Consider the following 55,013-nt stretch of genomic DNA (forward strand, 5'->3'; position numbering starts at 1 on the left):
CTCGGTGACACCGGGGCGGCAGCTGATTTTCGAACGGGTCAAGGATTACTGGGGCAAGGACTTGCCGGTCAATCGCGGCAAGTACAACTTCGATCGCATGGAAGTCGAGTTCTATCGCGACAGCGATGTGGCCTTCGAAGCGTTCAAGGCCGGCGAGTTCGACATCTATATCGAGCATCAGGCGAAGAACTGGGCCAACGGCTACAACTTCCCGGCCGTGCGCCGTGGCGAGGTGATCAAGGCGCAGATCCCGCACCAGATCCCGACCCAGAGCCAGGGCCTGTTCATGAACACCCGGCGAGCCACCTTCTCGGACGTCAAGACCCGCGAAGCCCTGGGCCTGATGTTCGACTTCGAGTGGACCAACCGCGCGCTGTTCAGCGATGCCTACCAGCGCACCACCAGCTATTACCCGAACAGTGAATTCAGTGCCAGCGGCCTGCCCGTCGGTCACGAATGGCTGATGCTCAAGCCCTACAAGGATCAACTGCCGGCCCGGCTGTTCACCGAGCCGTTCACGCTGCCAAAGACCGACGGGCGCGGCATTCCCCGGGAAACCATGCGCAAGGCCCTGGCGCTGCTGGCCGAGGCCGGCTGGAAGCTCAACGGCCAGCGCCTGCAGAACGCCGCCGGGCAACCGCTGAGTTTCGAACTGCTGCTGGTCAACCCGAACCTTGAGCGGATCCTCCAGCCGTACATCGAGAACCTCAACAGCATCGGCATCGACGCGCGCCTGCGCACGGTGGATCGCGCCCAGTACAAACAGCGTCTGGATCAGTTCGACTTCGACATGATCCTCATGACCCTCAACCAGACCCTCAGCCCGGGGCTGGAACAGTGGCAGTACTTCCACTCCAGCCAGGTCGGGGTCAAGGGCAGCAAGAATTACGCGGGCATCGCCAACCCGGTGGTCGACCATCTGCTCGAGCAATTGCTCGCCGCCCGCACCCGCGATGAACAGGTCGCCGCCGGCAAGGCGCTGGACCGCGTGCTGCTCTGGCAGCACTACAGCATTCCCAACTGGTACCTCAATTATCACCGTCTGGCGTACCGCAACCGGTTCGCCTTCGTCACCACGCCGCCCTACACCCTGGGCCTGAGCGCGTGGTGGCTGAAATCTTCGGAGAAAGGTCAATGAACGCCGTTCGCACCCTGCTCGTGCAGGCTTGCGGCCTGTTGTTCGCCGGGCTGGCCTGCGCCGCCCCGCAACACGCCGTAACCCTGTACAACGAGCCGCCGAAATACCCCGCCGATTTCAAGCATTTCGATTACGTCGACCCCAATGCGCCCAAGGGCGGGGTTTTCCGTCAGGCCGGTTTCGGCGGCTTCGACAGCCTCAACCCGTTCATCAGCAAAGGCGTGCCGGCGGACGATGTCGGGCAGATCTACGACACCCTGACCCGGCACAGCCTCGACGAGCCGTTCACTGAATACGGCCTGATCGCCGGCAAGATCGAAAAGGCCCCGGACAACAGCTGGGTGCGCTTCTACCTGCGTCCCGAAGCGCGTTTCCACGACGGTCACCCGGTGCGTGCCGAAGACGTGGTGTTCAGCTTCGAGACCCTGACCAAGGAAGGCTCGCCGATGTTTCGCGGTTACTACAGCGACGTCGAAGAGGCCGTCGCCGAAGACCCGCTCACGGTGCTGTTCAAGTTCAAGTACAAAAACAATCGCGAGCTGCCGCTGATCCTCGGCCAGTTGCCGGTGCTGCCGAAACACTGGTGGGCCAGTCGCGATTTCAACAAGGGCAATCTGGAAATCCCGCTGGGCAGCGGCCCGTACAGGGTCGCCGAAGTGAAGGCCGGGCGCTCGGTACGTTACGAGCGGGTCAAGGATTACTGGGGCAAGGACCTGCCGGTCAATCGCGGTTTCTACAATTTCGATGTGATGACCACCGATTATTTCCGCGACAACACCGTCGCCCTGGAAGCCCTGAAGGCCGGCCAGTTCGACTACTGGCTGGAAATGACCGCGAAGAACTGGGCCAACGCCTACAACATTCCAGCCGTCACCGAGGGCCGACTGGTCAAGGAACTGATCCCCAACGGCAACCCGACCGGCATGCAGGGTTTCGTCTTCAACTTGCGCCGCCCGGTGTTCCAGGACGTTCGTGTGCGCCAGGCACTGGGTCTGCTGCTCGACTTCGAATGGACCAACAAGCAACTGTTCAACAGCGCCTACGTGCGCACTCGCAGTTATTTCGAAAACTCGGAAATGGCCGCCACCGGCCTGCCGGACGCCGATCAACTGGCGATCCTCGATCCGTTCCGTCGCCAGCTCCCGGCGCAGGTGTTCAGCGAAGCCTTCGAAAACCCCAAGACCGATGCCAGCGGCATGATCCGCCTGCAGCAACGCGAAGCCTATCAACTGCTGCAAGAGGCCGGCTGGAAGATCGTCGACGACAAAATGGTCGACACCACCGGCAAACCGGTGGTCATCGAGTTCCTGCTGGCCCAGACCGAATTCGAACGGGTGCTGCTGCCGTTCAAGCGCAACCTCGCCGACCTGGGTATCGATCTGGTGATCCGCCGCGTCGACGTCTCGCAATACGTCAACCGCGTGCGTTCGCGGGACTTCGACATGATCGTCGGCAGCTTCCCGCAGTCCAACTCTCCGGGTAACGAACAACGGGAGTTCTGGATGAGCGCCGCCGCCGACAAGCCGAGCAGCCGCAACTCCATGGGCCTGAAAGACCCGATCGTCGATCATCTGGTCGAAAGCCTGATCAACGCCGACTCGCGCAAAAGCCTGGTGGCCCACGCCCGCGCCCTCGATCGCGTGCTGCAATGGGGTTACTACGTGATCCCCAACTGGCACATCAAGAGCTGGCGCGTGGCGTACTGGAACCACATAGGCCACCCGAAAGTCTCCCCCAAGTACGACATCGGCATTAATACCTGGTGGGTCAAGCCCGACACGAAACCTGCGGTAGAAGTGCAAACCCAATTGCAAGCCGACCCTGTGGGCACGGAGTAATCAGATGCTGGCGTATATTTTTCGGCGACTGTTGCTGATCATCCCGACCCTGTTCGGCATTCTGCTGATCAACTTCGTGATCATCCAGGCCGCGCCCGGCGGGCCGGTGGAGCAGATGATCGCCAAGCTCGAAGGCTTCGAAGGCGCCACCAGCCGCATCGCCGGCGGCGGTGCCGAGGTGTCGGTGGCCGGCTCCGCCTATCGCGGCGCGCAAGGCCTGGACCCGGCGCTGATCAAGGAAATCGAGCACATGTACGGTTTCGACAAGTCGGCACCGGAACGGTTATGGATCATGGTCAAGAACTACGCGCGGCTGGATTTCGGCGACAGCTTTTTCCGCGACGCCAAGGTCATCGACCTGATCAAGGAAAAGATGCCGGTGTCAATCTCGCTGGGGCTGTGGAGCACGCTGATCATGTACCTGGTGTCGATCCCGCTGGGGATCGCCAAGGCCACGCGGCACGGCAGTCACTTCGACGTCTGGACCAGTTCGGCAATCATCGTCGGTTATGCGATCCCCGCGTTCCTGTTCGCCATCCTGCTGATCGTGGTGTTTGCCGGTGGCAGCTATCTGGACTGGTTTCCTTTACGCGGGCTGACCTCGAACAACTTTGACGAGTTGAGCCTGGGCGGCAAGGTCCTCGATTACTTCTGGCACCTGGCGCTGCCGGTGACGGCACTGGTGATCGGCAACTTCGCGACCATGACCCTGCTGACCAAGAACAGCTTCCTCGACGAGATCAACAAACAATACGTGGTCACCGCCAAGGCCAAGGGCCTGACCCGCCACCGGGTGCTCTACGGCCATGTATTCCGCAACGCGATGCTGCTGGTGATCGCCGGGTTCCCGTCGGCGTTCATTGGCATCTTCTTCACCGGCTCGCTGCTGGTGGAAGTGATCTTCTCCCTCGACGGCCTCGGCCTGATGAGTTTCGAAGCGGCGATCAACCGCGATTACCCGGTAGTGTTCGGCACCCTGTTCATCTTCACCCTGCTGGGGCTGGTGGTGAAACTGATCGGCGACCTCACCTACACCCTGGTCGATCCGCGCATCGACTTCGCCAGCCGGGAGCATTGAGATGAATCTGTCCCCGCTCAACCGCCGGCGCTTCGAACTGTTCAAGGCCAACAAGCGTGGCTGGTGGTCGCTGTGGCTGTTCCTGATCCTGTTCGGCCTGAGCCTCGGCGCCGAACTGATCGCCAACGACAAGCCACTGGTGGTGCACTACGACAACAACTGGTACTTCCCGGCGATCAAGCGTTACCCGGAAACCACCTTCGGCGGCGAATTCCCGCTGGAAGCCAACTACAAGAGTCCGTACATCCAGGAGCTGCTCAAGGCCAAGGACGCGTGGGTGCTGTGGGCGCCGATTCCGTTCAGTTACCAGAGCATCAACTACGACCTGAAAGTTCCGGCCCCCGCCCCACCGTCGACGGTCAACCTGCTGGGCACCGACGATCAGGGCCGCGATGTGCTGGCGCGGGTGATCTACGGCTTCCGGATTTCCGTGCTGTTCGCTCTGACCCTGACCGTGCTCAGCTCGATCATCGGCGTGATCGCCGGCGCGTTGCAGGGATTCTATGGCGGCTGGGTCGACCTGGCCGGCCAGCGCTTTCTGGAGATCTGGTCGGGTTTGCCGGTGCTGTACCTGCTGATCATCCTCGCCAGCTTCGTCCAGCCGAATTTCTGGTGGTTGCTGGGGATCATGCTGCTGTTCTCGTGGATGAGCCTGGTGGACGTGGTGCGCGCCGAGTTCCTGCGCGGGCGCAACCTCGAATACGTGCGTGCGGCCCGGGCGCTGGGGATGCAGAACGGCGCGATCATGTTTCGCCACATTCTGCCCAACGCCATGGTCTCGACCATGACCTTCATGCCGTTCATCCTGACCGGCGCCATCGGCACCCTCACCGCACTGGACTTCCTCGGCTTCGGCTTGCCGGCCGGCAGTCCGTCGCTGGGTGAACTGGTGGCCCAGGGCAAATCCAACCTGCAGGCGCCGTGGCTGGGCATGAGCGCGTTTGCGGTGCTGGCGCTGATGTTGAGTTTGCTGGTGTTTATCGGCGAGTCCGCTCGCGATGCCTTCGACCCGAGGAAGTGAAATGAATCAGGACAATCTGATCGAAATCCGCGACCTCGCCGTCGAATTCGGCACGGGCGATCGCGCCCACCGGGTGGTCGAGGGCATCAGCTTCGACATCAAGCGTGGCGAGACTCTGGCGCTGGTGGGCGAATCCGGCTCGGGCAAGTCGGTGACGGCGCACTCGATCCTGCGCCTGCTGCCCTACCCGCTGGCCCGCCATCCGGCCGGCAGCATCACTTATTCCGGGCAGAACCTGCTGCAACTGAGCGAAAAGACCATCCGTCACATCCGTGGCAACCGGATCGCGATGATCTTTCAGGAGCCGATGACCTCGCTCAACCCGCTGCACTCCATCGAAAAACAGATCAACGAGATCCTAGGCATCCACAAAGGCCTGACCGGCAAGGTCGCGACCAAGCGCACACTGGAACTGCTGGAAATGGTCGGCATCCCCGAGCCGCACAAGCGGCTCAAGGCCCTGCCCCACGAGTTGTCCGGCGGCCAGCGCCAGCGGGTGATGATCGCCATGGCCCTGGCCAACGAGCCGGAACTGCTGATTGCCGACGAGCCGACCACCGCGCTGGACGTGACCGTTCAGCTGAAAATCCTCGACCTGCTCAAGCAATTGCAGGCTCGATTGGGCATGGCGCTGCTACTGATCAGTCACGATTTGAACCTGGTGCGAAGAATTGCGCATCGCGTATGTGTCATGCAGCGCGGTTGCATCGTCGAACAGGCATCGTGCGCAGAGCTGTTCCGTTCTCCGCAGCATCCGTACACTCGGGAGCTGCTGGCGGCGGAGCCCAGCGGAGGCCCGGCGAGCAATAAAATCGGCGCGCCGCTGTTGCAGGTCGAGGACCTGAAAGTCTGGTTCCCGATCAAGAAAGGCCTGCTCAAGCGCACGGTGGATCACGTCAAGGCAGTGGACGGCATCAATTTCAGCCTGCCTCAGGGTCAGACCCTGGGGATCGTGGGGGAAAGCGGTTCCGGCAAATCCACCCTCGGTCTGGCGATTTTGCGGCTGATCGGCAGCAAAGGCGCGATCCGTTTTGAGGGCAAGCAGCTAGACTGCCTGACGCAGAACGAGGTTCGCCCGTTGCGTCGGGAGATGCAGGTGGTGTTCCAGGACCCGTTTGGCAGCCTGAGCCCGCGGATGTGCGTGAGCGACATCGTTGGCGAAGGTTTGCGGATCCACAAGATGGGTACCGCCGCCGAGCAGGAAGCGGCGATTATTGCGGCATTGAAGGAGGTAGGTCTGGATCCGGAAACCCGGCACCGCTACCCCCACGAATTTTCCGGTGGGCAGCGGCAGCGTATCGCCATTGCCCGGGCTTTGGTGCTCAAACCGGCGCTGATCCTGCTGGACGAGCCGACTTCGGCGCTCGACCGGACGGTGCAGCGGCAAGTGGTGGAGCTGTTGCGTTCACTGCAAGCCAAGTACAACCTGACGTATTTGTTCATCAGCCATGATCTGGCTGTTGTGAAAGCGCTGAGCCACCAGTTGATGGTGGTCAAGCATGGCCAAGTGGTCGAACAGGGAGACGCGCAAAGTATTTTTGCCGCCCCCCAACATCCGTATACACAGCAGTTGCTGGAAGCCGCTTTTCTGGCACCAGCCACTGCGCAATAACCTGAAAGAGGAGCAACACATGGGTTTTCTCGCCGGTAAGCGCGTACTGATCGTCGGTGTCGCCAGCAAGCTGTCCATCGCATCCGGCATCGCTGCCGCCATGCATCGCGAGGGCGCTGAGCTTGCCTTCACTTATCAGAACGAAAAACTGAAAGGTCGCGTCGAAGAGTTCGCACAGGGCTGGGGTTCGAGCCCTGAGCTGTGCTTCCCGTGCGACGTGGCCAGCGATGCGGAAATCGCCAAGGTCTTCGAAGAACTGAGCAAGAAGTGGGACGGCCTGGACTGCATCGTGCACTCCGTCGGCTTCGCACCGGGCGACCAGCTGGACGGCGACTTCACCGAAGTCACCACCCGTGAAGGCTACCGCATCTCCCACGACATCAGCGCCTACAGCTTCGTCGCCCTGGCCAAGGCCGGTCGCGAAATGATGAAGGGCCGCAACGGCAGCCTGCTGACCCTGTCCTACCTGGGCGCCGAGCGCACCATGCCTAACTACAACGTCATGGGCATGGCCAAGGCTTCGCTGGAAGCCGGCGTACGCTACCTGGCCGGCTCCCTGGGCCCGGAAGGCACCCGCGTCAACTGCGTATCGGCCGGCCCGATCCGCACCCTGGCCGCTTCCGGCATCAAGAGCTTCCGCAAGATGCTGGCCGCCAACGAAGCGCAGACCCCGCTGCGCCGCAACGTCACCATCGAAGAAGTCGGCAACGTCGGCGCCTTCCTGTGCTCGGACCTGGCGTCCGGCATCAGCGGTGAAATCACCTACGTGGACGGCGGCTTCAACACCACCGCCATGGGCAACATCGAAGAGTAATCTTCGCGCTGCCGATAAAAAGCCCGCCAATTGGCGGGCTTTTTCATGCGTGCGATTCCAGGCAACGGGCGAACAACCGCTGAATCGGCTGGCTGCGCTGGCTGTAGCGCTGCAACAGCACCATCTCGCGATAGAACCTCAACTCACCCAATTCGATCACCCTCACCTTCAGCGGATGCTCCAGCCACAATCCGGCTTTTGGCAGCAACGAAACCCCGAGCCCGCACTCGACCATCTTCACAATCGCTTCCAGTTCATCCAGCTCCAGCGCTACGTGGACGTCTAGCCGCTGCTCACGCAGAAACCGCGTCACTAACCGTCCGCCAAACGAATTACGGTCATAACGCACGTGAGGATGCTCGGCCAGCAGTTGCAGCGGATCGTCGCCCTCGACGTCGGGCGGGACGATCAGCACGAATGGCTCGCGGCGAATCACCTGCGCCGACAGCTCCTTGGGCAATTCGAACGGTGGCTTGATCATGATCGCCAGATCGACCTCTCCGGCATCTACCTGGCTCAACAGGTTCAGCGACACACCCGGAACCAGTTTCGGCTCCACGCCGGGCGCCTGTTTGCGCAAACGCAGCAAGGCCTGAGGCAACAGCCCGGTCTGTGCGGTGGCCACGGCACCGATTCTCAGCTCGCCGCGAAACGCGCTGGCGTCTTCACTGATTGCCATGCGGCTGAAAGTAGCGAGCATTTCCTGCGCCATCGGCACCGCGCGCTGGCCTGCCGGATTAAGGATCGCCTGCCGCCCGGTGCGATCGAACAGGCGCACGCCGAGGGCCTGTTCCAGATTGCGGATCTGTGCACTGACCGCCGATTGCGTCAGGCCGACATGCAGGCCCGCCGCGACAAACGTGCCGTGCTGTGCCACCGCCAGAAAGGTCTTGAGTTCACGCAGCATGGGCGCCTCGACTGATCGAAAAAATTTGAGCTCGGCGCAAAAACTATCGTCTTTCAATCGAAATGCACAGCGCTAGACTCAGTTCATCCCAACCGTTGGTAGAGACCGCGCCTATGTCACTCAGCCCTTTCCACTTGGCCATTCCGGTGTACGACCTCGCCGCTGCCCGACATTTCTACCGTGAAGTGTTCGGACTCGAAGAAGGTCGTTCCAGCGAGCACTGGGTCGACTTCAATTTCTTTGGCCATCAACTGGTGATTCACCTGGCGCCGAAGAACGCCTCGCAGGAAGCGGCGCACACTAACGCGGTGGACGGGCATGACGTGCCGGTGCCGCATTTCGGTGTGGTGCTCGGAATGGAGGAATGGCACGCCCTGGCCGAGCGTCTGAAATCGCTGGGCACGCGGTTCGTGATCGAGCCGGGGATTCGGTTTCAGGGTCAGGTGGGCGAACAGGCGACGATGTTTCTGTTCGACCCGTGCGGCAATGCGCTGGAGTTCAAGGCGTTCAAGGATATCGGGCAGTTGTTTGCCAAGTGATCCTTGGTGCCAATGCCAATGCCAATGCCAATGCCATCGCTAGCAGGCTAGCTCCCACAGGTAATGCATTCAAATTGTGGGAGCCAGCCTGCTGGCGATAGGGCCAGCATTAGCAACGCTTCAAGGCCTGCTTGTGGGCATACATCGCCCCATCCGCATCGGCCAGCAGCTTGTCCACGGTTTCATGCCGTCGCGGGTCGTATTCGATCTGCCCGACACTGAAGCGAATCGCATAACCCCGGTGCAGCGTGGCATTGCGCTCCTCAAGGATCTCCTTGAGCCGCGCCATGATCGCCGTCGTTTCGATGTGACTGGAACCGGTCAGCAGCGCCACGAATTCATCGCCGCCCAAACGCCCGACCACGTCGCTCTCGCGAAAGGCAATGCGCAACACATCGGCGAAGGTCTTGAGCGCACTGTCGCCCTCGGCGTGCCCATAAAGATCGTTGATCTGCTTGAAATCGTTGAGGTCGAAAAACAGCAGCGTCGCCGGTTTGTCCATTCGTGCGCAGGCGTCCAGCGCATGCTGGGCCAGCATCTTGAAGCCCCGGCGGTTGGACAGCAGCGTCAGCTCGTCCATGCTCGCCATCTGCACGGCCATCAGCTCCTGCTCGGCCATGCCGGCGAGATCGCGCAGCAACTCGCGTTCTTCGTCGTCGAGTTCGCGGGGTTTGGTGTCGATCAGGCACAAGGTGCCCATCTTGTTGCCGTTGGGCACGGTCAGCGGGTAACCGGCGTAGAAGCGGATGTTCGGATCGCCGGTCACCAACGGATTGTCGTGAAAACGCTCGTCCTCGCGGGCATCGGGCACCAGCAGCAGTTCATCCTTGAGAATCGCGTGGCCGCAGAACGAAACAGAGCGTGGCGTTTCGGTAGCGTCCAGCCCCACGCAGGACTTGAACCATTGCCGCTCCTTGTCCACCAGCGTGACCAGGGCAATCGGTACATTGAACAGTCGCCTGGCCAGACGGGTCAGGCGGTCGAAGCGTTCTTCGGGGGCAGTATCGAGGAGGTTCAATCCATACAGCGCCTGAACCCGAGCCGCCTCATTGGCGGGTTTGCCTGGAACCAGCATCAGTACACTCCATTGTCATCAGTGGTCTTTAGCGTAGACCGATTCGGCGATGACTCAAATGCTCATCCGCCGGCCACCGGGCATGGCCCTCCGGCATCCGCCCACAGCTTGAACTGACTGACGAAGATGTCGTGGGGCACCGGCACCGGTTGCCGCCCTGCTCCGGGATTCCAGCCCCAGAGCACCAGTTTGTCCTCGCTGACGTGCTTGATCAGCGCGGCGAAGTCCCGGTCGCCGTTGCTGCTGCGGTCCTTGATCATCGCGCACAGGCGATCCGGCGGCAGGCCGATCCAGGCCATCTTGTGCGAGGCCGGCGGCAGGCTCCAGTGCGGCGCACCCGGTGGTGCGTGGGGGCCGTAACTGGCCGGCGGATTGGTTTCGGCGTGGCAGGTGGCGCAGGGCAAACCGGCGGCGCCCTTGCCGTCCATGCCACGCACCACGTTCATCGCGTGGGGCGTGCCGGCGTCGAACTGCAACGGTGAATCGCCGGGGATATGGCAGTTCTGGCAACGCGGACTCTGGAATACTTTCTGCACCGTGCCAAAGGCTTTCAAGGCTTCCTGATCGTCAGCGAACAGATCCGACGCGTAACCGCCAAGACCGACCAGAATCACCGCGCCCAACAACAGATGTCGTTTCATCTCACACCCCCGACAGTTGCAGCGGCAGTTCCCGCAGGCGCTGCCCGGTCAGAGCGAACACTGCGTTGGCCACGGCCGGAGCGGTCGGCGGCACACCGGCCTCGCCGATGCCACCGGGCTTGTCCGTGCTCGGCACGATATGCACCTCGACCACCGGCATCTCGTTCAGCCGCAGCACCTGATAGTCGTGATAGTTGGACTGCACGACCTGACCGTCCTTGAGCGTCAGCTTGCTATGCAGCGCCATGCCCAGGCCGAAAGTGATGCACGACTCCATCTGCGCCGCGATGCTCTGCGGGTTGACCGCAATCCCGCAATCCACTGCGCAGACCACCCGGTGCACGCGGATCTTCAGGTTGTCCTGCGATACCTCGGCCACCTGCGCCACGTAACTGCCGAATGACTCGTGCACCGCAACACCCAGCGCATGACCGTCCGGCAGCGGCGCTTTCCAGTTGGCCTTCTCCACCGCCAGATTCAGCACGCCGAGGTGCCGGGCATGATCCTTGAGCAAGGTTCGCCGGTATTCCACCGGGTCCTTGCCCGCCGCCGTGGCCATTTCATCGATCAGCGACTCCATGACAAACGCGGTGTGACTGTGGCCCACAGAGCGCAGCCACAGCACGTTGATCCCGGTGGCCGGCGAATGCAGATCGACCTGATGGTCCGCCAGCCCCTGGATGTACGGACTGTCCGCCACGCCCTCGACCGAGGTCTGATCGACGCCGTTCTTGACCATGGTTTTTTCCAGCATGGTGCCGGCCATGATCGACTGGCCGACCAGCACGTGCTGCCACGCCAGCGGCATGCCGTCGGCGCCGAGACCGATCCGCGCCTGATGCAGGAACATCGAGCGGTAGTAGCCGCCGCGAATATCGTCTTCGCGCGACCACACGGTTTTCACCGGCATCGCGGCAGCCTTCGCCACCTGCACCGCTTCGGCGACAAAGTCCGACGTCGGGTTGGCCCGTCGACCGAAGCCGCCGCCGAGGAATTCGGTGTGGATTTCCACCTGCTCCGGTTTCAGTCCGGTGATCTTGCCGGCGATCATTTGGTCCAGCGTCTGAAATTGTGTGCCGGTCCAGATCTCGCATTTGTCGGCGGTGATCTTCACCGTGCAGTTCAGCGGCTCCATCGGCGCATGAGCCAGATACGGCACGCTGTACTCGACATCGATTTTCTTCGCCGCTTTGCCAAAGCTGCCCTTGGCATCCCCGGCCTGACTGGCGGGAATGCCCGGTGTAGCGGCAAGTTTGCGAAAACTCTCCAGCAGCTTTTCGCTACTCAGATCCGCGTGCGGGCCAAGATCCCAATCGACTTTCAATGCATCACGACCGAGCTTCGCCGCCCAGTAATGATCGGCGATCACCGCCACGCCGGTCGGCACCTGCACCACTTTGCGCACGCCGGGAACGGCCAGCGCCTGCGCGCCTTCGAAGGATTTCACCGTGGCGCCGAACACCGGGGCGCGCGCGACCATCGCCGTCATCAGTCCGTCGAACTGCACGTCCATGCCGAACTTGGCGCGACCGGTGATTTTCTCCGGGGTATCGAGGCGCCTGGTGGGTTTGCCGATGACTTTCCATTCCTTGGCTTCCTTGAAGGTGATCGACTTCGGATCCGGCACCGGCAGCTGTCCGGCGGCGTCCGCCAGTTCGCCGTAGGTGGCGCGGTTGTCACCGGCAATCACCACACCGGATTCGGTGCGGATCGTCGACGGCGCCACGTTGAAACGCTTGGCCGCCGCCTCGATCAACATCTGCCGCGCGGTAGCGCCCGCGAGCCGATAACGGTCGAACTCCATCCAGGTCGAGGTCGAGCCGCCGGTGATCTGCATCCCGCCAAACGCCGGCATGCCGTAATCGGCAGCCGAGGCCGGCGAGTGCTCGACGCGGATTTTCGACCAGTCGGCGTCCAGCTCTTCGGCGATCAACATGGTCAGGCCGGTCCAGATGCCCTGACCCATTTCCGAATGGCCGAGCAGCACGGTGACGCTGTTGTCCGGCGCAATCCGCAGGAACGCGTTCGGCGCGAAGGCCTTGCCTTCATTTTCCGCCGCCGTGGCAAACCGGTTGCCGCCGGGCACCACAAACGCCACGACGAGACCACCGCCAAGCACGGCACTGCCCTTGAGAAATCCGCGACGGGATACAGGACTGTTCATCACTCACCTCCCCTCGCTCAACCGATGTCGGCAGCACGTTTGACCGCGGCGCGGATTCTTGGATAGGTGCCGCAGCGGCAGATGTTGCCGGAGAGCGCCTGATCGATGTCGCTGTCGGTGGGTTTGGGGATCTTCGCCAGCAACGCGGCGGCGGACATGATCTGCCCGGACTGGCAGTAGCCGCACTGCACCACGTCCAGCTCGGCCCAGGCCTGCTGCACCGGGTGCGAACCATCGGTCGAAAGCCCTTCGATGGTGAGGATTTTCTGGCCATGGGCAACGGCAGTGGCTGGCGTGATGCAGGATCGCAGCGGAGCGCCATCGACGTGCACGGTGCAGGCCCCGCACTGGGCCATGCCACAACCGAACTTGGTGCCGGTCAGGTGCGCGACATCGCGCAGAACCCAGAGCAACGGCATGTCCGCGGGGACATCGAGCTCCTGATCCTTGCCATTGATGTTCAAGGTCAGCATCGGGGATTTCCTCAGACTCACGGTGTTCTGAAGGGGCGTTGCGACAGCACTCGATGCCGTGCACGCCTCGGCTTATCCCTTTCAGCTAAGCGCATTTTGCCCCGACGACCAGCCGCCGCGACCACCGGTCATGGCTGTGCTGTCAGCGGCACCGGCAGATTGAGCACGATCTGGGCGTCCTTGATCACGTCCAGGCGCAGGATCCGCGTAGCCCCGAGGCCGTCGAGCAACTGGCTCAGCGGGCCGCCGTTGCGATCCAGTTGCACATCGCGGGGAAACAGGCGTTGGGCAAAGGATAGTGTGTTGCTCTGCACCACGCTCTGGTGCCACAGGCCATCGACCTGATGAATCATGTTGGCAGTGCTCATGCGCGATTGCGGCGTGACGTTTTTCAGGGTCGGCAGCGGCGCTTTCAGCACCAGGTCCGGCAGGCCCTTGGGCCCGTCGATGCGAGCGCTGACGCTGGCGCCGATGTTCACGTTGATGTCGGCGCGCCATTTGGGCAGTTGATAGCCGTGCACGCCGCGCACCCGGGCGATTTCGGTGTTCACCGGCAGCGCCAGCACATGGGCGGTGAAACTGCGCCGGCGCATGGCGTCCATCAGTTCCAGCACGTGGGGGCCACGGGCGCCGGGGCGCCGCACGACGATCGCCACGGAGACCTCATCGTACGGATCGTTGTCGCAGACCGAATAGGAGAAAAACGTCAGCGCCACCAGCCCGTAGCCGGGAAATGCCCGCAGCGGCTCAAGGGGCGCCGGTAACGTGGCGCGCAAGCGGTCCAGCGGTGCGAGGAACAGCAACTGCACACTGCCGGAGCGGTAATAGAAGTTCGGCGCCCAGGTCGGACCGACTCTCGACGCCACCTGCTGCTTGGGAATGCGCCGGAAGAAGTCGATGTTGCCGGCGGCCTTGTCCCGGGCCACTTCGTCGAGGCTGGGGTTCATGCGGAAACGGTCGTAGTAGCCGCCCTCCAGCACCTCGACCTTGTGCGATCCGAATTCGACCTCTGTAAAGCGCTTGTTCATGTTCGCTGACCTTTCTCGGTGAGTGGCCCGGCAGGTGGCCGGTCAGCGCCACTCTAAGGTTCAACCAAACTTTAAGGTCAAGCGCACAGCGGCTATGGCCCACCATTCACGCCAGCGATGACCGTTCGGAACTTGCTTGACCTTGAAGCGCACTTCAATCCTAGAGTTCATAACGCTTGTCTTCACCCCTTCACGTTTCCGTTCCGCATTTTCAGGAGTAGCGAACATGGGCAATGTCACAACGAAAGACGGCGTCGAGATCTTCTACAAGGACTGGGGCCCGAAAGACGCCCCGGTGATCCATTTCCATCACGGCTGGCCACTGAGCTCGGACGACTGGGATGCGCAGATGCTCTTCTTCCTCGCTCAGGGCTTCCGGGTGGTGGCCCACGACCGACGCGGTCACGGTCGCTCGAGCCAGGTCTGGGACGGCCACGACATGGATCACTACGCCGATGACGTGGCGGCGGTGGTCAATCATCTGGGGACACAGAAAGCCGTGCATGTCGGCCACTCCACCGGTGGCGGCGAAGTCATCCATTACATCGCCCGGCATGGTGAGGATCGGGTTTCCAAAGCCGCAATCATCAGTGCCGTGCCGCCGCTGATGGTGAAAACCGAAAGCAATCCGGGCGGCCTGCCGAAGTCGGTGTTCGACGATCTTCAGGCGCAACTCGCGGCCAATCGTGCGCAGTTCTATCACGATGTGCCGGCCGGTCCGTTCTATGGTTACAACCGGCCGGGGGCCAAGCCTTCGGAGCCTGTCGTGCTCAACTGGTGGCGTCAGGGCATGATGGGCGGCGCCAAGGCACACTATGACGGGATCGTCGCGTTCTCGCAGACCGATTTCACCGAAGACCTCAAAGGCATTTCGATTCCGGTGCTGGTGATGCACGGCGATGACGACCAGATCGTGCCGTATGAAGACTCCGGTGTGCTCTCCGCCAAACTGCTGAAGAACAGCACGCTGAAGATTTATCCGGGCTTCCCTCACGGCATGCCGACAACCGAAGCGCCGACGATCAACGCCGATCTACTGGCGTTTATTCGCGGCTGACTTTATTGGCCGGGGTCAGGCGCCATACCTGCCCCCGGCTACTCTTCGGCTCTCCCCGCCCCTTCGCGATTACCTACGTAGTGTCTGGCCAATGGAAACGCCGGCAGCCACGACTCGCGACGCACCGTCCAGAGTTCATAAGTCGGCTGCAACTGATCGGGCGCATCCAGCGCGCCCAGACTGACCTCGATTTCATCGCCACTGCGACCGAACACCGACGATCCACAGCGCGGGCAGAAAAACCGCCCGGCGTAGTCACGGGTTTCGCCCGTGATGGTCACCGCCTCCGCCGGAAAGATCGCCGCTGACGCAAACAGCGCGCCATGGTGTTTGCGGCAATCCAGACAATGGCAAACGCCAACCCGCCAGGGTCGGCCCGTCATTTCGATCCGCACCACGCCGCACAGGCAACCGCCCGTCAGTCGATCCATGGCACACCTCCCGCAAATGGAATATCCGGTGAGTGAAAATAGCAGCGCAATGGGGGAACGCTTACAATCGTGGCCCATTACCACCATTCAGACAGACCACTCCCTTCATGGCGCTCGACCCCCTTACGATGTTGACCATTTCCACCGCCCTGGCAGCGGCGGCCGCCCTTTACCTGGCGGTTGAATGGCGCAGCATCCGCGAATCCTCGTTGCTGTTCTGGAGTGCCGGTTTCGCCACCATCACCGTCGGCTCGAGCCTTGCCCTCTTGCGCGCCAACGGTTATCCGCTGATCGGCATCTGGTTCGCCAACGGCTTGCTGGTCGTTGCGCACTGGCTGTTCCTGCTGGGCGTCGCGCGGTTTACCCAGCGGTCGTTGTCGCGAGCCTGGTACTTGATGTTCCTCGTGTGGCTGGCATTGCTGCTGTTACCGGAAGATCCCTCGTGGTCGAAAATCATGCTGGTGGCCAACTCGCTGCTGGTTGCCGTGCTGATGCTGCGGGCCAGCCTGCTGCTGCGCCCTCACGGCAAATCATTGAGCATTGGCGCCGTACAACTGCGTTATGTGCTGTTGATTCACGGGCTGTTTTATTTCGCCAAGGCGATTACGGCGGTGCTCCCGGGTACGCTGATCGACCTGGCGGCGTTTCGCGGCACGATCATCCAGATTTCCCTGGTCGAAGGCGCCATGGCAATCATGCTGATCGCGCTGTCGATGACCGGCACCGAGCGCTACCGCCGGGAAAAACAGATCGCCGAACTGGCCGCCCGGGATCCGCTGACCGCGCTGTACAACCGCCGCGCCCTCGAAGTCCGCGCGCCGCGCCTGCTCGGGGAAGTCTCCAACGCCCGCCCCGGCGCCCTGCTGCTGATCGACATCGACAATTTCAAACTGATCAACGATCTGTATGGCCACACCGCCGGCGACCGCCTGCTGATCTCGCTCAGCGAAATGATCCGCTCGCAGTTGCCTCAGGGCGCGCTGGCGGCAAGGCTGGGCGGAGATGAATTCGTCATGTTGCTGGGCGATGCTTCCCACGAACAGATCATGGTGCTGGGCAGCGAGCTGCGTGAGCAGTTTCAGGCGATGACTGCGCAGGCCTACATCACGCCTGAAGCCGTCACCTTGAGCATTGGCGCCAAGGTCTTCGACCAGCCACCAGCCAGCCTCGCGGCATTGATCGAACAGGGTGACAGCGCGCTCTACGAATCCAAGCGCGGCGGACGCAACCGGATTCGTCTGGCGGACTGCACCTGACCTATCCTTGCCTGCACCCGCTTTCTTGGAGTTCGCCATGTCCTCGCCTGAATCCATCCTTTTGCAGAGCTGGAGCCACAATGCTCAAGCCTGGACCGAAGCCATTCGCAGCGGCGCCATCGAAAGCCGCCAGCAGGTCACCGATCAAGCCATGCTGTTGGCGCTGATGGGGCGCCAACCTGAACGCGTACTCGATCTGGGATGCGGCGAAGGCTGGCTGTTGCGGGCGCTGGCCGAACGAGGAATCGAAGCGGTTGGCGTGGATGGTGATGCAACACTGGTCGAGGCAGCACAAGCGGCGGGATCGTCTCCCGTGCACGTCGCCAGTTATGAAGAGCTGGTGGAAGCGAAAGTCGATATCGGCTGCGATTACGACCTGATCTGCGCCAACTTCTCCCTGCTGCATCAGGACATCATCCCGCTGCTCGCCGCCATGAACGCCCTGCTCGTGCCCGGCGGCGCGCTGGTGATCCAGACGCTGCATCCATGGTCGGTGGCCGCAGGTGATTATCAGGATGGCTGGCGCGAGGAAACCTTCGACGGGTTCAAAGGCCAGTGGCAGCCAATGCCGTGGTATTTCCGCACCCTGTCCAGCTGGCTCAATGCGCTGGACATGGCGGGTTTTCAATTGACCAGCCTGCGCGAGCCGCAACATCCGCAAAGCCCCGTGCCGCAGTCGTTGTTGATGATTGCCGAGCGTCGTGGCTAAAGAATCTACAGCCTCGGTTTGAGCAGGATCCCGGTGTAATGCCGTAAAAACAGCGCGAACCCCGCGCACCAGAGCACCACAGACAAACCGAGGCCGAAGCTGGAAAACGGCACCAGCAACACCCGACAACCCGCCGCGATCAACACCAGTGCAAACCCCAGCACCACGGCTTTCGGTGGCTGCAACAGCCGCCCGGTGTGACCGAGGCTGACCCGCGCAATCATCGCCAGAATCAACCCGCCCACGCCGCCAACCGCCAGCGCATGGGTCGCCAGGCTTTGCTGACCAAGCAGCCCCAGATGCCACGCCGCCATGGCCCAGATCGCCAGCGCCATCCAGCCGTAAGCCAGGTACAACGACCAGAGCAGTGGCACCCGCCACATCCCGCGATCATGCCAGCGGATCAGCCGCAGTATTTGCAAACTGCCGGTGAGCGCAAACAGCGCTGCCAGCCACGGCCGGGGCACATCGTTAAGACCCGCCGCAAACGTGATCGCCGTCAGCAGACTGCCGATCAACAGCAATCGCGTCGGCAATGGATGGACGGCCGGTACGGGTGGACGGTTCAAGCCACGCTGGATGAAGAACGGAATCACCCGCCCGCCGATCACGGTCATCAGTGCTGCAATCAGCCACAGCGCACCCAGTACGCCCTGTCGTTGCAGGCCGCTGTCGTCCCTGAAGATGCCGATCAGAGTCAGCGCCTGACAACCCGCCATCAGCGCGAGCATCAGCACAATCGGGTAGTTGTCGCGTTTGCGCGCGGCAATCAGGTCCCGCGCCAGCGTCACCGCCAACAGCAGCAGAAAAACCCATTGCAGCGCGAGGATCAATCCAACAGGCAACGGTAACCACCAGACCACACGCCCGAGCAGCCAGACCGACACCAACGCAATCAACGCCCCGCCGCGCACGCCGGGAATCCCGGTCCAGTTGGGCACCGCCGTCAGCAAAAAACCGGCAACGATCGCCGCTGCGAAACCGAACGGCATTTCATGCCGATGCCAGGCGAGCATGCCGCCCGCCGGTTGCAGGTCGAACCAGTGGCCGTAAAGCCACAAACCCCAGATCAGGATCGCCAGAGCGGCGAATCCGGCGCCGGCCAGAAACAGCGGCCGGAAACCCAGGCTGAACACAGGTGCGGCGGCGAGTCTGCGCATGTTCAAGCCACCACGGCGGCGTGATGCTGGCCCAGCCGATACTGAGACAGGAGCCGCATGACATAGCCGATCTTGATCAGCGTCGGGCCGACGATGGTCATGGCGTGCATCGCCACCAGCAGCGCAATCGGCATGTGGCCCTGATACAGATAAGCGCCGTAGATCCCGGCCAGCAACATGACCAGACCGGCGACGAGCACTTTGTTCGACAGGTGCAGAACGTTCAGCGGACTCTCGAAGAAAGTGAACATGTTTCGTACTCCTGAGCGGATCAGTTTGTACGCAAGACACTTCAACTTGCGTGCCAGATTATTCGCCCAGCAATATCAGCCAGTTGCGAAAATACGAGTCAATTTGACACAAACACAAAAGAGTCATTTTGACAAACAACCAAGTCAATACGACTACATCCCATCTTCATTGCATCCAACCATCGATCCGCGGCACCGCCAGCCGGGCACAGACTGGCTACGCTATTAATCCAGCGTGTCCAACCTGCCGAGGATGACTGCCATGCAACGCTTTCAAAAACTGACGCCCTGCCTGTGGTTCGACGATCAGGCCGAGGCGGCGGCGAAGTTTTACTGCTCGATCTTCGACCACTCGAAAATCACCGCCGTCACCCACTACGGCAAGGCCGGCCAAGAGTTTCATGGTCGTCCCGAAGGCTCGGTGATGACCGTCAGTTTCGAACTCGACGGCCAGACTTTCACCGGGCTCAATGGCGGGCCGGTGTTCAAGTTCAATGAGGCGATTTCGTTTCAGGTCAATTGCCAGAACCAGGAAGAGGTCGATCATTTCTGGGGCAACCTCAGCGCCGGCGGACCGGTTGAGGCGCAGCAATGCGGCTGGCTGAAGGACAAGTTCGGCGTGTCGTGGCAGATCGTGCCGGTGGCGTTCATGCACATGATGACCGACGCCGACCAGACCAAGGCCCAGCGCGCGATGCAGGCCATGCTCGGGATGAAAAAACTCGACATCGCCGAACTCGAGCGAGCCTTCGCCGGCCAGAGCTAATACACTCGGGCACTGGCCTGCCGAGAACCCCAATGATGAAAGCTGCTGCCAAGAACCCCGAACAAGCCCCGCGCTTCTGGCGCGACGACGCCCTGCCCTTCATCGAGGCCCGGGCCATCGCCGATGGGCGCGAGGTCTGTTATTCCCGACATTCTCACGCGCACTTTTCCATCGGCGCCATCACCGCCGGGAGCAGCACCTATGTGCATGAGCAATCCTCGTTCGAAGTGGCGGCCGGCACGGTGGTGCTGATGAATCCGGGGGATGTACACGCGTGCAACCCGATCGACGATCAGCCGTGGTCGTATCTGATGCTGTATGTGGAAACGCCGTGGCTGACGGATTTGCAGCATCAGTTGGGCTTCAGTGCGGAGCTTGAGTTTCGGCGGTTTTCCGATACCCATTTGAATGACGCCCGCCTGTTTTGCGACTTGAATGCGTTGTACGCGGTATTAATCGACGATCAGCAAGACGTGCTGCGCAAACAGAGCGCAGCGGTGGAATTCTTCAGCGACCTGCAACTGCGCCTGAACCCCATCGAACAACCGCTGCGCGAACCGAACTTCAAACTCGAACGCGCCGCCGACTTCATCCGCCGGCACTGCACCGACCTGCTCAGCCTCGACGACATCTGCGCCGCTGCCGAGCTGTCACCGTCCTACCTGATCCGCGCCTTCAAACAGCACTTCGGCATGACGCCCCATGCGTTTTTGGTCAATCAGCGTATTCAGTTTGCCCGCGAGTGTTTGCGGCGCGGGCAGTTGATTGCGGATGTGGCGCTTGAGGCGGGGTTTGCTGACCAGGCGCATTTTCAGCGGGCGTTCAAGCAGCATCTGGCGGCTACGCCGGGGCAGTATCGGGGATAGCAACAAAAACGGCCCGCAATGGGCCGTTTCAGTTTCGGCACTCAGGGCCGAGGCTCTGCCGCCACATCCTGGTTATCCAGCACCCGATTCACCGCCAGTTCCGCCAGCATGATCAACTGCCCGATGCCCAGCAGCACATGCCGCTGCGGCGCATCGATCATCCCGGCGAAATCGCTGGCCATGGTTTTGGCCGAGGTCAGGGTTTCGCAGGCGTCGGCCAGCAGTTCTTCATTCGGGATGCCGGGAGCGATGAGGTAGCGGGTGTTGGGTTTGAGCAGCGGTTTTCTGGGGTGGAACGGATTGAGGTAGTGATCGAGGGCGCGGTCGGCGGCTTCGTGGAATTTCTTGGAATCGAGGGTTTCGTAGGGCGAGGTCGGATCGGTTTCGGGTGGGTTTGGCGTTGGTTTGATCATGGTAAAACTCCCTGATTGATGGAGCTGCCACGGTTCGCTGCGAAACGAAAGGAGGTGACAGCTGTACGCGGGTTCGCAGACCGGGAATCAAGGAACCCGGCATACCCGAAGGTATCCCGCGCACAACCGCCATTACGCGATCAGCCAAAAAAAGCTGAACGGAAACGACGCTCTGGGCGCCTTGATTGATCCGGGCTGCGAAACCCGATCGCTGATTCGTCAGCGACCGACACACGATAGAACCCGGCCCCAAGGCCCACAAGCCGGCGGATTCTGGCGGATGCGTAGGCAATGGCGCAAGGTGTCGTAGCTTGCCGGAAGCATCCTTAAACACCTTTAAACCCAAGGCTCGACCCGCTCACGGCAGCAACAGATACCCCGCGCTCACCGCCAGCAACAGCGCCATCACCCGGTTGAACAACCGCATCCCCGCCGGGTTGCCGAGATAGCCGCGCAAGAATGTCCCGGCATACACCCAACAACCCACCGACAGATAACAGATCACCAGATACACCGCCGCAAACTGCCACACCAATCGCGCCTCGCCATCGGCGACAAACGCCCCCATCCCCGCCACACAGGCCAGCCAGGCCTTGGGGTTGAGCCACTGCATCACCGCGCCGTAGAGCATCGACGGCGCCCTGCCCGATTCTCCCGCATTCAACTGGCCGTTATCGGTAGCCAGTTTCCAGGCCATGAACAGCAGAAACGCCACCCCGGCCAGTTGCACCACACGGGTCAGCGACGGCCACAGTTTCAACACTTCGTGAAGACCGAGCCCCATCAACACCAGCAACAACACAAACCCCAGCGTCGCCCCGGCCACGTGTCGCTGACTGGCGCGAAAGCCGAACTGCGCCCCCGAACTCAACGCCACGATATTCACCGGCCCCGGGGTAATGGACGCGGCCAGGGCAAACGCCGCCATCGACACAATCAGACTCATCGCACACCTGCTTCAGATCGAGGAACAAGGCGCTCACGGTAACCAGCGCCCTGCCCTTCGGTATTGAATGAAATTACCCCCGAGCCCGCAGACCCACTACGCTCTACCTCAGTGACCACGCTCGACCAGGAAGTCGCCCTCGATGATTCTGATTCTGTTGCCAGCCGCCGATTACGACCCAACCGAAAGCAGCGTGCCCTGGCAGGCCATGCGCGATGCGGGTATCGAAGTGCGCTTTGCCACGCCGCAAGGTTTGCCCGCCCACGCCGATCCACGATTGGTGGATATCGGCTTCGGCCTGCTGAGTTCGATGCTGATGACGCGCAAAGCTGACCTTCACAGTTACACGCAGATGATCGAGTCCGATGCGTTCATGCAGCCACTGGCGTATGCCGATGTCGATACGAGCCAGTTCGATGGTCTATTGATTCCCGGCGGTCACGCCAAGGGGATGCGCACACTGCTGGAGTCCAAGCAGGCCCAGCAGATCGCCCTGCAATTTTTCAAGGCCGACAAACCCGTGGCGGCGGTGTGTCATGGCGTGTTGTTGCTGGCCCGTACGCTCGATCCCGATACCGGGCGTTCGGTGTTGTTCGGGCGCAAGGTCACGGCGTTGCTGGCGGCAACCATGGAGTTGCCGGCGTGGCTGATGACCGCTGCGTGGCTGGGGCGCTATTACCGCACCTACAAACAGACGGTCGAGGCAGAAGTGAAAACCGCACTGGCCAGCAAGGCCGATTTCATACGCGGCCCGCTCATTGCCAAACGCGACCAGGCAGACAACCCGCAAATCGGTTTTGTGGTGCGCGACGGCAACCTGCTCACGGCACGCTGGCCCGGCGACTGCCATCGATTCGCCGCCGAATGGGTGGCCCTGTTGCAGGCCACCCGCCGCGAGCCGGTATTCAGTCCAGACGCGGCACGGTGAAGCGGAATTCGCTGCCCTGCCCCGGCTCGCTCTCGGCCACGATCCGCCCGCCGTGGGCCTCGACAATCCCCTGCGTGATGTACAGGCCCAGCCCCGTGCCGTTCGGATTGCCTTCCTTCACCGTCCAGTAGCGGTCGAACACATGCGGCAAGTGATCCTTGGGAATGCCTTCGCCGCTGTCGCGCACCGTGAAGACGATGTCGTCGCCGACCGATTTGGCAAACACATCGACCGTGCCCAGACGCGGCGTGAACTTGATCGCGTTGCCGACCAGATTCGACAGCACCTGGAACAGCCGCTCGGGGTCGGCGTGAATGCTCAGATCCGGATCAGCCTCGAACGAGATGCTGATGTCCTTGTCCAGCGCCAGCGGCGCGAGCAGTGACTGCGCCTCTTCGAACATCTGCGCGACATCGAGCTTCTGCGGGGCGATGGTGTAGCGCCCGGCGTCGATTTTCGAGGTATCGAGCAAGTCTTCCAGCAGCGTGTTCATGCGCCCGGCGGCTTGCTGCATGGTGTCGATGGCGGTGGAGATGCGTCGCGAAGTGTGCGGCCCGTCGGAGCTGAAAGCCTTTTGCATCATGCCGCACAGCATCGAAATGACCGTCATCGGATTGCGCAGATCGTGGGACACCACCGCCACCAGCTCATCACGGGCGCGCACCGCTTCCTGCTCGCGGCGCACCTGGCGGGCCAGGTCGTTTTCCAGTGCCGAGCGGCGCAGGTCATTGGCGGCAAACAGATCGCCGTGGCTCCACTTGGTGGAGATCCCGGCCATCTCGACCTTCCAGATTTCGAACGAGGTACGCGGCCGCAGGCGCAGGCCGGCGTCGGAGTTTTCCAGATCCAGCGGCTTGCGCGGGTCGCCACTCCAGTTGATGTTCTCTTTGACTTCCGGGCGGAACCACAGCACGCCGTTGTCCACCGGTTTGGGCAGGCTCATGGCGAGCACGCCGCTGGCGACTTGCTGATACTGCGCGGCCGGTGGATAGACGCTGGCCAGGTGATGACTGGCAAACACCGGCTCGCCGCGCTCCTGCAGCCACTTGTGCAGGGCGCGAATGTCTTCCGGCTCCGGGCAGTTGCCGTAACGGTGCAATTGCTTGTCTTCGATGATCGCGATGCCGCCGGCATTGGCCAGCGCCATCAGGACCTGCGGCTGGTTGGCCAGTCCATCGAAGACGTTCTGTGGCGAGTCGATCATCGCCTGATTGAGCAGCGCCAGCGCCTCGACCTTTTCTTCACGCTGACGGCTGACTTCCAGCGCTTCCATCGCGCTGATCTGCAACGACAGCACCTGGCCGATGGTCTGGCATGCGGTGCGCAATTCGTGCGGCACGTGCAGCGGCTGTCGGTTGCCGCAACTGATCAGGCCCCAGAGCTTGTCGCCCTTGAGCAGGGAAATGCTCATCGAGGACAGCACGCCCATGTTCTTCATGTACTGGCAGTGAATCGGCGACACGCTGCGCAGCGTGGCGAAGCTCAGGTCCAGCGGGGTCTGGGTGTCCGGGCGCAGCTTGGGTACCAGTGGCACCGGTTGATAGTCGGCATTCGGGATGATCCGCAGCCAGTTGGTGCGGTACAGCTCCCGGGCCTGCTCGGGGATGTCGGAGGCCGGGAAAAACAAGCCGTTGAAGACTTCCATCGAAGGATCGGACGCTTCAGCGATGACCTGACCGTGGCCCTCCTCTTCGAAGCGATAGATCAGCACCCGGTCGTAACCGGTCATGGCCTGGATTTCCTTGACGCTGATGTCGTACAGCGCCTGCAGGCTCTGGGCCTTTTGCAGGCGCGCGAGCATCCGCCCGAGGTGGGTTTCAGTGCCGGCGACGTTGCGCGGCTGGAAGTTTTCGACGTGGATTTCCAGCTCCAGGATCAGCACATCCTGATGCCGGTGCAGCAAGCCTTCGAACGCCGTGCCGTTGAGGCGAAAGTGCAGCGGCGGCGCGTCGGACAGGGTCGGTTGCTGCAAGGCCTCACGAACCTGCGCGGCATGGGCATCGCCGATCAGGCTGTGCAGCGGCTGGCCGATCAGTTCCTGTGCCGGGCGGGCGAGCAAGGTCTCGACGTTGGCGCTGATCTGGATGATCGAAAGGTCCGGCTCGCTCAGGGTCAACAGCAGACCGTGGGGCTGGATCGCTCCGGGGAAGCGGATCGGCTCGTCGGCGCAGTTGGCCAGCAACTCTTCAAAGGCTTCTTTGTCTTGCGGGGTCATACCAGAACCTCCTGGCTTTCGAGCCAGCGCTCGAAACAGCTGAATGTGGTGTGGGCGGCCGCCACGACGGCTTCACGCTCGTCGGCGTCCATCGGGCGGCTGCCCAGGTATTCGATGAAGTCGCGCCAGCGCCGGCCGGTGGCGGCGCCGTAGACGTCCAGAAACGCTGCGCCGTTGTCCGCGCCCAGGTTCAGCCGTGTGGCGATTTCCCGGCGCAGGATCTGCCCGCCGAGGGTCGCGCCTTCCAGCACGTACAGCACGCCCAGACCTGCAGCGGCGGAGTCGATGGCGGGCAACTGGCGGCAAAGTGAAAAGTCCCCGCCATTTGCGCCCAATGCGTGCAGGTCCCGTTGCAGGGTCGGCGCCTTGAGGCGTGAAACCAGATCGAAATCGGCGGGGATCGCGCCGCTGTCCTGTAACGCGGCTTCCAGCGGCTGATAGAAGCCGTAATAGGCGCGCATCAATCGCTCGAAAGCGTGCAGATCAAGGGTGTCGGAGAAAAAAGGAAGGCGTTTTTCCAGTGCGATGTGCAGTTCGGCAGTGCCGGCGCGCAGGTCCTGCAACACCGGTGGCACATGAACCTCGCGGGCCTTTGCTTGCATGTAGTCGCTCGTACAGTGGGCCGCCTGGGGCCATTGGGGAATGGAAACGCATGGCGCGAAAGCTTACACGGCAATTGTCCTTTCTGACCCGGCAGATAATTTTTTCTGGCGGATTCATCACCCTGTGACGGTTTCAGAGTTGACGGGGCGGTGGAAAGTTCGAACGGATTCACGCCCGACAATCGCTGTACCGCGACTCCGCAGCCTGACTGTACGGTTCCGGCCTGCCGCCAGCGTGATAAAAATAGCCGTCCCGCCACCGGAGCCCGCGCCATGGATCTCGCCACCCTTTCCCTGTTTCTGCCCGCCTGTTTCGCCCTGAACATGGCGCCCGGCCCGAACAACCTGCTGTCGGTCAGCAACGCCACCCGCTATGGCTATCGCCGCGCCTGCGTGGCCGGGGTCGGCCGGTTGTTGGCGTTCGCCGGGATGATCGCCCTCGCGGCGGCGGGGCTGGCTGTGGTGCTGCAGACCTCCGAGTTGCTGTTCTACGGGATCAAGATTGTCGGTGCGGGGTATCTGTTGTATCTGGCGTGGCAGCTGTGGCGGGCCAATCCGGCTGCCGAAGACGCCGTTACGGCGCCGGCAAGTGGACTGCTGGCGCTGGCACGTCAGGAATTCCTGGTGGCCGCAGGAAATCCAAAAGCAATTCTCATCTTCACCGCCTTCCTGCCGCAGTTCGTCGACCCGAACCGCGCCATCACCCCGCAGTTCATGCTGCTGGGCGTGCTGTTCCTGCTGCTGGAATGGATCGCCATCAGCGCCTACGCCTACATGGGCCTGCACATGCGCCGCTGGTTTGCCGAGCCGCGCGGCAAGCGGATCTTCAATCGTTGCTGCGCGGGGCTGCTGTCGGCGGCGGCTTCGGTGTTGCTGATGGCCAAACGTGCCTAAGCTTCGGACGGGCCTTTGAGTTCGACCTGATTGCCGTCCGGATCGAAGCAGTACAGCGACAGACCGTTGCCCTCGGCGCCGAAACGGGTGACGGCCTTGTCGACGGTCAGGCCACAGGATTGCAAATGACTGACCAGCGCCGCTTCATCGAACGGCTCGATGCGCAGGCAGAAGTGATCGACATTGCGCCGTTCGCTGCCGGCAGCGGCGCCGCCCTTGCGGCCGATATCGCCGTCGAGGTCGACCAGATCGATCATCGACGTGCCGGCACGCAGGTGCACCAGACCGAATTTTTCGTTGCGCTTGACCACTTCGGCGCCGAAGACCCGGTCGTAAAAATCAATGCTGCGTTGCAGATCGGCAACGCGCAGCACGATGTGATCGATGTGGTGAATCGTGAACGGTGGCATACCTTCATTTCCCGAGTTGTAGCGACCCGATCACTGTAGTGCAGCGGCCCGAAAATTCACTGTCGATTTTTCGGTGGAGCCATCGAATAACTGGTTTTATCCTCGGCCCATGAACATACAGACCGCTGTCCTGCCCCCTCACGCCGAAATGGTTCGCGCCATGCTAGCAAGCGACACTGCCTATGAAGGCGTGTTCTTCACGGCGGTGAAAACCACCGGGATCTTTTGCCGCCCGACCTGCACGGCGCGCAAGCCGAAACCGGAAAACGTCGAGTTCTTCGCCCACGCTGACGACTGTCTGTCCGCCGGTTACCGTGCCTGCTTGCGCTGCAAGCCGCTGGACGCAGCGGCCATCGCCCCGGATTGGGTGCAACGGCTGTTGAAAGCCGTGGACACCGATCCGGAGCTGCGCTGGAGCGATGCGCAATTGCTCGCCGAAGGCATCGAGCCACTGAAGCTGCGGCGTTGGTTCAAGCAGCATTTCGGCATGACGTTCCATGCGTGGCTGCGCACCCGTCGGCTCGGTGTGGCGCTGGGCGGAATCAAACAAGGCACCTCCATCGACCACGCGGCGTTCGACTCCGGCTATGAATCCCTCAGCGGTTTTCGCGATGCGTTTCAAAAGTCATTCCACATCACGCCGGGGCGAGCGGCGGCCAGCGAGCCGCTGCTGTTCACCCGCCTGACCACGCCGCTGGGGCCGATGATCGCCATGGCCGAACGACGCGGACTGGTGCTGCTGGAGTTTCTCGACCGCCCGGCGCTGACCCGGGAAGTCGAAGAATTGCAGAACCGCTACGGATACGTGGTCGCACCGGGGCACAACGCGCATTTGCAGCAGATCGAAAACGAACTGGCGCTGTACTTCGCCGGCAAACTGAGCGAATTCAGCGTACCGTTGCACCTGCCCGGCAGCGAGTTTGCCCGTCAGGTCTGGGCCGAACTGCGGCAAATCCCCTACGGCCAGACCAGCACTTACGGCAGCATCGCGGCGCGGTTGGGCAAACCCGGCGCCAGTCGCGCCGTGGGGCTGGCCAACGGACACAATCGGCTGTCGATCGTGGTGCCGTGCCATCGGGTGATCGGTGCGGACGGCTCGCTGACCGGCTATGGTGGTGGGCAACCGCGCAAGGCGTTTCTGCTCAGGCTGGAAAACGCTGCCGTGCAACTGACGCAACCGCTGGCTTTCTGAACGACGACAAGAAGGGATTTCGATGAACGCGCTCGACACACAGTTTCACCAGTTGCACCACGATGGCCTGCTGATCCTGACCAACGTCGCCGACGCCACGGGCGCGCGACTAGTCGAGCAGCTCGGCGGCAAAGCCGTCGCCACCAGCAGCGCCGCCGTGGCCTGGGCCCACGGTTACCCGGACGGCAACACCCTGCCGCTGGAGCGTTTGATCAGCACCGTGGAGTCGATTGCCCGGGTCATCAAGGTGCCGTTGAGCGTGGACATCGAGGCCGGTTATTCCGATGACCTCGACCGGGTTGCCGAAGTGATCGATGCGGTTGTCGCCGCCGGCGCGGTCGGGATCAATATCGAAGACGGCAGCGGCACGCCGGAACTGCTGGCGCGCAAGATCGAAGTCGCGCGGCAAGTCGCCGACAAGCGCGATGTGAAACTGTTCATCAATGCCCGCACCGACGTTTACCTCAAAAGTCTGGTGCCGGCCGAGGACCGCGTTGCCGAAACCTTGCGTCGTGCCGCGCTATACCAGGCAGCCGGGGCCGATGGTTTGTTCGCCGCCGGCGTGACGTCTGCCTACGAAATCGAAGCGATCTGTAAAGGCACGACTTTGCCGGTCAACGTCCTGGGCTTCGACGGCCTGCCCTCCCCCGACGAACTGAAAATCCTCGGCGTAAGCCGCTTGAGCGCCGGCTCCGGCATCGCCGAGTTCATGTACGGCGCCATGGGTTCACTGGTGAAAAGCTTCCTCGCCAGCGGCAAGCTCGATACCCACGACCTCAAGGCCTTCACCTATGGCGAAGTCAACGGTCTGCTGAAGTAAGCCATGCCCGATCCCTACCAACCAGCCAGCGAGTTTCTGGCCAGCCTCGACGCCGACTGGCAGCGCCACATTGCTGCGGTCGGCCCTTGCCTGCATCAACCACATCCGGCGCGGGATCCTTATGAGTCGCTGGTGCGGGCGATTGCCTATCAGCAACTGCACGCCAAGGCGGGCGATGCGATTGTCGGGCGGCTGGTGGGGCTGTTTCCCGGGCAGACGTTTCCCCGCCCGGAGCAGATTCTGGCGACGGGGTTCGATCAGATGCGCAGTTGCGGGTTTTCGGCGGGCAAGATTGCGACGATTCAGGGGATTGCCCGGGCGACCCTGGACGGTGTGGTGCCGGATTACCCGACTGCGCTGGCGATGGAGGATGAGGCGCTGATCGAGCGGTTGGTCAGCCTGCGCGGGGTTGGACGCTGGACTGTGGAGATGTTGCTGATCTACAGCCTGGAGCGGCCGGATATTCTGCCCGCCGACGATTTTGGTGTGCGCGAAGGATATCGGCGGTTGAAGGGGCTGGAGGTGCAGCCGACGCGCAGGCAGATGATCGAAATCGGGTTGGGGTGGAGTCCGTTTCGCACCGTGGCGGCTTGGTATTTGTGGCGCGTGCCCAAAAGCCCCTCACCCTAGCCCTCTCCCGGAGGGAGAGGGGACCGATCCGGGAATGCTTTAGAAGTACGCCGACCTGAAAGAGCAACTGTGAATCCATAGACGCCAAGACGTTAGTGAATACTTAATCGACACGGTTTATCAGGTCGATGTATGACGCAAGACCACCAGGTCGGCTCCCTCTCCCTCCGGGAGAGGGCTGGGGTGAGGGGTTGCTTTTCAGAGGCCTGACTTCAACCGACTGAACGCCCGAATCAAAGCCCGGTTGAACGCCTTGCCATTGTCGTTCTTGCTATACAGCGAAGCCCTCACCGCCTCCGGCGGATACGTCCCCGGATCATTACGAATCGCCGGATCAATCAACCCGTCAGCCGCCGTAATCGCATTGGCGTAGTGAATGGTGTCGGTAATCGGCGCGATCACCTCAGGCGTCATCAAATAATCCATCAATGCCAATCCGGCCTCGGGATGCGGTGCATCCTTGGGAATGACCATCGCATCGAACCAGATCAGCGTGCCCTCCTTGGGAATCCGGTAATTCAACTTGAACGGCTTGTGCGCCGCTTCAGCCTGACCCGCCGCAATGGCGACGTTGCCGTTCCACGACATCGCCACGCAGGTGTTGCCGTTGGCCAGGTCGCTGATGTTCAGGTCGTTGTCGAAGTAGCGGATGTAGGGGCGGATCTTCGCCAGTTGCTGTTCGGCGAGTTTCAGGTCATCGAGGCTCTGGCGGTTGATGTCCAGGCCCATGTACTTCATGACCGCCGCGAACACTTCGTTCGGATCGTTGAGCAGGCTCACCCCGCAATCGGCGAATTTCGACACCACCGCCGGATCGAACAGCATCGCCCAACTGTCCCGTGGCGCCTCCGGCAGGCGCTGCTTCACGGCCTCCTCCTGATAGCCGACGCCGGTGGTGCCCCAGGCGTAGATCCCGGCGTAGCGGTTGCCCGGATCGAACACCGCCATGTGCTGACGGAACTCCTCGCCGACTCCGGCAAAATGCGGGAGTTGCTGCTTGTTCAGGGGCTGGATCGCGCCGCTCTCGATGGCCCGCGACAGGTGCTGGCCGGCGGTCAGCACCAGGTCATAGCCGCTGCGTCCGGTGAGTAGTTTAGTCTCGACGGTTTCCAGTGAATCGAAGTGATCGGCGACCACCTGAATCCCGGTTTTCGCCTCGAAATTCTTCAGGGTATCCGGGGCCAGGTACTCGCCCCAGATATACAGGTTGACCACCGGTTTCGCCGGCTCGGCGGCCTGCACACACAGGGGTGCAAGCACCAGCAATAACGCTTTACTCAGTTTGTGCAGGCCCATGCTCAGGCTCCTTTTTTCTGGCCGGCGTATTGCGGCATGGTGATGCACGCGACGTTGCCGCCACCGAGCAGGATTTCCCGGGAGTTTTCGATGCCGACGATCTTGTGCTGCGGGAACAGTTCGGCGAGGGTCGCCAGCGCCACCTGATCGTTGCGATCGCCGAACAGCGGCACCACGATCGAACTGTTGCCGGCGTAGTAGTTGATATACGACGCGCAGATTTTGGTGCCGGCCTGACGGGTGTGGGTGCTGTCCTGCTGATCGAGGCCTTCGGCTTCTTCGGCGGTCCACTCCAGCACGTCCGGCTGCGGCAGCTTGTGCACGATCAGTTCGCGGCCACGGCTGTCGCGGGTACTGCGCAGGATGTCGTAGGCCTCCTGGTAGATTTCCCACTGCGGATCGTCACGGTTGTCGGTCCATTGCAGCACCACTTCGCCGGGGCGCACGAAGCACGCGAGGTCGTCGACATGGCCGTCGGTTTCGTCGAACTTGCAACCGCGCGGCAGCCAGATCACTTGCTCGGCGCCGAGGTAGTCGGTCAACCGGCGGGTCACTTCGTCCTTGCCCAGATGCTGGTTGCGATTGCGGTTGAGCAGGCATTGCTCGGTGGTGAGGATGCTGCCCTGGCCGTCGCTCTGGATGCCGCCGAGTTCGGCAATCAACGGCGCGCGATAGCGGTCGAAACGCTCGATTTCGAGGATCTTGCTGGCGATCTGGTCGTCCTTGTCCCACGGATAGTAAAGCCCGCCATCGAGGCCGCCGTAGGCATTGAATTCAAAGTCGACACCACGCACTTCACCGCTCTGGTCGTTGACCACGAAGCACGGGCCGCTGTCGCGGAACCAGGTGTCGTTGCAAGTCATCTCGACCACACGCACTTGTGGCGGCAACTGGCGGCGGGCGGTGGCGAACTGGGAGGCCGAAGCGCAGACCGTCACCGGCTCACTGTGGGAGATCGCGGTGACGATCTGCACCCAGACTTTCTGCGCAGGCTTGGCGCCGTTGCGCCAGACGTCGGTGCGCTCCGGCCAGCCAAGCCAGCATCCGGACTTGGCTTCGAATTCGCCGGGCAGACGGAAGCCGTCCTGTTTCGGGGTGGTGTCGAGCAAGCGTGCCATGGTCAAACCTCGTCATCGGGATGGGAATGACCTCAGGCTACGGTCGCGAGCGGTCGGCTCGCCAACGATGATTATTTCGGAACAGTTGAATTCAACTCATCAATCCGCCAGTTGATCGTTGAACCATTCCAGCATCTGCGCCACCGCCGGACGCTCCAGCCGCACACGCTCGCAGACCAGCGCGTATTGGCCCAGCGCGGTCATGCTGGAGGTGAACGGGCGCACCAGACGCCCGTTCTGCAAATCCTCCTGCGCCGTGAGGTTGTCGCCCATCGCCACGCCCTGCCCTTGCGCCGCTGCTTCCAGCGCCAGGCCGGCATGGGCGAAATACAACTGGCGCTCCGGGCGCAGATCGCCGGCATGGCTGGTCAGCCACGCGGTCCAGGTCTTGCCGTCCTGATCGTCGTGCAGCAGGCAATGCCGGGCCAGGTCCTTCGGGGCTTTCAGGGTGCCCTGGTTGAACAGGCCGGGGCTGCACACCGGGAAGAACTGCAACGCCGGCAACGGGCGGACGAAGTACGCGCTGCTGTCCACCGGGCCGGTGCCGTAGGTGATCGCCAGATCGATGTCTTCGCCGGGTGCGGTGGCGTCGATCGGCTGTTCGTAGAGGTGCAAGGTGATGTGCGGATAGCGCGCGTAGAAATCGGTGAGACGGTTCATCAGCCACTTCTGCGCCAGCTCCGCCGTCACCGCCAGCCGCAACACCGCGAGCGAGGATGGATCGCGCAACTCGTCGCAGGCATCGCCGATCAGTTCGAAGGCCTGTTGCAGGCTTTGCATCAAGCGCCCGGCGGCGATGGTCGGGCGAATCTGCCGGCCCTCGCGGATAAACAATGACACGCCCAGTTGTTCTTCGAGCTGGCGGATCTGATGACTGACAGCGCTGTCGGTGACGCACAGCTCGGCGGCAGCCCTGCCGAAATGCGCGTGGCGGGCGGCGCATTCGAAGGTTCGCAGGGCGGCCAGGGAAGGTAGTCGGCGCATGGGTTTGGGTCCCTTTTTTGCGGACATGCTGACCTTCGGATTCGTGGGCGTCCAGTTTTACCGCGTTATCGTTGATCGCGAGCAAGCTCGCTCCCACAGGGTTATTCAGAGTTTGAAAGATAGAGGGCACACCGCAAAAACTGTGGGAGCGAGCTTGCTCGCGATAGCGGCGGCACAGGCGCGACATCTCTTCTAGGCTGAACGGCATCGACAAAATACACCGGAGGCCCACTCATGCACCTCGAAGGCTCCTGCCACTGTGGCGCGGTTTCATTCACTCTCGACAGCGCCCACCCCTACCCTTATCAGCGCTGCTACTGCTCGATCTGCCGCAAGACCCAGGGCGGTGGCGGCTATGCGATCAATCTTGGCGGCGACGCGACCAGCCTCAAGGTGCGCGGTCGCAAGAACATCACGATCTACCACGCGAAAATGAAAGACGAAGGCGATGCACGCGCTCATCGCAGCACCGCCGAGCGGCATTTCTGCTCGTTGTGCGGCAGCGGACTGTGGCTGTTCAGCCCGGAATGGCCGGAACTGATCCACCCGTTCGCCTCGGCCATCGATACACCGTTGCCGGTGCCGCCGGAGCACACCCACCTGATGCTCGGCTCGAAAGCGCCATGGGTCGAAGTGCAGGCGAGCGCGAAGGATCAACAATTCGAGGTCTACCCCGAAGAATCCATCGCCCAATGGCACGAACGGCTGGGATTGACCCGATAGCCGCCTTCACAGTCTTTGACAGTTTCCCGACAAAGCTGCCAAAGATTGCCGGCCGCCCCCCGCCTAGCATGGCGCATCCATCTTCCCCATCGGGTGCCCCATGCCGGTTTCGCTGCGTACTTTTTCGCTGTCCCTGACCTCCCTTTGTCTGTTGCTGCCCGGCGACTCGCTGCGCGCCGAAGACTGGCACACCACATTGCGCGCCGGGGCCGCCAGTGCGCCGCGTTACAGCGGCAGTGACGAGCGGGTGGTGGCGCCGTTGGTGGGTGTTGAAATCGGCAGCCCTTACGGCGTGTTCCTCGACACTAGCCGAGGCCTCGGCTGGGGTTTCGATGAAGAGGATTTCGGCCTCAGCGTCTACATCGGCGCCAGCGATGTGCGCAAGGATCGCAAGACCGGTTACAAAGGCTCGGACGAACTCAACGGCATGGGTTCGATCAAGTCACGCCCGGTGATCGGGCTCGACGGCACGTATCACCTGGGCCCGCTCATTCTCGGCGCGAGTTTCGAACATGCGCTGGAAAAGGACGACGATGACCACGACACCGGCTCGTCCTGGAACCGCCTCAAGCTGAGCATCAGCGCGCCGCTCTACGAAGGACCTTTCGGCAAGGTGACCGGCGGCCTCAACAGCCAGTTCGGCGACAGCAACTACATGCGCACCTGGTACGGCGTCAGCGATGCCCAGGCTTCGCGCAGCCAGTTCCGCGCGTACAAGGCCCGGGCCGGGTTGATCAGCCGTGGCGCTGACCTGACGTGGTCATTGCCGCTGGACAAACAGTGGAGCGTGTCGACGGTGCTGGCGGTGCAGTACCTGAACCACGAAGCCGCCGACAGCCCGATTGTCGAGCGTCGGCTGCAGACGTCCCTTGCCGGGCAAGTGATCTACACCTTCTGATCGCCCTCAGAACAGCTCGCTGAACGGAATGAAACGCAGCGGATCGCCCATTCGCAACGTGCTGTGCTCCGGGATTTCCACCAGCCCGTCGGCCCAGGTCGCGCCGAGCAGCACGCCGGAACTCTGATTCGGATACAGCGCCGCTTGTCCGCCCTCCAGACGCACCCGCAGGTACTCGCGGCGGCTGCCGGGTTTCGGCCAGTCGAACCCGGCGTTGACGGTGAAGCTCAACGGCATCACCTCTTCCACGCCTTGAATGCGCAGCAGATACGGGCGCGCCAGCAGGCCGAAGGTCACCAGTGCCGAGGTCGGATTGCCCGGCAGACCGATCACCGGCACCGTGCCGAAATGGCCGACCGTCAGCGGTTTGCCGGGTTTGATCGCGAGTTTCCACAGCAGCGGTTTTCCGTTGTCACGCAGCACCTGGCCGAGGCAATCGGCATCGCCGGCAGACACGCCGCCGGTGGTCAGAATCAGATCGGCCGCCACTTGCAGTTGCTCAAGCTTGAGCCGGGTCTGCGCCGGACGATCGGGAAGAATCCCGGCGTCGATCACCTCGCAACCCAGTTCGCGCAACCAATGGTCAAGCAAGGTGCGATTGCTGTTGTAGATGCTGCCGGGACGCAACGGCTGGCCCGGTTCCACCAGCTCATCACCGGTAGAGAGGAGCGCCACACGCGGTCGGCGCACGAGCGGCAAATGAGTCATGCCCTGCCCCGCCGCCACGGCCAGTTCGAACGGGCCGAGGCGTTTGCCGGCGCGCAGCAGAGTGTCGCCGACGCGGTTCTCCTGGCCCTGGGCGCGGATGTTCTGGCCGACTTTCAGCGGTTGCAGAAACCGCACGCGACCGTCCTCCAGCACCTCGGTGTTTTCCTGCATTTCCACGCAATTGGCGCCATTGGGCAATGGCGCGCCAGTGAAGATTCGCGCGCAGGTGCCGGGCAACAAGGCGTCCGGCGCCAGCCCGGCATAGACCCGCTGCGACACGCTCAACGGCTGGCGATGCAGATCGGCGAGGTTCAAGGCGTAACCGTCCATGGCACTGTTCGGCCATGGCGGCAGGTCGAGGGTGGCGACCAGATCGCTGGCCAATACTCGGCCGCGAGCCTCATTGAGCGGCACCGGTTCACTGTCCGGCAGGCGCTGTTCGTTGGCCATCGCCAGCAACTGATCGAGTGCGTCCTCGACCGGCATCAATCCAGGCTTGCTCATCCCCTTGGCCCGCAGGCTTGCACCGGTTTGAGATGCGGGACGAAGTTGCACGGACGGTGACGGTTATCCAGTTGCTCGGCGAGGATGCCCTCCCACGCCGTGCGGCACGCGCCGGTGGAACCCGGCAGGCAGCATACCAGCGTGCCGTTGGACAGGCCCGCCAGCGCGCGGCTTTGGACGGTCGAGGTGCCGATGTCGAGAATCGAGATGGCGCGGAACAGCTCGCCGAAACCGTCGATCTGCTTGTCCAGCAGGCAAGCCACGGCTTCCGGGGTGCTGTCGCGGCCAGTGAAACCGGTGCCGCCGGTGATCAGCACCACTTGAATGCCGTCGTCGGCAATCCACTGCGCGACCTGAGCGCGGATCTTGTACAGGTCGTCCTTGAGCAGGTTGCGTTCACTCAAGGTGTGGCCGGCTTCGAGCAAGCGGCTGACCAGCAACTGGCCGGAGGTATCGCTGGCGTAATCGCGGGTATCGCTGACCGTCAGCACGGCAATATTCAAGGGAACAAACAGGGCATCCGCTTTAACACTCATGGCACTCTCCGGCCTTCGCCAATTCAATTGGGCCAGAGCCTAAGTGCCACTTATCAAGACTGTCTAATCACTCTAACCAACCGCATTATCGAGCCGCTCTATCGGCTGTTTTTTATCGGGCGGCGCTCACTGATCCAGCCAATGAAACCGGCCATGATTGAATCCCTCGATAGCCTCTTAAACGCTTCCGATTGGACGTAAAACGCGATCAGTGGGATCGTCACCACCTGCGCTTTTCGTGCGCCGTACGCATCTGCGTCAATACTCAATCCAAATTTCCCTTCGAGCAGGTGCCTTCGTGGACATCAAACAACTCAAGTTCCTGATCGCGCTGGACGAAACCCGCCACTTCGGCCAGGCCGCCGCGCGCTGCCACATCACACAGCCAACCCTGTCGATGCGCCTGCGCAATCTGGAAGACGAGCTGGATCTGGTGCTGGTCAATCGCGGCCAGCGCTTCGAGGGTTTCACCCAGGCCGGCGAGCGCGTACTGGCCTGGGCCCGCACCCTGCTGGCCGCCCACGACGGGTTGTTCGCCGAAGCTGCCGCCTGTCGCGGGCAACTGGTCGGCAGCCTGCGTCTGGGACTGGTGCCGCTGAGCAACTTCAATCCGGTCAATTACATTCAGGGTTTATCGGGGATATTTCCCGAGCTGAAATACAGCCTGTCGTCGCTGAGTTCGGACGAGATCATCGAGGGGTTGGGCAACAATCAGCTGGACCTGGGCGTGTGTTATCTGGACCACGTCAACCCGAACTATTTCGAGTTTTTCGAGATCGGCGAAACCCGCGTCGGCCTGCTTTACGACACCCGTCACTTCCATTTCGAAGGCCCGGAGATGAGCTGGGAAGACGCCTCCGAACTGCCGCTGGGGATGATCACCACCGGCATGCATTACCGAAAATCCATCGACCTGAGTTTCCGCAGTCGCGGGCTGAATCCGCAGCCGATCATGGAAAGCGATTCGACCTATCAACTGTTGCAGGCGATTCACCAGGGTTTCTGCTGCTCGATCATGCCGCTGGACAGCGGTCTGGAAGAACCGATCGAGCACCTGGCCTTCATCAACCTGCCGGATGCCAGCGTGCTCGCGCCGTTGGGGCTGGTGATGCGCAAGACCGAACCTCGTTCGGCGATTGCCGAGAAGTGTTTTGCCGAGGCGCGGAAGATGTTCGGTATTGAGGCGCCCAACATTTAACAAACCCTCCTGAAAAGTTGCACTTCGGTGCAACGCTTTCAACTTCGCCTTCAGTGATCGACCAATCCAATCACTGCATCGGAACAAGCGATTGGACGCACTTTTCCCTGCCCCGTAGCCTGAACCCACTTCAGCGCTTCGGGGATTTTCAGGATGCTGTGCCAGGTTGAACAACTCATCGAATCGGGCGACGCCAACGCCCCCGCGCCACAACCGGCGCAGGTCGCTTATCGCGAATACCTCGACGATGCGCCACTGTCCCACGCGGCCCTCGCAGCGGAAATCGCACTGGCCATCAGCTACAACGGCCTGAACCAGGCGGTGATGATGGTCTCGCCCGGCAACATCGAGGACTTCATTCGCGGCTTCAGCCTGAGCAACGCCATCGTCGACAGCCTCGATGATATCCACGACATCCGCCTGACTCACTTTGACCAGGCCTGCCAGGCCGATGTGCAGATTTCCAGTCGCGCGTTCTGGGCCCTGAAAGATCATCGCCGGCAGATGGCGGGCACCAGCGGCTGCGGGCTCTGCGGTGTAGAAGCGCTGGAGCAGGCGCTGCCGCAACTGGAAATCCTGACGCCGACACCGCTGCCACCCGCCGCGCATTTCGACGGCATCCGCCAGCGCATCGAACAGGCCCAGCAACTGGCCCGCAGCAGCGGCGCCCTGCACGCGGCGTTGTACTTCGACGCCGACGGCGAAGCGCTGCTGTGCCGCGAAGACATCGGCCGCCACAACGCCCTCGACAAGCTGATCGGCGCCCTGCAATTCGAAGGCCTTGATGCGCGTCAGGGCTTCGTCGTGGTCACCAGCCGTTGCAGTCTCGAACTGATCCACAAAGCCGTGCGTGCCCGCCTGGGCACCCTCGTCAGCCTGTCCGCCCCCACCGCGTTGACCGTGCGCTGGGCCCTCAAGCACCGCTTGAACCTGATCCACGTTCCGCACCGCAACGCCCCGCGAATCTACAGCCCGATCCAGGAGCCAACCGCATGAGTAACACCCTCACCCACCTCGACGATCAGGGCCGCGCCAACATGGTCGACGTCAGTGACAAAGCTGCGACCCGCCGTGAAGCCACCGCGCAAGCCTGGGTGCAGATGCGCCCGGAAACCCTGCAAATGATCCAGTCCAACGGCCACTCCAAGGGCGACGTGTTCGCCGTGGCGCGGATCGCCGGGATTCAGGCGGCCAAGCGCACCCACGAACTGATTCCGCTGTGCCATGCATTGCTGCTCAGTTCAATCCACGTCGAACTCAAGGCTTGCGAACCGGACCGCGTGCAGATCACCAGCACCTGCCGCCTCACCGGCCAGACCGGGGTCGAACTCGAAGCCCTGACCGCCGCCAGCGTCGCCGCGCTGACGATCTACGACATGTGCAAAGCGGTGGACCGGGGGATGGTCATCGGCGACATCCGCCTGCTCAGTAAACAGGGCGGCCGCTCAGGACACTTTCAATGGGAGAACCCGCAATGATTCTGATCAACTACTTCGCGAGCTACCGTGACCGGCTCAATCTGGGCGGGGAAAAGATCCCCGCGACGGATTCACTCAACAGTGTCGAAGACGTGCGGCAGATGCTGATGCAGCGTGGTGATCTGTGGCGTGAAGTGCTCGGTGCCGGCAACCTGATGTGTGCGGTGAATCAGGATTTGTGTCAGCCGGATCAGGCGATCAAGGATTTCGACGAGATTGCGTTTTTCCCACCGGTCACGGGAGGTTGAACCATGGGGGTTCGAGTCCAGCGTAAAAGTTTCGATGCCGGTCAGTTGATTGCCGATTTGCATGCGCGCAATCCACGGGTGGGCGCGGTGGTGAATTTCATTGGTTATGTGCGGGATCTGAACGTCGGGCAATCGGTGAGCGAGCTGTTTCTGGAACACTATCCGGGCATGACCGAAAAGGCTCTGGAGCAGATCGCCGAACAGGCCCGCGAGCGCTGGCCGCTGCTGGCGGTGGAGATTGTGCATCGGGTCGGCGCGCTGTCGGTGAGCGAGCCGATTGTGTTTGTTGGCGTCAGCAGCAAGCATCGGCATGCGGCGTTCGAGGCCTGCGCGTTCATCATGGATGTGCTGAAGACCCGTGCGCCGTTCTGGAAGCGCGAGACTACGCCCGAAGGGTCGCATTGGGTCGAGGCGCGGGAGAGTGATCTGAATGCGGCGTTTCGCTGGAGTCTGGCGCATGCCTGAAGATCGCCCCCTCACCCTAGCCCTCTCCCGGAGGGAGAGGGAACCGATTGGGGGATATTCGGGAAATGCACCGAGCTGAACGCATAGCACTGAATCCGGATACCGGTCTGAACGCATGGCGTTGAATCCGAATAACAGTAGTTTCGAATCCATAATCGACTCGGACTTTCAGGTCGATGTTTGACGCAAGACACCTCGGTCGGCCCCCTCTCCCTCCGGGAGAGGGCTGGGGTGAGGGTAAGGCAGACGCCACTCTTTCATAAAATCCTGATTAGATAGCCGCTCCACCACAATTCAATCCGGGAGCCACACTTGAGCGAACCGCCAAAGGACCTGCCCCGCCCACAACCCATCCCCCTGCGCCAGACCTGGCCCTTCTGGCTAAAACTCGGCTGCATCGGCTTCGGCGGCCCCGCCGGCCAAATCGCGATCATGCATCAGGAACTGGTGGAGCGCCGGCGCTGGATTTCCGAGCGGCGCTTCCTGCATGCGCTCAACTACTGCATGTTGCTGCCCGGCCCCGAGGCCCAGCAACTGGCGACCTACATCGGCTGGCTGCTGCACCGAACCCGTGGCGGCGTGCTGGCCGGGGCGCTGTTTGTGCTGCCGTCGCTGCTGATCCTGATTGCCCTGTCCTGGGTGTACATCGCGTTTGGCGACGTGCCGGTGGTGGCCGGGGTGTTTTACGGGATCAAACCGGCGGTCACCGCGATTGTGTTGCACGCGGCTCATCGCATCGGCTCGCGAGCCTTGAAAAATGGCTGGTTGTGGGCAATTGCCGGAGCGGCGTTCGTGGCGATTTTTGCCTTCAACGTACCGTTTCCGCTGATCGTGCTTGGCGCGGCAGTGATCGGATATTTCGGCGGACGCTGGGCGCCTCAGCGATTCAACAATGGCGGTCATCGTGGCAGCGAAAAGTCTTTCGGCCCGGCGCTGATCGATGACGACACGCCTGCGCCCGAGCATGCGCGATTCAGTCTGCCGAGGCTGTTGCGTCTGGTACTGATCGGCGCGTTGCTGTGGTGTCTGCCAATGGCGCTGCTGACGGCGCTGTTCGGTTGGGACGGCACCTTCACCCAGATGGGCTGGTTCTTCACCAAAGCGGCGCTGCTGACCTTCGGCGGTGCTTATGCGGTGCTGCCCTACGTGTATCAGGGCGCGGTCGGGCATTACGGCTGGCTGACGCCGACGCAGATGATCGACGGCCTGGCCCTGGGCGAAACCACGCCGGGGCCGCTGATCATGGTGGTGGCGTTCGTCGGGTTCGTCGGGGCTTACGTGCAACCGACGTTCGGCCCGGAACATGCGTTTGCCGCCGGTGCGCTGGCGGCGACGTTGGTGACCTGGTTCACCTTCCTGCCCTCGTTCCTGTTCATCCTTGCCGGCGGGCCGCTGGTGGAGTCGACCCACAACGAATTGAAGTTCACCGCACCGCTGACGGCGATCACCGCTGCCGTGGTCGGCGTGATCCTGAATCTGGCGTGTTTCTTTGCTTACCACGTGTTCTGGCCCAAGGGTTTTGCCGCACCGCCTGATTTTTTTGCGCTGTTGCTCGCCCTCGCCGCCACCCTCGGGCTGTTTGTTTTCAAGCGCGGCGTGATCGAGGTGTTGATCGTTTGCGCCCTCGTCGGGCTGGGGTTTCATCTGCTGCGCTGAACCGGTGGCATGCCGCGCGCATCGGAATCAGGCGTTTACTTATCCCGGACTTCCCCCTTACTATCCAGCCACACCGGCATGGCGGGACACTCCCGCCGCCGACGTTTTCCGCCAACGGAAACACGCGTCATGAGCACGTCACTACAACAATCAGAATCGTTGAACGTCTCTGCACTGTGCGCCCTCCTTCACAGGGGCCGCGCATGAATCGCATCGTCAATCTCCCCATGGCCCTGAGCCGTTCCAAGCTGCGTCACTCCGCACGCCCGCCGGATATCTGCCTGCCCGTCTGATCGCGCCGTTAAAAACCGCGACAGCTCCTCCTCTTTTTTCGATATCCCTGCCAGGACGCCCGCGCGTTTTGCCGAGCTGCGTCCGGCCCGAATCTGCGCGCCTGTGCGGCGCCATCGTGAGTGATTGATTATGAAATTCGCAGCCATTGAAGACGCACGCAATTTTCTGGATCAGAACCCCGACATCGACATGATCGAGTTGTTCATCCTCGACGCCAACGGCGTGCCCCGCGGCAAGTTGTTGCACCGCGAAGAACTGCTCGCCGTATACGAAAGCGGTCGCCCGCTGCCAAGCACCATCCTTGGCCTGACCGTGCACGGCGAGGACGTGGAAAACTCCGGTCTGGTGTGGGACGTCGGCGACATCGACTGCCGCGCCTACCCGTTGGAAGGCAGTCTGGTGCGCCTGCCATGGCGGCAGATTCCGACCGCTGCGGTGCAGGTCAGCATGCACCCGGAACAAGGGATGCCAGCGAGCATTGCCGACCCGCGTCACCTGTTGATCAAGGTCATCGACGCCCTCAAGGCCGAGGGTTATCACCCGGTGATGGCCTGCGAGCTGGAGTTCTACTTGCTCGACGCCAAACGCGATCACAACGGTCGCCCGCAACCGGCGCTGGATGCCGACGGCGGCCGACCGAGGCACACGCAGGTCTACGGTTTGCGTGAGCTGGAGCAGATCGAGCCGTTTCTCGCCGACCTCTACAGCGCCTGCAAACTGCACGGCATTCCGGCGCGCACGGCGATCTCGGAATACGCGCCGGGCCAGGTGGAAATAACTCTCGAACACGGCGATGCGCTGGAGGCAATGGACCAGGCCGTGCGCTACAAACGACTGGTCAAAGCCGTGGCACACAAGCACGGGATGCAAGCAACGTTCATGGCCAAGCCCTTCGATGATCTGGCGGGCACCGGCATGCACATGCACGTCAGCCTCGCCGATGCCGAGGGCCGCAATCTGTTTGCCTCCGAAGACCCGGCCGGCACCCCGCTGCTGCGCACGGCGATTGGCGGGATGCTCGCGTCTCTGCTCGATTCGCTGCTGCTGTTCTGCCCCAACGCCAACTCCTACAGGCGTTTCCAGGCCAACAGCTATGCGCCACTGGCGCCGACATGGGGCGTCGACAACCGCACCGTCAGCCTGCGCGTACCCGGCGGCCCGGCCAACACCCGGCACATCGAACACCGCATCTGCGGCGCCGATGCCAACCCATATCTGGCGGCTGCAGCGATCCTCGCGGGCATTCATCGCGGCATAAAAGAAGACATCGATCCGGGCGAACCGGTGCAGGGCAATGGCTATGCGCAGGCGAAGGAATTGCTGCCGACCGACTGGCTGACTTCGCTCACGGCGCTGGAAAAATCGGCCTGGGCACGGGATGCGCTGGGGCAGGATTTTCTCGGGGTGTATCTGGCAGTGAAACGCGCGGAATACCGGCAGTTCATGGCCGAAGTGGGTGAGCAGGACTGGCGCTGGTACCTCACAGAAGCCTGATTAATCACTCCGCCCCCTTGTGGGAGCGGGCTTGCCCGCGAAAGCGATGCGACAGTCACCTGAAGTGTTGAATGTGACGACGCCTTCGCGGGCAAGTCGAATCGTCGAACCGCAGCTCCCACAGGGTCCGTGCACGACTTCCGAATCTGGACACTGACATGACTGAACGCAGCAATTCCTACTACACCGCCACCCTCAACCGCGACACCGACTACCCGACCCTGCAAGGCCGGCACAAGGTCGATGTGGTGATCATCGGCGGCGGTTTCACCGGCGTCTCCACGGCCGTCGAACTGGCCGAAAAAGGCCTGAAAGTCGCCATCGTCGAAAGCCACAAGATCGGCTGGGGCGCCACAGGGCGCAATGGTGGGCAGGTCACCGGCAGCCTGTCCGGCGACGGCGCAATGCGCAAACAGATGCGCAACACCTTGGGCGATGACGTCGACGATTTCATCTGGCACCTGCGCTGGCGCGGCCACGAAATCATCAAACAGCGCGTCGAAAAATACGGAATCGAGTGCGACCTAAAACACGGCCACTTGCATGCGGCCTACAAGCCGAGCCACATGGCCGGTTTGCGCAGCGATTACGACGAAGCCGTGCGTCGCGGCATGGGTGATGAAGTCAGCCTGCTCGACCGTAGCCAGGTGCGCGATCTGCTGCAAAGCGACCTCTATCACGGCGCAATCAAGAACACCCGCAACATGCATCTGCACCCGCTCAACCTGTGCATCGGCGAGGCGCGAGCGGCGGAAAGCCTGGGCGCGCTGATCTTCGAGAACAGCGAAGTGCTGGAGATCATCCACAGCGACAACCCGGGCGTGCGCACGGCCCATGGCCGGATCGACGCCAATCAGGTGCTGCTGGCCGGCGATGTCTACCACAAGCTCGAACCGGGCCAGCTCAAGGGCAAGATCTTCCCGGCCATGGGCGGCATCGTCACCACCGAACCGCTGGGGGATCTGGCCCGGCAGATCAACCCTGAAGACCTCGCCGTTTACGACTGCCGCTTCGTCCTCGACTACTACCGCCTCACCGCCGACGGTCGCCTGCTGTTCGGTGGCGGCGCCAACTACAGCGGCAAGGACTCACGGGACATCGCCGGCGAACTGCGGCCGTGCATCGAGCAAACCTTCCCGGCGCTCAAGGGGGTGAAGATCGATTACCAGTGGAGCTGCGCGATGGGCATCGTCATCAACCGCATCCCGCAACTGGGCAAGCTCTCGGACAACGTCTGGTATTGCCAGGGCTACTCCGGCCACGGCATCGCCACGACCCACATCATGGGCGAAATCATGAGCCGCGCGATCACCGGGCAGATGCAGCAGTTCGACACGTTTGCCGCGTGTTCGCACATTCGGGTGCCGATGGGGGATCTGCTGGGGAATCCGATGCTGGCGGCGGGCATGTGGTACTACCAGATGCTTGAAAAATTGCGCTGATTGAACGGGCCCCATCGCCAGCAGGCTGGCTCCCACACACATCAACGGTGGGAGCCAGCCTGCTGGCGATGAGGCCAACGGCCTCACTGCAAAACCTCAGTCAGGCAACTGCTCCACCTCAATCCCCAACCGCCGATAATCCTCGGCACTGCCCGACGCCAGATGCCGCTCGGTAATCAACGTTTGCACTCGGCTGCACGGCGCCACCACGAACGGCTCCACCGCCCCCAGCTTGTCGGCGGTGGTCACGGCAATCACCTGCGCCGCACTGTCGAACAACGCCTGTTTCACCGGCACTTCATCGAAATACAGCGAACTCAGGCCCACCTCCGGATGAATTGCGCAAACCCCGGTAAACAGCAGGTCAGCCTTGATGCTTTGCAGCAGCCGCACCGTCTCGTGGCCACTGACCGACATCGTCGCCAGATTCAACTGCCCACCCGCCAGAATCACTTTGATCCCCTTGTATTCCGCCAGGGTGATCGCCGTCATTGGTGACGTGGTCACGGCGGTGATCGAGATATCCGAGGGCAACGAACGGGCGATCTGCAAGGTGGTGGTGCCGGAATCGAACAGCACGATCTGACCATCCTTCACCCTTCCCGCCGCCAGCTGCGCGAGGCTGGTTTTCACCTCGTCGGTTTCACTGATCCGCGTGAAGTAATCCTTGCCGGTGTCCTTCGGTCGCGGCAGCGCCCCGCCATGCACCCGCTGCACCAGCCCGGCGTTGTCCAGCTCGGCCAGATCGCGGCGGATGGTGTCTTCGGACACCGCAAAGTGCTGGCTCAACTCGGAAGCCATGACCTTGCCGTCTCGTTCGAGGATCAGCAGGATTTTCTGCCGGCGCAGGGACGGCAGCTCGGTAGCGGAATGATCGTGCATGGTTTTGCCTGTTTGTGCTTGTAATTGCAGGTTTGGCGAGCCTAACCAATGCATCTGCCAAACACAAACCGGCTGATATCAATTGTTTCGATCTTTGAAATCATGAAGCCGAATTTTTTCTTTGCTTTCAGCCTGTTCACAATGGCACCACTTCAATAAAGCTCAGGATGAACAGCTCATGAATCTCAATTTTGCGTTTGCGTGCATGATCGTGGTGTCGTTTGCGATTGCCCTGGGGCATGCATGATTCACGAGGACGCCGCCAGATGCTCGCGAAACCACTTGTGAGCCGGATCACGATGCGAGCGCTCGGCCCAGAGCATCGCCATCTCGTAACCCGGCACAGCCAGCGGCGGTTCAACCACCTGCAACGCTGAACGGTCGCGCACCAGCCGCGACGGCAGCATCGCCACCAGATCAGTACTCGCCAGCACTGACATCAGCAATAGAAAGTGCGGCACCGACAGCACGACTTTCCTGCTCAGCCCCGCCTCCGCCAACGCCTTGTCCGTCATCCCGAAAAAACCTCCGCCCTCCGGCGACACCAGCACATGCTCAAGCTCGCAAAATTGCTCGCGCGTCGGCTTGCATTGCAGTTTCGGATGCCCCGCGCGCCCTGCCAGCACGTAGCGCTCGGTAAACAGCGCCCGTCGATGCAGCTCCAATGGCGCATCTTCGCTGGTGTGCAGAGCCAGATCGATCACGCCCTGCTCCGCCTGCTTCACCAGATGCTGCGGCGACAGGTCGAGCACCGCCAGGCGCGAACCCGGCGCCTGGGTGCGTAATCCGGCCAGCGCCGACAGGATTACGGTCGATTCGCCGTAGTCCGATGCCGCAACTTTCCAGGTATTCGTTGCCTGTGCCGGGTCGAACGCACTGGCCGGCGCCACCGCCCGCTCCAGCGCTTCCAGTGCCTCGCGCAACGGCTCGCGCAATTCATCGGCCCGTGCTGTCGGGCGCATGCCCCGTGGGCCGGGCAGCAGCAGCGGATCGCCAAAGATGTCGCGTAACTTGGCCAGATGCACACTGACCGACGGCTGCGACAGGTTCAGCCGCTGCGCGGCGCGGGTGACGTTGTGCTCCGACAGCAGCACGTCGAGGGTCAGCAGCAGGTTGATATCCAGGCGAAGTAAATTATTCATGGCTATACCAGATATATCAGACATTCATTTCCAATATACCTGCCGGGCGCCGATCCTGCTGTCACTCAGCAACGGAGTTTCACCATGAATGTGCTACTGGTCTACGCCCACCCCGAACCGCAATCGCTAAACGGCGCGTTGAAAGACTTCACCGTCCAGCGTCTGGAAGCCGCCGGCCACAGCGTGCAGGTTTCCGACCTCTACGCGATGAACTGGAAAGCCAGCCTCGACGCCGACGACAGCCCCGGTCGCGACAGCAGTCGGCCATTCGATGCCTCCCTCGACTCGAAACTCGCGTTCGAACAAGGCCGGCAAGCCACTGACATCGCCGCCGAACAGGCAAAACTGCTGTGGGCCGACACCCTGATACTGCAATTTCCGCTCTGGTGGTTTTCCATGCCGGCGATCCTCAAGGGCTGGGTCGAGCGCGTGTACGCCTACGGATTTGCCTACGGCGTCGGCGAACATTCTGACGCCCGCTGGGGTGATCGTTATGGCGAAGGGACGTTGAAAGGCAAACGGGCGATGTTGATGGTCACGGCCGGTGGCTGGGAATCGCACTACAGTCAGCGCGGGATCAACGGGCCGATCGATGATCTGTTGTTCCCGATTCATCACGGGATTCTCTACTACCCCGGATTCGAAGTGCTGCCGCCGTTTGTGGTGTATCGCACGGGGAAAATGGATGAGGCGCGGTTTGCCCGGACGTGTGAAGAACTGGGGCTGAGACTGGATGAGTTGTGGAGTGCCCGGCCGATAGGGTTTCGACGGCAAAATGGCGGGGATTATGAGATTCCGGCGCTGACGTTGAAGGACGGGATTGCGCCGGGACTCGAGGGCTTCGCAACGCACATCCTCTAGTGTTGCTCGACCTGCTTTCGCTGGGCTGCATAGCAGCCCAGATTTAGTAGCAGGACACCCCCGATCAATCAGGCTCGGGGGCGAAAAACCTGATATCAAACTCCCCGCCCCGCTCGTTCAACAAAATGATCCGAGCGCAATTCCAGCACCTGAGAAGCATGTCGGACTCTGCAAACAGCTTGTCGACGAGTTGATTGGCGGTCATTTGATTTCCATCCGGCAGATCAAGCGCATCCTCTGAAGCCACCAGAGATACACCTGTCCCGCAAAACCAGTTTTTGTGAACCAGCTCATCACATTTGCACCGAACCCATGACCCCATGACCTACCTCAAGACACAAAAAAGTGAACGACGCACAGATCAAACTTCCTCCCGCGCTCTACGCACCTGCACCAGCAATGCCGGCGCAAAGTGCAGCAGCACCATCCGCACCAGATGGTGAGTCAGGATAAACACCACGTTCAACCCGCCACCAAACGCCACGATGGCAATGGTCTCGATTGCTCCCGGCATGTAGGCCAGCCACAGCGACAACGCATCACTGCCCAGCAACCGCGCCGCCACTTCGGCGAACCCCGCCGCGACCAGAATCATCAAACCCACCGACACCAGTGCCGTGCGGCCATGACGTCCCAGTTCCGCAAGACCAAGGCCCTGGAAGCGTGAGCCGATCCGCACACCGAGAATCAACGCCGCCAGATTCAGGCTCCAGTCCGGCATGTGAAAGCCGTGCAGCCGTCCCGATTTCAGGAACACGGCCGTCAGGATAATCGCCGTCAACATGAACGGCGCCGGCACGCCAATCGCCAGCAGCAATCGACCGACAACAATGCTCAAAATGATCAGCGAGAACACGGTCAACGCCATGCCCGTGGACAGCGGATCGACCTCGGCCACGGCGACCGCTGCCTGTCCGGGAATCAGCAAACTCACCAACACCGTGATCAGCAGCAAACGCATCAGGTGCACGATGATGACCTTGCTCGACGCTTGATGCGATTCCAGCAAATCAAACACCGCCGCCAGCGCTCCCGGATACACCGCCAGCAAGGCATCGGTACGGTTCCATCCGGCTCCGCGCGCCAGCCACCAGGCGGACAGCGCCACTTGCACTGTCAGGCACAGCAGCAAAAGGCCGAGGCTTGGCAGCATTGTCGAGACGGTCGCGCTGTCCCACGCTTCGAACATCAGTCCGGTGGCGATGCCCAGCGTGACCTGGATATAACCCAAGCCATAAGGGGTCCTGGGTGCGAAACCAAATTTGGTAGCAGCCAGTGCGGTGACGAGAATCGAGCCCAGCAGCAAGCCGTGGGGTACGCCCTCGAACTGCAACAGCGCGCCGAATCCGGCAGCGATCAACAGACACAGAATGGATTTCATGGTCGCCTTCCTGGCTATTCAAATGACGTTAAGCGCGCAACCGTCCAATCGCCCGCCGATACTTTTCGATCCGCTCCAGATCCTCCCAACTCGGCGAGGCAATTCGCGACAGGTCGCTGTTCTCTTCCAGATCCGCCAGTTTTACCACCCGCCCGATCGGGTTCTGCGCCGCGCGCTCGACGAAGTCCTCGTAGGATTCGCCCGGCACCTTGGTCACCGATTCGATGGCTGACAAGACGTCTTCGCTGAAACCTTCCTTGCGCAAATCATCCAGGCTGATGCCGCAATCCTCGACCACATCGTGCAGCACCGCGACGATGCGTTCTTCCAGGCTGCTCATGCGCAGCATGACTTTCAGCGGATGCAAAATGTACGGCGCGCCGCCCTTGTCCACCTGCCCGGCGTGGGCCGTGGCGGCAATGGCAATGGCGCGTTCCAGAGTCTGAGTCATGGCGTTTCCTCGGGTCAGACGCCGTACCGGCCGCCAATATAGAAATGACGCTTGAACCAGCGCCCGATCGCCTGCAAACGCCCGGTCGGCTGCACCGGCTCGGCGTAGCGCTGGAGGATCAGCGAAACCAGATCAGCCTGACTTTCGCCCGGATGCGCATCCAGCAACTCGGCCACCCAGGCGCAATTGGCCTTCCTCAAATGCTCGCGCCACTCCCCGGGCCAGCCATCCAGCTCATCCAGCGCCAGCCACCGCGCACCACCCTGCTCGATATGCCCGCCGCCAATCGATTGCTCGAAACAGAACGGCGTCGCCGGGCGCGACAGGTCGATGCTGAAGATGTAGATGTCCTGGGTTTTGTGCTGCGGCGTGGGGGCGTTGTTGCGATGGCCGATCTGAATCATGCGCGGTTCCGTCCGTGGGAGAGGCGTTACAACTTGTTTCGCAGTCTACGACGTGGTGCAGATGGGGGGGAACCTTTGGTGATGAGATGTGGGGAACGAGTGAAATGGTCCAAACCACCTTCTTTTGTGTAACATTTCCAAAACAGCGTATTTACAAGGATGTTCACTGTGTCTGGAAAACCTGCTGCCCGAGTTACTGATCCAACTTCCTGTCCGCTACCTGGGCATGGCGTCAATCCTATCGCTGCTGGCTCCCCCGACGTTTTTTTTGATGGTCTACCCGCGGCCAGACAGAGCGATCAGAGTGCCTGTGGCAGCCCCATCGTGGGAGACGTTGCGTCTAGCGTGCTCATCAACGGCATGCCTGCCGCAACCGTGGGAAGTGTCGGAGGCCACGGCAATAAAGTAATCGCCGGCTCATCAACTGTAATTATCGGAAATTCGCACACACCCGCAGAATTCATCCCCCCGTCAGCCATGCCTCTCTGGGCCATGAAATTTGACGAAAAGTTTTGCATCGTCGGGAGTGACGGCCAGCCCCTCGCCAATGTGCCGTACCACATCAAAGACGAAGCAGGCAGGGTTTATACAGGCTTTTCTGATGAATCTGGTCACACACCTCGCATCGCAACTAGCAAGCAAGAAACCCTTGAAGTTACAACCGGTGTAGCCGCGCTTGAAAAATGGGAGGACGTATGACGGAGTTCTCTTGCAAAATACCAACAAACAAGCAGGCAAACTCCGTTAGCAATGTGCCCGGCTATTTGATGCCGGCCAATATTCATTTATTTGTTGTGGTAGATGAGATCGGCAAGGACGGATTTCTAGTCAGGAAAATTTACTCGTCGCCCGACAACCCTCACCTGATCGCAAAAAATCTTTCCGAACTTCAGATCAAAAACGAGATCTGGCCGGAAAAATACGGAATGCGTTCTGTTGCACCGGATTCTGGCGCCACAGTTGCCCAACATGTCTACAGCAGTCGAAAGTACCCCTCAGGCTATATTTCCACGAGCTCTGAATTCCCGAACGGCTCACCAAGATTCGAAGGAAAAACTGTCTACATTGATATTGAAAAAGCTAAAGCCGCCGGCGCAAAGCTAGTATCGACTGAAGAAATTCTAAAAGCCCTCGAAGACTACAAAAAACACGCACCAAAAAACGTAGCAAAAATCGATGAAATTGCTGGTTGGGTAAAGAACATCGACAAAGAAGTATTGATTCAAGCAGATAAAGTTCCAGCGAAGGCGATTTTCACGCCTACCTCCCACAAAGTCACAAACGCCTTTATAAAAGGCGCGAGAGTGGTTCGGGTGTTCGGGATTGCATTCACTGCATACGATCTGAAGGTCGCGACTGAAGAGTCAATTAAACAAAACAGCATCAAGCCTATATCCGTTGAGGTTGTCAAACAGGCTGGTGGTTGGGGTGCGGCGATAGCCGGCGCCAGGATTGGCGTGGTGGTCGGAGCAGCAGTGGGAATCGAAACAGGCCCTGGCGCAGTTGTCAGCGGTGCTATCGGGGGCATTATATTTGGCACTGCCGGTTATTTAGGTGCTACTTGGCTAACTGAATATATGCAAGAGTGAGAGCAGCATGAGCTTTATCAAAAAAATAATGGCACTGGTAAAGCCAGAACCTAGGCAAGAGCAAATTGCCGGGTACAGCAAACAGGAGCTTAAAAGCTTATTCCCTCGGCCTTTAGCTCATACCAACTTATCCTCTCAGCCTCCCACTACTTCCTTGGAAAGTGCTGATATTTGCGCATTCTTTTCGCAATTTCTTATCACTCCAGAAGACTTGGTTCAATTTGAATCACTCATTGAATCCAACTTCAGAAAAAAGACTGAAAGAACCTTCAATGATCTTCCAGTATTTGAATACGAAAACGCACCGAGCGGAGACCGACTGATATTCTTCGCATCGACTAGAGAGTTCAACTCCGTCACGATTCGTTTGATAACAAACAGTGTTGACTTCCTGATGATGCTTAACCGCAAAAAATTTGCGGTTCCTCCGCCATGGTTTGCTTTTGAAGGCTACGAGCCTTCTTGGTGGGGAGGGAGCATGCAAGGTGCTCAAGAATATTACGACAAAAACTACTTTTTCAGTTTTTTCATACAACTGACTGAAACTGAAAAACAGTTGTATTACTCCAGATTTCACGCAACCCGTGAGTGGATTGAAAGACTAGAACTAATGTACGGCGATGGGTAAAGCGAATATTCTCGCCCACAAAAAAGGGACACCGTAGGGTGTCCCTTTTTGCATTTGGAATCAGGTCGGTGAATCAGCGCTTCATGGCCTCACACCGCGCGCGCAAATCATGGTTGTCGATATTCCCGCAACTGCTGCCGCCCGTGGTGGCATTGCAGTAGGCACGCTGGTCGTGGTCATCGATGTTGCCGCAGGAACTTCCACCCTGCTCCGCGTTGCAACGCGCACGCAGGTCATGATCATCGATATTCCCGCAACTGCTGCCACTCTGTTTGGCGTTGCAGTAGGCGCGCTGGTCATGGTCGTCGATGTTGCCGCAGGAACTGCCGCCCATCTCCGCGTTACACGCCGCCCGCAGATCGTGATTATCGATGTTGCCGCAACTGCTGCCGCTCTCCCTCGCATTGCAATAGGCACGCTGATCATGGTCATCAATGTTGCCGCAACTGGCAAAGCTGTAGCCGCTGAACATCAACAACATTGCGAGTAATAGTCTCATCACACACTTCCATGGTTGACCAGGAACCAGCCTGGCACTGCTTGAGCCGATGAATGAGCGTCGCGACACGCCATCAAATTGACATCGGTTTTGGGGAAAGTTCCGGGGCAGGAATGTGTGAGGATTTTTTTGATCTGAAAACGGCGTAGGAAATGACTCCGCGTGGTGAGGGAGCTTGTTCTTGTGGGGCTGCGAAGCGGGCCGAAACAGGGCAAGTCATTTTTCCCTCATACACCGCAGCCCTTGATTTACGCCGGTTGCGCCGCCGAGCCGGAGCGAACTCTCTGGCCAGCCGTGGTGATTTTGCGTCCCACAGGCTGATTGCGACGGTGGGAATCGGTGCCTAGAGTGGGTCTGTCGCTGAACGAATTTGGCGATAGGGTTTCGCAGCCCTAGCGAGCTAAGTCCACACCCGGCACAATGCGGCCCGGCAACTTGCCTGTGCTCCATTTTCATGGCGGTTGTGCGTGGGAGACCTTCGGGTCTGCCGGGTCTTAGCTCCTCGGTCTGCGAACCCGCGCATAACTGCCACCCAACTCGTTTCGCAGCGAACGGTGGAAATTTTCTGAGCTAAGGATTTTTACCCATGACAAGTAAGTCACCGCAGTGCAACTACGCCCCAATGTCCCACCCCGCCACTGACCACCCCGTCCTGTTCATCGATGCCGGCGCCCCACTGCGCGATCTCCACGCCTGCGTCAGCGAGCGCCTGAATGCAGTCCTCAAATATCTCGACCTCATGGCCTGCGTCCACCTCCCCGACCACGCCGAACACGACATCAACACAGTCACCACCATCGCTAGAATCTTGGTTCAGGACGTGAGTGATGTGCTTCGGGTGATAGAGAAGCGGGAGACTGAGGTGCTTAGTTAGGACTGGTTACGCTCCAGCAACATAAATCACGCCTCTTTTGCGAGTTTGGTCAAGGCGAATTCCCCATATTGCTCAGACAACACCTTTCCTTTCTCAGAACTGGCTGTGGAGTTCGGGATATCAATTTGATAGCTTCAACGTAAGCCATTGGCCATCAGCAGTTCGGCAAGCAGCAAATGCCGAGAATTTAGTGACTCAAGGCTGTGATTTTTCTAACGATTCTTCGAAAAAATAAGGAAGAAAAAATGACAGACAGACGACCTATTAATCCCAACGTGAACGTTCCAAAGCCTGGCGGTGGTGAACAACCTCGCTCTAGGAATAACGATGGCCAAATCCGCGACAAGCGCAGTGACGCTGGCAAGCCAAAGAAAAAATAAACTTAGGTGACAGATTCTTAAAAAAATCTGTCATCTCCTTTTCGTTTTACCCCCTTTACAGGATTAGTCCAAGCTATGGAAATGACCTGGATATCAAATCTATTGACTGCGCCTACGAATATTTTATGGACTTCTTTAATTTCGGCCGCAACATCTGTAATTGTTGCTTTTATATTTCGCGTCAGGGAGCACAAGCTCAAACTAAAAGCAGACTATGAACACGAACAACGCAAAGCACTGAGAGATATAATTGGCAAATCACACGGACGTTTTCTACATGCTTGCAACAATTTAAATTATCGCTTTTTCAATCTATATACCAACCATGACAAAGGGTGGTTAGAAACAAAGAATCTGCGAGATCAAAAAAACTATTACATAAACAGTTTTGTCACTAGATTCATGTCAGTTTTTATACTAGTACGAGAATTCGAGAAAAAATCTTTATACATAGACTCGCGCATTGCAAATAAAACCGACTTGATTTTTGTAAAATACGTTGCCGCACTGCAGTGGTGCATGACAGATGTAAAGCTGTTCCATTCGATATCGTATGACGCAAGCGAACCCATCGATCATTTCTTTTCAGACTCGCTACGAACTTACTGTGAAGAGTGCACAGGAGACAATGATACGCATCTGTCTGCTGAATCAATGTTGAGCACTGGAGAAAAATTTGAACCTATATTTTTGTTTTTTGTAGGCCTTTCACCCAACGAAAAGCGACTACGATGGGATCGTCTGGTATGTCTTCACTTGTTGATCGTAACTTTCGTAAACACCATTGGCTACCCAGAGCATATAACCTCTAAAGAGAAAATAAAGAAAATTGCAAACAAGATTCAAAACAAAAAAATACTAACAAATCTTGCCACCTGGCTACCCCGCCACGGCTTAAATAAAGACCCGCATAGCAAACAACTGATAAAAATATGCAGCGCACTAGGCGAGTAAGCATAAAACTCGAGCAGCTCAAAACAGGCCACTCCAACTATCTGCCGCCAAA

The 55,013-nt window shown here is 60.8% G+C and carries 58 protein-coding genes (1 of these 58 only partly in view); 33 read left to right on the plus strand and 25 right to left on the minus strand.

The window, feature by feature from the left end; translation table 11 throughout:
* The 6 genes in view from OQ248_RS28340 to fabI are tightly spaced (at most 19 nt apart) and all read left to right on the plus strand, a layout consistent with a single transcriptional unit that may run on beyond the window.
* On the plus strand, positions 1-1,138 hold the 3' portion of the coding sequence (locus OQ248_RS28340; protein ID WP_265814931.1) for an extracellular solute-binding protein. The gene continues 695 nt to the left of window position 1, outside the view; only the last 1,138 of its 1,833 coding nucleotides appear in the window; the start codon falls outside the window, past its left edge; it ends in the stop codon at positions 1,136-1,138.
* Complete coding sequence (locus OQ248_RS28345) at positions 1,135-2,976, plus strand: extracellular solute-binding protein (RefSeq protein WP_265814933.1); 1,842 nt, start codon at positions 1,135-1,137, stop codon at positions 2,974-2,976. Before OQ248_RS28340 ends, OQ248_RS28345 begins: the two co-directional genes overlap by 4 nt.
* Before the next feature lie 4 nt (positions 2,977-2,980).
* Positions 2,981-4,054, plus strand: coding sequence for a microcin C ABC transporter permease YejB (locus OQ248_RS28350; RefSeq protein ID WP_085708600.1), 1,074 nt, complete (start codon positions 2,981-2,983; stop codon positions 4,052-4,054).
* 1 nt (position 4,055) lies between these two features.
* Entirely contained in the window at positions 4,056-5,075 is a 1,020-nt protein-coding gene (locus OQ248_RS28355; protein WP_085708601.1) for an ABC transporter permease, read from the plus strand.
* Between the two features lies 1 nt (position 5,076).
* On the plus strand, positions 5,077-6,687 hold the full coding sequence (locus OQ248_RS28360; protein WP_265814934.1) for an ABC transporter ATP-binding protein: 1,611 nt from the start codon (positions 5,077-5,079) through the stop codon (positions 6,685-6,687).
* 19 nt (positions 6,688-6,706) lie between these two features.
* The gene (gene fabI / locus OQ248_RS28365; protein ID WP_085708603.1) at positions 6,707-7,501 is read left to right on the plus strand and encodes an enoyl-ACP reductase FabI; all 795 of its coding nucleotides are present in this window, start codon (positions 6,707-6,709) and stop codon (positions 7,499-7,501) included.
* Between the two features lie 43 nt (positions 7,502-7,544).
* On the opposite strand, the gene OQ248_RS28370 is transcribed toward fabI, so the two are convergent.
* Positions 7,545-8,408, minus strand: a complete 864-nt coding sequence (locus OQ248_RS28370) for a LysR family transcriptional regulator (RefSeq protein WP_265814935.1) — start codon at positions 8,406-8,408, stop codon at positions 7,545-7,547.
* 113 nt (positions 8,409-8,521) lie between these two features.
* Between OQ248_RS28370 and OQ248_RS28375 the strand changes: the two genes are divergently transcribed.
* Entirely contained in the window at positions 8,522-8,947 is a 426-nt protein-coding gene (locus tag OQ248_RS28375; protein ID WP_265814936.1) for a VOC family protein, read from the plus strand.
* A gap of 109 nt (positions 8,948-9,056) precedes the next feature.
* Here OQ248_RS28375 and OQ248_RS28380 read toward each other — a convergent pair whose 3' ends face one another.
* The 5 genes from OQ248_RS28380 to OQ248_RS28400 form a co-directional block, all read right to left on the minus strand.
* Positions 9,057-10,022: a sensor domain-containing diguanylate cyclase gene (locus OQ248_RS28380; RefSeq protein ID WP_265814937.1), complete on the minus strand. Its 966-nt coding sequence runs from the start codon at positions 10,020-10,022 to the stop codon at positions 9,057-9,059.
* Between the two features lie 62 nt (positions 10,023-10,084).
* Positions 10,085-10,663: a hypothetical protein gene (locus OQ248_RS28385; protein WP_265814938.1), complete on the minus strand. Its 579-nt coding sequence runs from the start codon at positions 10,661-10,663 to the stop codon at positions 10,085-10,087.
* A gap of 1 nt (position 10,664) precedes the next feature.
* Positions 10,665-12,827 (minus strand): xanthine dehydrogenase family protein molybdopterin-binding subunit, encoded by a 2,163-nt coding sequence (locus tag OQ248_RS28390; protein ID WP_265814939.1) that lies wholly within the window; start codon positions 12,825-12,827, stop codon positions 10,665-10,667.
* A gap of 17 nt (positions 12,828-12,844) precedes the next feature.
* Positions 12,845-13,300 carry a (2Fe-2S)-binding protein gene (locus tag OQ248_RS28395; protein ID WP_085708608.1) on the minus strand — a complete coding sequence of 152 codons (456 nt, stop codon included), beginning with the start codon at positions 13,298-13,300 and terminating at the stop codon, positions 12,845-12,847.
* Between the two features lie 128 nt (positions 13,301-13,428).
* Positions 13,429-14,328: an acetoacetate decarboxylase gene (locus OQ248_RS28400; protein WP_265814940.1), complete on the minus strand. Its 900-nt coding sequence runs from the start codon at positions 14,326-14,328 to the stop codon at positions 13,429-13,431.
* A 226-nt stretch (positions 14,329-14,554) separates the two neighbouring features.
* Between OQ248_RS28400 and OQ248_RS28405 the strand changes: the two genes are divergently transcribed.
* The gene (locus tag OQ248_RS28405; protein ID WP_265814941.1) at positions 14,555-15,385 is read left to right on the plus strand and encodes an alpha/beta hydrolase; all 831 of its coding nucleotides are present in this window, start codon (positions 14,555-14,557) and stop codon (positions 15,383-15,385) included.
* Between the two features lie 38 nt (positions 15,386-15,423).
* On the opposite strand, the gene OQ248_RS28410 is transcribed toward OQ248_RS28405, so the two are convergent.
* Positions 15,424-15,816, minus strand: a complete 393-nt coding sequence (locus OQ248_RS28410) for a GFA family protein (protein ID WP_265814942.1) — start codon at positions 15,814-15,816, stop codon at positions 15,424-15,426.
* 107 nt (positions 15,817-15,923) lie between these two features.
* Between OQ248_RS28410 and OQ248_RS28415 the strand changes: the two genes are divergently transcribed.
* Entirely contained in the window at positions 15,924-17,072 is a 1,149-nt protein-coding gene (locus tag OQ248_RS28415) for a GGDEF domain-containing protein (RefSeq protein ID WP_265814943.1), read from the plus strand.
* Between the two features lie 37 nt (positions 17,073-17,109).
* Positions 17,110-17,781, plus strand: coding sequence for a class I SAM-dependent methyltransferase (locus tag OQ248_RS28420; protein WP_265814944.1), 672 nt, complete (start codon positions 17,110-17,112; stop codon positions 17,779-17,781).
* Between the two features lie 5 nt (positions 17,782-17,786).
* Here the strand turns inward: OQ248_RS28420 and OQ248_RS28425 are convergent, their stop codons facing one another.
* A complete protein-coding gene (locus OQ248_RS28425) occupies positions 17,787-18,941 on the minus strand; it encodes an NnrS family protein (protein ID WP_265814945.1) in 1,155 nt (384 codons plus the stop codon).
* 2 nt (positions 18,942-18,943) lie between these two features.
* The gene (locus OQ248_RS28430; protein WP_265814946.1) at positions 18,944-19,192 is read right to left on the minus strand and encodes a transmembrane sensor/regulator PpyR; all 249 of its coding nucleotides are present in this window, start codon (positions 19,190-19,192) and stop codon (positions 18,944-18,946) included.
* A gap of 262 nt (positions 19,193-19,454) precedes the next feature.
* Here OQ248_RS28430 and OQ248_RS28435 point away from each other — a divergent pair, with 262 nt between their 5' ends.
* Positions 19,455-19,958 (plus strand): VOC family protein, encoded by a 504-nt coding sequence (locus tag OQ248_RS28435; RefSeq protein ID WP_265814947.1) that lies wholly within the window; start codon positions 19,455-19,457, stop codon positions 19,956-19,958.
* Positions 19,959-19,990: 32 nt separating this feature from the next.
* Positions 19,991-20,824 carry an AraC family transcriptional regulator gene (locus OQ248_RS28440; RefSeq protein ID WP_265814948.1) on the plus strand — a complete coding sequence of 278 codons (834 nt, stop codon included), beginning with the start codon at positions 19,991-19,993 and terminating at the stop codon, positions 20,822-20,824.
* 41 nt (positions 20,825-20,865) lie between these two features.
* On the opposite strand, the gene OQ248_RS28445 is transcribed toward OQ248_RS28440, so the two are convergent.
* Both OQ248_RS28445 and OQ248_RS28450 read right to left on the minus strand, forming a co-directional pair.
* Positions 20,866-21,237: a DUF6124 family protein gene (locus OQ248_RS28445; RefSeq protein ID WP_192553448.1), complete on the minus strand. Its 372-nt coding sequence runs from the start codon at positions 21,235-21,237 to the stop codon at positions 20,866-20,868.
* A gap of 358 nt (positions 21,238-21,595) precedes the next feature.
* Complete coding sequence (locus tag OQ248_RS28450) at positions 21,596-22,183, minus strand: LysE family translocator (RefSeq protein ID WP_265814950.1); 588 nt, start codon at positions 22,181-22,183, stop codon at positions 21,596-21,598.
* Between the two features lie 142 nt (positions 22,184-22,325).
* Between OQ248_RS28450 and OQ248_RS28455 the strand changes: the two genes are divergently transcribed.
* Positions 22,326-23,111 (plus strand): type 1 glutamine amidotransferase domain-containing protein, encoded by a 786-nt coding sequence (locus tag OQ248_RS28455; protein WP_265814951.1) that lies wholly within the window; start codon positions 22,326-22,328, stop codon positions 23,109-23,111.
* On the opposite strand, the gene OQ248_RS28460 is transcribed toward OQ248_RS28455, so the two are convergent.
* Together OQ248_RS28460 and OQ248_RS28465 are read right to left on the minus strand one after the other, a co-directional pair.
* Positions 23,089-25,326 carry an ATP-binding protein gene (locus tag OQ248_RS28460; protein ID WP_265814953.1) on the minus strand — a complete coding sequence of 746 codons (2,238 nt, stop codon included), beginning with the start codon at positions 25,324-25,326 and terminating at the stop codon, positions 23,089-23,091. The two genes, OQ248_RS28455 and OQ248_RS28460, sit on opposite strands and share 23 nt — an antisense overlap.
* On the minus strand, positions 25,323-25,928 hold the full coding sequence (locus OQ248_RS28465; protein ID WP_265814954.1) for a biliverdin-producing heme oxygenase: 606 nt from the start codon (positions 25,926-25,928) through the stop codon (positions 25,323-25,325). Before OQ248_RS28465 ends, OQ248_RS28460 begins: the two co-directional genes overlap by 4 nt.
* A gap of 273 nt (positions 25,929-26,201) precedes the next feature.
* Here OQ248_RS28465 and OQ248_RS28470 point away from each other — a divergent pair, with 273 nt between their 5' ends.
* Positions 26,202-26,822, plus strand: a complete 621-nt coding sequence (locus tag OQ248_RS28470; RefSeq protein WP_192560445.1) for a LysE family translocator — start codon at positions 26,202-26,204, stop codon at positions 26,820-26,822.
* Here OQ248_RS28470 and OQ248_RS28475 read toward each other — a convergent pair.
* Positions 26,819-27,232 (minus strand): VOC family protein, encoded by a 414-nt coding sequence (locus OQ248_RS28475; protein ID WP_265814955.1) that lies wholly within the window; start codon positions 27,230-27,232, stop codon positions 26,819-26,821. The genes OQ248_RS28470 and OQ248_RS28475 overlap by 4 nt on opposite strands.
* Positions 27,233-27,341: 109 nt before the next feature.
* Here OQ248_RS28475 and OQ248_RS28480 point away from each other — a divergent pair, with 109 nt between their 5' ends.
* From OQ248_RS28480 to OQ248_RS28490, 3 genes are read left to right on the plus strand one after another with little or no spacing between them, the layout of a single operon-like run.
* Positions 27,342-28,424: a methylated-DNA--[protein]-cysteine S-methyltransferase gene (locus tag OQ248_RS28480; RefSeq protein ID WP_265814956.1), complete on the plus strand. Its 1,083-nt coding sequence runs from the start codon at positions 27,342-27,344 to the stop codon at positions 28,422-28,424.
* A gap of 22 nt (positions 28,425-28,446) precedes the next feature.
* Positions 28,447-29,244 (plus strand): isocitrate lyase/phosphoenolpyruvate mutase family protein, encoded by a 798-nt coding sequence (locus OQ248_RS28485; RefSeq protein WP_265814957.1) that lies wholly within the window; start codon positions 28,447-28,449, stop codon positions 29,242-29,244.
* A 3-nt stretch (positions 29,245-29,247) separates the two neighbouring features.
* Complete coding sequence (locus tag OQ248_RS28490) at positions 29,248-29,874, plus strand: DNA-3-methyladenine glycosylase (protein WP_265814958.1); 627 nt, start codon at positions 29,248-29,250, stop codon at positions 29,872-29,874.
* Positions 29,875-30,072: 198 nt separating this feature from the next.
* Here OQ248_RS28490 and OQ248_RS28495 read toward each other — a convergent pair whose 3' ends face one another.
* From OQ248_RS28495 to OQ248_RS28505, 3 genes are all read right to left on the minus strand, one after another.
* The gene (locus OQ248_RS28495) at positions 30,073-31,170 is read right to left on the minus strand and encodes an extracellular solute-binding protein (protein WP_265814959.1); all 1,098 of its coding nucleotides are present in this window, start codon (positions 31,168-31,170) and stop codon (positions 30,073-30,075) included.
* Positions 31,171-31,172: 2 nt separating this feature from the next.
* Positions 31,173-32,288, minus strand: a complete 1,116-nt coding sequence (gene aguA / locus OQ248_RS28500; protein WP_085708631.1) for an agmatine deiminase — start codon at positions 32,286-32,288, stop codon at positions 31,173-31,175.
* A gap of 99 nt (positions 32,289-32,387) precedes the next feature.
* Positions 32,388-33,272 (minus strand): LysR substrate-binding domain-containing protein, encoded by an 885-nt coding sequence (locus tag OQ248_RS28505; RefSeq protein WP_134827286.1) that lies wholly within the window; start codon positions 33,270-33,272, stop codon positions 32,388-32,390.
* A 234-nt stretch (positions 33,273-33,506) separates the two neighbouring features.
* On the opposite strand from OQ248_RS28505, the gene OQ248_RS28510 reads away from it, so the two are divergent.
* Both OQ248_RS28510 and OQ248_RS28515 read left to right on the plus strand, forming a co-directional pair.
* Positions 33,507-33,995, plus strand: coding sequence for a GFA family protein (locus OQ248_RS28510; protein WP_265814960.1), 489 nt, complete (start codon positions 33,507-33,509; stop codon positions 33,993-33,995).
* A gap of 100 nt (positions 33,996-34,095) precedes the next feature.
* Positions 34,096-34,893 carry a MipA/OmpV family protein gene (locus OQ248_RS28515; protein ID WP_265814961.1) on the plus strand — a complete coding sequence of 266 codons (798 nt, stop codon included), beginning with the start codon at positions 34,096-34,098 and terminating at the stop codon, positions 34,891-34,893.
* Between the two features lie 6 nt (positions 34,894-34,899).
* Here the strand turns inward: OQ248_RS28515 and glp are convergent, their stop codons facing one another.
* On the minus strand, positions 34,900-36,105 hold the full coding sequence (gene glp, locus OQ248_RS28520) for a gephyrin-like molybdotransferase Glp (protein WP_265814962.1): 1,206 nt from the start codon (positions 36,103-36,105) through the stop codon (positions 34,900-34,902).
* Positions 36,102-36,641, minus strand: coding sequence for a molybdenum cofactor biosynthesis protein B (moaB, locus tag OQ248_RS28525; protein ID WP_085733108.1), 540 nt, complete (start codon positions 36,639-36,641; stop codon positions 36,102-36,104). Before moaB ends, glp begins: the two co-directional genes overlap by 4 nt.
* 298 nt (positions 36,642-36,939) lie before the next feature.
* Here moaB and OQ248_RS28530 point away from each other — a divergent pair, with 298 nt between their 5' ends.
* From OQ248_RS28530 to OQ248_RS28565, 8 genes are all read left to right on the plus strand, one after another.
* Positions 36,940-37,839: a LysR family transcriptional regulator gene (locus OQ248_RS28530; protein WP_265814963.1), complete on the plus strand. Its 900-nt coding sequence runs from the start codon at positions 36,940-36,942 to the stop codon at positions 37,837-37,839.
* 153 nt (positions 37,840-37,992) lie between these two features.
* Complete coding sequence (gene fdhD / locus OQ248_RS28535; protein WP_265814964.1) at positions 37,993-38,835, plus strand: formate dehydrogenase accessory sulfurtransferase FdhD; 843 nt, start codon at positions 37,993-37,995, stop codon at positions 38,833-38,835.
* Positions 38,832-39,317 (plus strand): cyclic pyranopterin monophosphate synthase MoaC, encoded by a 486-nt coding sequence (moaC, locus tag OQ248_RS28540; RefSeq protein ID WP_265814965.1) that lies wholly within the window; start codon positions 38,832-38,834, stop codon positions 39,315-39,317. Before fdhD ends, moaC begins: the two co-directional genes overlap by 4 nt.
* Positions 39,314-39,565 carry a MoaD/ThiS family protein gene (locus tag OQ248_RS28545; RefSeq protein ID WP_265814966.1) on the plus strand — a complete coding sequence of 84 codons (252 nt, stop codon included), beginning with the start codon at positions 39,314-39,316 and terminating at the stop codon, positions 39,563-39,565. Before moaC ends, OQ248_RS28545 begins: the two co-directional genes overlap by 4 nt.
* Positions 39,566-39,568: 3 nt before the next feature.
* Positions 39,569-40,030, plus strand: a complete 462-nt coding sequence (gene moaE, locus OQ248_RS28550; RefSeq protein ID WP_265814967.1) for a molybdopterin synthase catalytic subunit MoaE — start codon at positions 39,569-39,571, stop codon at positions 40,028-40,030.
* A gap of 312 nt (positions 40,031-40,342) precedes the next feature.
* Complete coding sequence (chrA, locus tag OQ248_RS28555; RefSeq protein WP_265814968.1) at positions 40,343-41,686, plus strand: chromate efflux transporter; 1,344 nt, start codon at positions 40,343-40,345, stop codon at positions 41,684-41,686.
* Positions 41,687-42,109: 423 nt separating this feature from the next.
* Positions 42,110-43,474, plus strand: a complete 1,365-nt coding sequence (locus tag OQ248_RS28560) for a glutamine synthetase family protein (RefSeq protein ID WP_265814969.1) — start codon at positions 42,110-42,112, stop codon at positions 43,472-43,474.
* A gap of 158 nt (positions 43,475-43,632) precedes the next feature.
* A complete protein-coding gene (locus OQ248_RS28565; RefSeq protein WP_265814970.1) occupies positions 43,633-44,916 on the plus strand; it encodes an FAD-binding oxidoreductase in 1,284 nt (427 codons plus the stop codon).
* Positions 44,917-45,012: 96 nt separating this feature from the next.
* Here OQ248_RS28565 and OQ248_RS28570 read toward each other — a convergent pair whose 3' ends face one another.
* The gene (locus tag OQ248_RS28570; RefSeq protein ID WP_265814972.1) at positions 45,013-45,798 is read right to left on the minus strand and encodes a DeoR/GlpR family DNA-binding transcription regulator; all 786 of its coding nucleotides are present in this window, start codon (positions 45,796-45,798) and stop codon (positions 45,013-45,015) included.
* A gap of 248 nt (positions 45,799-46,046) precedes the next feature.
* Positions 46,047-46,940, minus strand: a complete 894-nt coding sequence (locus OQ248_RS28575; RefSeq protein WP_265814974.1) for a LysR family transcriptional regulator — start codon at positions 46,938-46,940, stop codon at positions 46,047-46,049.
* Between the two features lie 84 nt (positions 46,941-47,024).
* On the opposite strand from OQ248_RS28575, the gene OQ248_RS28580 reads away from it, so the two are divergent.
* Positions 47,025-47,801: an NAD(P)H-dependent oxidoreductase gene (locus OQ248_RS28580; protein ID WP_265814975.1), complete on the plus strand. Its 777-nt coding sequence runs from the start codon at positions 47,025-47,027 to the stop codon at positions 47,799-47,801.
* Between the two features lie 361 nt (positions 47,802-48,162).
* On the opposite strand, the gene OQ248_RS28585 is transcribed toward OQ248_RS28580, so the two are convergent.
* The 3 genes from OQ248_RS28585 to OQ248_RS28595 are packed head-to-tail and all read right to left on the minus strand — an operon-like array spanning position 48,163 to position 50,037.
* Positions 48,163-49,182: an AbrB family transcriptional regulator gene (locus OQ248_RS28585; protein ID WP_265814976.1), complete on the minus strand. Its 1,020-nt coding sequence runs from the start codon at positions 49,180-49,182 to the stop codon at positions 48,163-48,165.
* Between the two features lie 28 nt (positions 49,183-49,210).
* Positions 49,211-49,633, minus strand: a complete 423-nt coding sequence (locus OQ248_RS28590) for an HD domain-containing protein (RefSeq protein ID WP_265814977.1) — start codon at positions 49,631-49,633, stop codon at positions 49,211-49,213.
* Positions 49,634-49,647: 14 nt separating this feature from the next.
* Positions 49,648-50,037: a hypothetical protein gene (locus tag OQ248_RS28595; protein WP_265814979.1), complete on the minus strand. Its 390-nt coding sequence runs from the start codon at positions 50,035-50,037 to the stop codon at positions 49,648-49,650.
* A gap of 168 nt (positions 50,038-50,205) precedes the next feature.
* Here OQ248_RS28595 and OQ248_RS28600 point away from each other — a divergent pair, with 168 nt between their 5' ends.
* The 3 genes from OQ248_RS28600 to OQ248_RS28610 are packed head-to-tail and all read left to right on the plus strand — an operon-like array spanning position 50,206 to position 52,254.
* The gene (locus OQ248_RS28600) at positions 50,206-50,736 is read left to right on the plus strand and encodes a PAAR domain-containing protein (RefSeq protein ID WP_265814980.1); all 531 of its coding nucleotides are present in this window, start codon (positions 50,206-50,208) and stop codon (positions 50,734-50,736) included.
* Complete coding sequence (locus OQ248_RS28605; RefSeq protein ID WP_265814981.1) at positions 50,733-51,626, plus strand: glycine zipper family protein; 894 nt, start codon at positions 50,733-50,735, stop codon at positions 51,624-51,626. The genes OQ248_RS28600 and OQ248_RS28605 overlap by 4 nt, the downstream gene beginning before the upstream one ends.
* Before the next feature lie 7 nt (positions 51,627-51,633).
* On the plus strand, positions 51,634-52,254 hold the full coding sequence (locus OQ248_RS28610; RefSeq protein ID WP_265814982.1) for a hypothetical protein: 621 nt from the start codon (positions 51,634-51,636) through the stop codon (positions 52,252-52,254).
* Between the two features lie 73 nt (positions 52,255-52,327).
* On the opposite strand, the gene OQ248_RS28615 is transcribed toward OQ248_RS28610, so the two are convergent.
* Positions 52,328-52,753 (minus strand): hypothetical protein, encoded by a 426-nt coding sequence (locus OQ248_RS28615; RefSeq protein WP_041475210.1) that lies wholly within the window; start codon positions 52,751-52,753, stop codon positions 52,328-52,330.
* A gap of 586 nt (positions 52,754-53,339) precedes the next feature.
* Here OQ248_RS28615 and OQ248_RS28620 point away from each other — a divergent pair.
* Together OQ248_RS28620 and OQ248_RS28625 are read left to right on the plus strand one after the other, a co-directional pair.
* The gene (locus OQ248_RS28620) at positions 53,340-53,627 is read left to right on the plus strand and encodes a fructose-bisphosphate aldolase (RefSeq protein ID WP_265814983.1); all 288 of its coding nucleotides are present in this window, start codon (positions 53,340-53,342) and stop codon (positions 53,625-53,627) included.
* A gap of 455 nt (positions 53,628-54,082) precedes the next feature.
* A complete protein-coding gene (locus OQ248_RS28625) occupies positions 54,083-54,961 on the plus strand; it encodes a hypothetical protein (RefSeq protein WP_265814984.1) in 879 nt (292 codons plus the stop codon).
* Positions 54,962-55,013 lie beyond the last annotated feature (52 nt).

It is taken from the genome of Pseudomonas sp. COW5 (assembly GCF_026240005.1).
GTDB lineage: Bacteria > Pseudomonadota > Gammaproteobacteria > Pseudomonadales > Pseudomonadaceae > Aquipseudomonas > Aquipseudomonas kribbensis.

What these genes read in the sequence shown, in the direction of transcription:
- OQ248_RS28445 (WP_192553448.1), bottom strand. Translation starts at nt 21,237, where the DNA reads ATGATCAAACCAACGCCAAACCCACCCGAAACCGATCCGACCTCGCCC.
- OQ248_RS28375 (WP_265814936.1), top strand. Translation starts at nt 8,522, where the DNA reads ATGTCACTCAGCCCTTTCCACTTGGCCATTCCGGTGTACGACCTCGCC.
- OQ248_RS28370 (WP_265814935.1), bottom strand. Translation starts at nt 8,408, where the DNA reads ATGCTGCGTGAACTCAAGACCTTTCTGGCGGTGGCACAGCACGGCACG.
- OQ248_RS28590 (WP_265814977.1), bottom strand. Translation starts at nt 49,633, where the DNA reads ATGACTCAGACTCTGGAACGCGCCATTGCCATTGCCGCCACGGCCCAC.
- OQ248_RS28400 (WP_265814940.1), bottom strand. Translation starts at nt 14,328, where the DNA reads ATGAACAAGCGCTTTACAGAGGTCGAATTCGGATCGCACAAGGTCGAG.
- OQ248_RS28605 (WP_265814981.1), top strand. Translation starts at nt 50,733, where the DNA reads ATGACGGAGTTCTCTTGCAAAATACCAACAAACAAGCAGGCAAACTCC.
- OQ248_RS28410 (WP_265814942.1), bottom strand. Translation starts at nt 15,816, where the DNA reads ATGGATCGACTGACGGGCGGTTGCCTGTGCGGCGTGGTGCGGATCGAA.
- OQ248_RS28560 (WP_265814969.1), top strand. Translation starts at nt 42,110, where the DNA reads ATGAAATTCGCAGCCATTGAAGACGCACGCAATTTTCTGGATCAGAAC.
- OQ248_RS28495 (WP_265814959.1), bottom strand. Translation starts at nt 31,170, where the DNA reads ATGGGCCTGCACAAACTGAGTAAAGCGTTATTGCTGGTGCTTGCACCC.
- OQ248_RS28460 (WP_265814953.1), bottom strand. Translation starts at nt 25,326, where the DNA reads ATGACCCCGCAAGACAAAGAAGCCTTTGAAGAGTTGCTGGCCAACTGC.
- OQ248_RS28625 (WP_265814984.1), top strand. Translation starts at nt 54,083, where the DNA reads ATGGAAATGACCTGGATATCAAATCTATTGACTGCGCCTACGAATATT.
- OQ248_RS28420 (WP_265814944.1), top strand. Translation starts at nt 17,110, where the DNA reads ATGTCCTCGCCTGAATCCATCCTTTTGCAGAGCTGGAGCCACAATGCT.
- OQ248_RS28490 (WP_265814958.1), top strand. Translation starts at nt 29,248, where the DNA reads ATGCCCGATCCCTACCAACCAGCCAGCGAGTTTCTGGCCAGCCTCGAC.
- OQ248_RS28485 (WP_265814957.1), top strand. Translation starts at nt 28,447, where the DNA reads ATGAACGCGCTCGACACACAGTTTCACCAGTTGCACCACGATGGCCTG.
- OQ248_RS28480 (WP_265814956.1), top strand. Translation starts at nt 27,342, where the DNA reads ATGAACATACAGACCGCTGTCCTGCCCCCTCACGCCGAAATGGTTCGC.
- OQ248_RS28430 (WP_265814946.1), bottom strand. Translation starts at nt 19,192, where the DNA reads ATGTTCACTTTCTTCGAGAGTCCGCTGAACGTTCTGCACCTGTCGAAC.
- fabI (WP_085708603.1), top strand. Translation starts at nt 6,707, where the DNA reads ATGGGTTTTCTCGCCGGTAAGCGCGTACTGATCGTCGGTGTCGCCAGC.
- moaE (WP_265814967.1), top strand. Translation starts at nt 39,569, where the DNA reads ATGGGGGTTCGAGTCCAGCGTAAAAGTTTCGATGCCGGTCAGTTGATT.
- OQ248_RS28380 (WP_265814937.1), bottom strand. Translation starts at nt 10,022, where the DNA reads ATGCTGGTTCCAGGCAAACCCGCCAATGAGGCGGCTCGGGTTCAGGCG.
- OQ248_RS28405 (WP_265814941.1), top strand. Translation starts at nt 14,555, where the DNA reads ATGGGCAATGTCACAACGAAAGACGGCGTCGAGATCTTCTACAAGGAC.
- OQ248_RS28580 (WP_265814975.1), top strand. Translation starts at nt 47,025, where the DNA reads ATGAATGTGCTACTGGTCTACGCCCACCCCGAACCGCAATCGCTAAAC.
- OQ248_RS28595 (WP_265814979.1), bottom strand. Translation starts at nt 50,037, where the DNA reads ATGATTCAGATCGGCCATCGCAACAACGCCCCCACGCCGCAGCACAAA.
- moaC (WP_265814965.1), top strand. Translation starts at nt 38,832, where the DNA reads ATGAGTAACACCCTCACCCACCTCGACGATCAGGGCCGCGCCAACATG.
- OQ248_RS28570 (WP_265814972.1), bottom strand. Translation starts at nt 45,798, where the DNA reads ATGCACGATCATTCCGCTACCGAGCTGCCGTCCCTGCGCCGGCAGAAA.
- OQ248_RS28465 (WP_265814954.1), bottom strand. Translation starts at nt 25,928, where the DNA reads ATGCAAGCAAAGGCCCGCGAGGTTCATGTGCCACCGGTGTTGCAGGAC.
- OQ248_RS28415 (WP_265814943.1), top strand. Translation starts at nt 15,924, where the DNA reads ATGGCGCTCGACCCCCTTACGATGTTGACCATTTCCACCGCCCTGGCA.
- OQ248_RS28395 (WP_085708608.1), bottom strand. Translation starts at nt 13,300, where the DNA reads ATGCTGACCTTGAACATCAATGGCAAGGATCAGGAGCTCGATGTCCCC.
- OQ248_RS28450 (WP_265814950.1), bottom strand. Translation starts at nt 22,183, where the DNA reads ATGAGTCTGATTGTGTCGATGGCGGCGTTTGCCCTGGCCGCGTCCATT.
- OQ248_RS28385 (WP_265814938.1), bottom strand. Translation starts at nt 10,663, where the DNA reads ATGAAACGACATCTGTTGTTGGGCGCGGTGATTCTGGTCGGTCTTGGC.
- OQ248_RS28565 (WP_265814970.1), top strand. Translation starts at nt 43,633, where the DNA reads ATGACTGAACGCAGCAATTCCTACTACACCGCCACCCTCAACCGCGAC.
- OQ248_RS28390 (WP_265814939.1), bottom strand. Translation starts at nt 12,827, where the DNA reads ATGAACAGTCCTGTATCCCGTCGCGGATTTCTCAAGGGCAGTGCCGTG.
- OQ248_RS28360 (WP_265814934.1), top strand. Translation starts at nt 5,077, where the DNA reads ATGAATCAGGACAATCTGATCGAAATCCGCGACCTCGCCGTCGAATTC.
- OQ248_RS28345 (WP_265814933.1), top strand. Translation starts at nt 1,135, where the DNA reads ATGAACGCCGTTCGCACCCTGCTCGTGCAGGCTTGCGGCCTGTTGTTC.
- OQ248_RS28505 (WP_134827286.1), bottom strand. Translation starts at nt 33,272, where the DNA reads ATGCGCCGACTACCTTCCCTGGCCGCCCTGCGAACCTTCGAATGCGCC.
- OQ248_RS28425 (WP_265814945.1), bottom strand. Translation starts at nt 18,941, where the DNA reads ATGCGCAGACTCGCCGCCGCACCTGTGTTCAGCCTGGGTTTCCGGCCG.
- OQ248_RS28585 (WP_265814976.1), bottom strand. Translation starts at nt 49,182, where the DNA reads ATGAAATCCATTCTGTGTCTGTTGATCGCTGCCGGATTCGGCGCGCTG.
- OQ248_RS28455 (WP_265814951.1), top strand. Translation starts at nt 22,326, where the DNA reads ATGATTCTGATTCTGTTGCCAGCCGCCGATTACGACCCAACCGAAAGC.
- aguA (WP_085708631.1), bottom strand. Translation starts at nt 32,288, where the DNA reads ATGGCACGCTTGCTCGACACCACCCCGAAACAGGACGGCTTCCGTCTG.
- OQ248_RS28355 (WP_085708601.1), top strand. Translation starts at nt 4,056, where the DNA reads ATGAATCTGTCCCCGCTCAACCGCCGGCGCTTCGAACTGTTCAAGGCC.
- OQ248_RS28515 (WP_265814961.1), top strand. Translation starts at nt 34,096, where the DNA reads ATGCCGGTTTCGCTGCGTACTTTTTCGCTGTCCCTGACCTCCCTTTGT.
- OQ248_RS28575 (WP_265814974.1), bottom strand. Translation starts at nt 46,940, where the DNA reads ATGAATAATTTACTTCGCCTGGATATCAACCTGCTGCTGACCCTCGAC.
- fdhD (WP_265814964.1), top strand. Translation starts at nt 37,993, where the DNA reads ATGCTGTGCCAGGTTGAACAACTCATCGAATCGGGCGACGCCAACGCC.
- OQ248_RS28350 (WP_085708600.1), top strand. Translation starts at nt 2,981, where the DNA reads ATGCTGGCGTATATTTTTCGGCGACTGTTGCTGATCATCCCGACCCTG.
- OQ248_RS28615 (WP_041475210.1), bottom strand. Translation starts at nt 52,753, where the DNA reads ATGAGACTATTACTCGCAATGTTGTTGATGTTCAGCGGCTACAGCTTT.
- OQ248_RS28620 (WP_265814983.1), top strand. Translation starts at nt 53,340, where the DNA reads ATGACAAGTAAGTCACCGCAGTGCAACTACGCCCCAATGTCCCACCCC.
- OQ248_RS28510 (WP_265814960.1), top strand. Translation starts at nt 33,507, where the DNA reads ATGCACCTCGAAGGCTCCTGCCACTGTGGCGCGGTTTCATTCACTCTC.
- glp (WP_265814962.1), bottom strand. Translation starts at nt 36,105, where the DNA reads ATGAGCAAGCCTGGATTGATGCCGGTCGAGGACGCACTCGATCAGTTG.
- OQ248_RS28610 (WP_265814982.1), top strand. Translation starts at nt 51,634, where the DNA reads ATGAGCTTTATCAAAAAAATAATGGCACTGGTAAAGCCAGAACCTAGG.
- OQ248_RS28470 (WP_192560445.1), top strand. Translation starts at nt 26,202, where the DNA reads ATGGATCTCGCCACCCTTTCCCTGTTTCTGCCCGCCTGTTTCGCCCTG.
- OQ248_RS28545 (WP_265814966.1), top strand. Translation starts at nt 39,314, where the DNA reads ATGATTCTGATCAACTACTTCGCGAGCTACCGTGACCGGCTCAATCTG.
- OQ248_RS28435 (WP_265814947.1), top strand. Translation starts at nt 19,455, where the DNA reads ATGCAACGCTTTCAAAAACTGACGCCCTGCCTGTGGTTCGACGATCAG.
- OQ248_RS28475 (WP_265814955.1), bottom strand. Translation starts at nt 27,232, where the DNA reads ATGCCACCGTTCACGATTCACCACATCGATCACATCGTGCTGCGCGTT.
- OQ248_RS28440 (WP_265814948.1), top strand. Translation starts at nt 19,991, where the DNA reads ATGATGAAAGCTGCTGCCAAGAACCCCGAACAAGCCCCGCGCTTCTGG.
- moaB (WP_085733108.1), bottom strand. Translation starts at nt 36,641, where the DNA reads ATGAGTGTTAAAGCGGATGCCCTGTTTGTTCCCTTGAATATTGCCGTG.